This is a genomic window from Bacillus sp. sid0103, assembly GCF_019219025.1.
The window spans coordinates 57672-115342 of record NZ_JAHUWN010000012.1; the positions used below are offsets into that span (position 1 = coordinate 57672).

Below are 57671 nucleotides of genomic sequence, written 5' to 3' on the forward strand. Positions count from 1 at the left end.
TTCGATTTAGCAAATACGTAATTTTAAACAACACATTTTTGTAATAAAATTATCATGGGTTTTAAGGCTAATATAAATAAAAAAACTGCTAGAAATTAGCAGTTTTTAAGCTGGATTTTAAACCCTGGTTAATGCATGTTCAACTTTAATACAGCGATTCATGATTACTGTATAGCCTTTACTTTTAAGGAACTCATATGCTTCTTCATTTTCGAGGCCAAGTTGGGCCCAGTATACATCTGCATCAATCTCATCAAATTCCTTCGCAACATCGAACAATTGTTCTGACCTGCGGAAAACATTAACAATGTCCACATGTCCTTCAATATCCTTAAGTGAGGCAACAGCTTTCACGCCTAGTGCCTCATCAATCGTTGGATTCACCGGAATAATTTCATAACCTGCTTTTTGCATGGCTTCTGTCACTAGATAAGAGGTTCGTTCAGGATTATTACTCAAACCAACTACCGCGATTCTTTTTGCTTTTTTTAAAATCGTTCCGATTTCATTGCGACTTGGATTTTCAATGCTCATCCATCTCACTCCTAAGCTTTTTTCTTTATTTTACCTATTTTTTCAAAAAAAACATAATTTAAAATCTTGAAAAGTGAAAAAGTATGGAATAAAGTCTGATTAGGATTTCTTGATTCACGTACTTAGATAAGGGTTTTTTCCTCATTTGGTTTACCTTTTTTGTGAATATCATTAATCGACTGTGACATTAGCTTAATTTGCTGCATGCTTTCACGAGTAAAACTGCCTATATAGTGATCATCAATTTCCCCGAACTCATGTGCTTCTCTTACGTCTTGAATTAACAATGATAAGCTATTTAACGGCTGGCAAAACACTTGTTCGATCATGGAAGTTCTTTCTTTTTCTTCTTGAATTTGCTTTTCTAAATGTAAATTTTTGTTTTCTAGTGCTTTGTATTTTTTTATTAAATCCTGGTACTTTTTTTCACTTTTCTCTAGCAGGTTTCGATGTTCCTGATCCCTCTTAAAATGGTTAGAAATGATAAAGCAAAACGCTCCGAGACCAAAGAGTAAAAAAATATACCACAAATGCACTATAACCACCTTCTTAACTCGCTTAGTTGTAAATAGTTACACAGTTTCTCCCTTTGTCTTTAGACTGAGTGAGTGCTTGATTTGCCTCTAAGATTAATTCATCTCTTACTTTCCCATTAGAAAACTCGGAAATCCCAAAACTGCACGTTATCTTTTCGATATTTTGAAAATGAAACTCCTCGATAATCGTTCGGATAGATTCCGCTAATTCCTGTGCCCCATTTCCATCTGTTCCAGGGGTGAGTAGAATGAATTCTTCCACTCCCCAGCGGGCAAAAATATCTGTTTCTCGAATCCGTTGTTGAGCAATGATGGAGATGGTAGAGAGGACTTTATCGCATGCCTGTTGTCCATACCGTTTATTTACATCATTTAAGAAATCGATATCCATTAAAATCATCGAAAAAGGCTGGTTTAATCGTTCTGCACGTCTCAGCTCTACTTCCAAGATCGCATTAATTTCTAATGAGTTAACACTGTTCGTTAAAGAATCCATCAGCACTAATTGTCTATTCTTTCTAGTTTCATCCTCTAAATTAGTGATATCCTTACATATAACAATATACTGGTTCGAACCAGGTATGGACCCGCACCTTAAAGTAAAAATCATCTTTCTACCATCGATGTCTTTCCAGTGTATATTTACAGAGATTTTCCTCGATTCTTTTAACTCCTCAAACCATCTGCTTTTGTTGATGGGAGAAAAACACTTAGCATCATCTACAAAAAAACTAGAAAGATTCTTATGTAAAAGTGTCTGATCCTTGCAAATTCCAGTAAATTTGGAAAAGGCTTGATTGAATTCAATTATTTCATCGTTTTCAATAATAAAGATAAGATTGTCCTGAAAGTCCAATAGGGCTCTTGTCATCTTCTTTTGTTTGGAAAAGGCTTGTTCTAGGTGTATATGATAGACTGATTTTTGAATGGATTGATAGAGCTGATTTAAGTCGATGGGTTTTAAGATATATTGATTTACATGATTGGCGAATGTCTGTAACAAGTATTCTTGATCTTTATAATTTGTTGTAACAATCACTTGCACTTGATCGTTTAATGCCCGGATTTTTTTAATCATTTCTAATTCGCTCAATTGGTTCATTTTGAGAGCACAGATAATTAACTCAGGATGATAACGTTGGTAAAGGTCATATCCATCAACACCGTCGGTTGCCGCATAAACATTGGCAAACCGGCGTTTTAGTACGCAGAGTAGCTTATCTCGTGTAAACTTTTCCTCTTCCACATATAAAATTTTCACATCCTGGTCTTGGTAATGAAAATATTGCTGAAGATTGGTTACCATATGAATTCACCTCTTTCATTTTAGGATTATATGCTAAAACCGACCATTTTCACGTTTTCTAGGCCGGTTTATATTGGTTTTCTATGTTTTTATTTAAATTATATTTACTCCATACATGGCTTTCAATGGGTTATCAAATCGTTTGAAAATTCTCCTTATTTTTGTAATAAATTTGACTCTATTTGTTCTTACTTTTGACTATTAATTAAAAAAGCATTGTCATGGGAAAGGAATAATAGTGTTTTTTCTAAATTACATGGTAAAATAGAAGGACTGGATCTTTTTGTAGAAGGAGAAATAATGAATGGTTCAAATTATTTTAGTATTAATTCTGGCATATTTACTTGGTTCAATCCCATCTGGTTTAATAATCGGAAAGGTTTTTTATAAAACAGACATTCGTGAACATGGGAGCGGAAATTTAGGAGGTACTAATACATTTCGAACATTGGGAGTAAAAGCAGGGTTAGCCGTTACACTTGCTGATATCCTGAAAGGGACTTTAGCTGCTGCCTTGCCGCACCTCTTTCAAGTTGAGATCAGTCCATTACTAGCGGGGATTTTTGCCGTAGTCGGCCATACCTATCCCATCTTCGCAGGGTTTCGTGGAGGAAAAGCGGTGGCTACATCAGGTGGTGTCGTATTGTTCTATGCTCCGTATATGTTTATTACTGTTTTGATTTTCTTTTTTATTAGTTTATACATATCAAAATATGTGTCCCTATCTTCTATGATTGCTGGAGTTACAGCCGTTATTTTTGCGATTGTTTCAGGGGTTATTTATGAATGGGACATCCCTTTACTCATCGTCGTTCTTTTACTAGCTTCGTTTGTCATCTACCGGCATCGAGCAAATATCAAACGAATTATGAATAAAACTGAGCCGAAAATTAAATGGCTATAGTAACAAGGACCGAGTTCTCGGTTCTTGTTTTTTATTCTTTAAGCTGTTTTTCGTGTAAGTTTTTAACCCATAATCCTATATACTTCGTGGCATCTTATCGTAATAACATTGACAAGAATTGCTTAGTAATTAGGTAAATGCCACTAATTATGATTCAATACAATAAAGATTACAAAAGAGCCTTTCTTTTTGAAGATTCCTCTTTTTATAAACACTCCTATTTTAATGCCTTATCTGACAAAGAATAGTTTTTAAATTACATAAGAATATAATATAGTATAATTATCAGTCTAAAATGAAGGAGTATCTATGAAAAGGCAAGCTATTATACCATCAGTTATTATTATTATTGTTTGTATTGCTTTAGCTTCTTTTCTATTCATTCAGCAATGGCAAGATTCTGATGATGACGACAAGAAGGTTTTTACATCGAAAAATCATCAGCCGCGTTCTTCAGTATTGATCAATCGAGAGCTGACAGAAAAAATAACGATTGGGGCCATCGGGGATATCCTTATCCACGACAATATTTATCAAGATGCCTATAATGGGGCTACATATGAATTTGACCCGATGTTTGAGAACGTGAAACCATTATTGGAGAAACCAGATGTTTTAACAGCAAATCAAGAAAGTACATTAGGTGGAAAAGCACTAGGTCTTTCTGGTTATCCGAGGTTCAATAGTCCATACGAGGTTGCCGATGCTCTAGTCCATACAGGAGTCGATATAGTATCCACAGCCAATAATCATACGTTGGATAAAGGTGAAAAAGGGATTAAACTGGAGGCCAAGTATTTAGAGAGTATTGGCTTACCACACGTCGGAAGCTTTCTAAACGAAAAGGATCGCCAAAATTTGAGGATTTTAAATAAAAATGGGATAAAGATTGCTTTTCTCTCCTACACATACGGAACAAACGGAATTCCTGTTCCTGACGGAAAAGATTTTCTCGTCAATCTGATTAACCGTGAAACGATGCGTGATGAAATTCATCGTGCCAAAAAGGAAGCCGATGTCATCGTCATAAGTATCCATTGGGGGAATGAGTACCACAGAATGCCTACCAAAGAACAAAAGGAACTGGCACACTTTCTCGCAAATGAAGGTGTCGACATCATTTTTGGCTCCCACCCTCATGTTCTCCAGCCCATGGAATGGATAAAGACAGATGATGGTAGAAAAACCTTCGTTATCTATTCATTAGGAAATTTTATTTCGGCACAACATAATGATTATAAAGACATTGGCGGTCTTGCTACCCTTGACATTACAAAACATGTTTCAGATAAAGGGAAATCGATTGAGATTTCGAACCCGAAATTTTATCCAACCTATGTTGCTAGTAAACACAATACTCGTTTCCGAGTCGTCCAATTGGAAAAAGCCGGACCCTTTGGTCTACGTAATGCTAAGGGAAAATATAAAGACATTCAGGATCATATGATGCAATGGCTCCGTTAATACGGGGCCTTTTTATCTAAGGCTATTTTCGGATAGATTGTTGTTTTTCGTATAAGTTCATCAACCCGTATAACTAGATATTTTGTTTTCGTAAGAACATTTGCGAAAATTGCCTAGAAACTTAGTAAATGATCCCTATAAAGCTCCCAAAACAACAAAGTTTACGAAAAGAGTCTTATCTCAATATTAAAATGATGACAGAGAGGAGATTATGGGATGGAACGGACAAATCAAAAAGGCATCTGGTTAGCTGGATATTTTATCATAATGATGTTTCTTTTTACGAGAGGATTTTATACCCCTTTCTTTGTACTTCTTATTACGTTTTTATTAATTATTATTTTATTAAAAGAAGCGGAGCGTCTCTTTGCTTGGATGATTGTTTCATTTTTTCTTGGAAATCTTTTGGTAGGTTATCTTGATAATTTTATAGAAAGTTTTCATCTATCTCCCTTTTCACTTATTATGTTGAGCCAATTATTATGGTTGGTTCCTATATTAATGATGAGTTATGTAATCAAGCAATTTAAAAAAGAACTATCTCCTTATTTTCACCTTCCCCTTTTCACCGGCGAAATTCAACTTCCTTTTAGGATTGTTTTTTCGCTTAAGAGCTTTTCCCTTATTGTTGTACTTTTAGCTGTGATAGCAATGGCTGGGTCACTTTTACTACAAAAAGAAGGCATACAGTGGCGTCCATTCCTATTGATTTTGTTATTCGCAACAGTCAATGCATTTTTGGAAGAAGTTTTGTGGCGTGGAATCCTGCTTTCAAAAATGATAAGCATCACAAGTCGACCAATAGGGCTTATCGTATCGTGCTTTGCATTCGGCATAAACACAACGATGTTTGGCTTTTCACTAGTTATCTGTATGATGTATGTCTTTTTAGGATTAATCTTGGGATTTGTAACGATAAGGACAAAAGTATTTTTCCTGCGATTTTTATTCATTGCATGATAACATACATCTTATTTATCAATGGAATAATGACCCTCCCTGTTTAATCGTAAGGCTCTTTTAACTGTGCCTGTTGATTTGCGCTCCAGGGGCGCGTGCGGTTCGCGGGCGGGGTCCCCGGCGCTCCTGCTGTCTCCCCTGATCCGTCCTCCTGCATGATTCTTCACGCCTTCCGCTCCAATCAACAGGGTGCCAAAATCAACAATAATCTTTTACATAGCCAATCGTAAAAAAAGCACACTTAAAGGTGTTTACTCTTCAAGTGTGCTGCGATTATTTATCCAAATATGTTCTAACAATCCTTCTTTATGTAAAATGTCAATTTGGCGCTGACCAAGTAAATCAAAATGTGAGTAGCCATCCTTCCGAACATGAATCCATTCTTTTTTTAATCCGTACTTTTGTCCCCAGGCTGCTAATTTTTCAAGATTTTTACAACTAACCTTTGTTACCGTATTGCAACCTGGAAAGCGGTCATCCAGCCAATAATGGGTTAAGAAAGCTAACTCGCCATTATCAATTTTTCTCTTCCACTCGATGATTTCCTGTCGTTTGATCCCGAAAGCCACCTAAGTCACCTCATTCCGACAGATTTTTCTCACAATATCCGACTACTTTTTCTTGATTTCTTCATATTTTAAAAACCATTCTGGAAAGGCTTTTTTGAAAGATGTCGGTCTAAAATTTTCCTTTTTAACAATAATGTGGGTTGTCTTACCTTCAACACATACCTCATCATCGCCATTTAAAACCTCATAAGCATATACCGTTTTAATACCATCATTTATTTCCACCCACGTTTTTACAAAACCTCTATCACCATAGCGTAAAGGTTTTTTATAGGTGGCTTGCACGTCATAAACTGGCGCAAAATAACCGGACTCTTCCATGGCAAGATAACTATAGCCAAGATCCTCAATAAACCCACTTCTGCCAAGTTCAAAAAACTTGAGATAATTAGCATGGTAAATAACACCCATCATATCTGTATCAGCATAATAGAGCTGAATTTCTCTAGTCGAAATAAAAAAGTTTCCCACAGGCCCCAACCCTCTCAACATGATAATTTACATTTTACTAATGGCTTTTACTACATCCTCTGCTTCTAGTAGCAGAGACATTTCAAACAGATCTTCCTCTTCTTCTATTTCCATTAACCTAGAGGCCTGTGCTTGAATCATTTCATCAATCATGTTTGTTGCAAAACGGCCATTTCCTTTAAAGGCTTCTTCATTTATTTTACTCAATAACAGATGTTTAGCTTCATTAGATAATTGATATTGATAGCATTCAGCATAGACTGCCATAATTTCAAGTAGTTCTGCGGAGGAATAATCAGGAAATAAGAAGAATTTTTTAAACCTGGAGCGAAGTCCTGGATTGCTTTCTAATAGCAAGTCCATTTCATGAGGGTATCCAGCCAGGACGACCACTATATTCTCATTATGCTTCGTCATTTCATCGACAAGAGTATCGATTACTTCTTTTCCAAAATCACCTGAAGTCGCACTAAAAAGCGAATAGGCTTCATCAATAAATAAGACTCCTCCAAGAGCTTCTCTAATCTTTTTCTTTGTTTTTCCGGCTGTTTGACCAACATATCCAGCCACAAAATCAGCCCTGCTAGCTACAATCAGATGGCCTCTTTTTAAAATGCCACAGTCTTTCAAAAGCTCTGCATAAATCTTAGCTACGGTTGTTTTCCCTGTTCCAGGGTTACCCGTGAAAACAGCATGTAATTGAATCGGCACTGGTGACAATCCTTTTTTCATCCGGTATTGCTGCATTTTTACAAATGAGAAAAGTGACCTCATCTCCACTTTTAATGCATCTAACCCAATTAGACGGTCTAATTTTTCATATGGGGACTCATCATTTTCTTCTTTGTCGATAAGAAAGTCTTCTTTATTCAGTAACATATATTCTAAGATGTTTTCTTCCGTGACTTCCTTATTAGAGCCCTTCTTGAAAATGGCATCGATAACGATATTGCGGACAGTTCTTGCATTACCAAATGTGTCATCTACCCGTTCACGATCGAGACGATGATTGATTTGTATTTTAGCATCATCACTAAGAAAATAATCATTATCTGACGCAACCTGTTCAGCTATACTGATTAACTCGTCATTTGAATAATTAGGCAAATGAATGAGATTGGACTGCGGAAAGCGACTGCGTAAACCTGGATTTGCATCTAAAAAAGTACGCATTTCTTCGGGATAGCCTGCCAAGATCACCGCAAATTTTCCGCCATACTCATTTCCAGTCATTAGCGAAACTAACGTATCAATTGCCGCTTGACCATAATCATTTCCCGTTTGACCCTCGCGCTTCAGACTGTATGCTTCATCAATAAAAAGCACACCGCCGATCGAACGTTCAACAATTTTGCGGACGTTTTCTTCTGTTTGGCCCACAAAAGAGCCGACAAGCTGGGAGCGGTCCGTTTCAATAACTTCTACTCTAGGAAGAACACCTAATTCATGATAAATTTTCGCTAACAACCGAGCAAGAGTTGTTTTCCCCGTCCCCGGATTTCCGGTTAAAATCATATTCAGGCTCAGATCGTCCTTAATTTGAAATCCTAGATCCTTCCGCTGTTTTTGATACTTAAGAAATCGGTAAAAGTCATTTACCCGTTTTTTGACAAACTCCATTCCAACCATATCATTTAGTTGATCTAGTGCATTGACTTGAGCGGTGTCAGATTGGACTTCTTCTTCATTAAATTGCCTTTGCCACGTTTCTTTGATTTCCTCTAAAATAGATAAATGCTTTTTTAAGTCATCATAATAGGTGGAGGTATGGAAAACACCTGTAATCGATTGATCATACTCCTCCACTGCCTTTAATAGCCTACCTGTTTCGTCAATAGCTGTCGAAAACAACTCATATAGGTGATTGTATTTTTGAAAAACATCAGGATTACTCAATGTTGCGGAAAGGTCTTTTTTTGCTGCAAGATCTGTTTGAATTTCATCTGCATTATTTAAAAAGTTTTGACAAACTTCTATGTATTGTTCGGCTGTTTTCTTTTTCGCTGTTCGATTATCTGTCTCTCTCATAGAAGGAAAGGTAAGCGGTAATAGTAAGCCATTCATCTTTTTCCAATCAGATTGCATCATATATTCTTTAGCTTCTTGATTATTTGGGAATAATGTAAGAGCTCTTTCCAACCATATGGCTGCCATTTTATCCTGATTATTTCGACCCAGTCGAGAGAGGGCGGCAACGGTTAAAAGTTTTGATAAGATGAGCGGATTGGATTCATCAGTCAATGCGGAAATTAATGAACTTTCATTTGAAATAGATCCATTTTGCTGTAATTCTTGTTCCCATTGCTTTAATTTCTCTTCATTTTTTGTTTGCTGGTTTACAAGTTGTCTCAAGATTATCACTTCTTCTTCAAAATTTCCCTTCTATCTTACCATAACAGGTGCCCCATACCTAAGCAAAAGACCTGTCCATAATGAACAGGTCTACATGAGTTTTTAGCTTTGTTGATTATGTGCTTCATCTTTTATTTCTGACCGGAACGAATCAATGCTTTCCCGGCGGCGTTCATTCTTCTGCTCAATTTGCTGGCGTTGTGTCTCACTGTCAGTAAGGGCTAATGATTCCTCAGCGGCTTCAATATTATTTTCCGTATTTTGAATCATTGCTTGAAGCTTTTCAACATTATCACTACGATCATCTGGATTCGGTTTGTTATTATAGGCCATTGTATTTCCTCCTATGGTGTGATTGGTACAGATATAGTTTGTTACGGACTGAAAAAAATAAACAGAGAATTTTTCGGAAACAACAAAAACCGTGTGAATAACAAAAAAGACTCACTGGTTTTCACCAGTTAAGTCTTAAAATTCATTATTATTCACCTTTTGTTTGTATTACTTGGGCATGATCGCCTGATTTATCATTCATTTTTTTTCCCTTATTGCCACTAAATCCTCGTGGCTGTGTCCCTACGTGGTCTGGTTGAAAACGTTTTGTTTGATATTTTTTACCCATGTCATGATCCCTCCTTATTAACATTTTGTCCATAAAGGAGGAAAACATAAATGGAAAACTTTTGTGTTATTCCGCTTTACCGAGACGCTTTTCTTCTAAGCGTTGTTCAATTTTTTCCATCGCAGCACGATCTTTTAAGAGTTGTGTTTTATTTTCAGATACTAGCTCAGCAAAAGAGCGTTTTCTAGGTTTTCTCATCGGTATCACCGTCCTTATATCCTATTCTAACAGTTATTATGCCCGGAAACGGTTGCAATTATTACAACTTTTTGAAAATTATAGCGTTTATAAATTTTTTATTAAAAATGAATAAAAAAAACACTCGACACATTTCATATGTGCCGTGTGTTCTACGTTGTTAGTTTATTTTAGTTTGTTTGTAAAATCTTTCATGACATCCAGATCCATCGAACCTGTATATTTATTCTGGATAATCCCTTTACTGTCAATAAAATACGTAGTAGGGATGGATAGTACTTGGTAAGTTTCATTTACTTGATCATCGGCATCCAACAGGATTGGAAAGGTAATTTTATTCTCATCCACAAACCCTTGGACATCTAATTGTGGATCAATGTTTACTGCTAGTATGACAATATCCTTTTGCTTCTGTTTTGAAAATTTCTCCATTGCCGGCATTTCAGCTTTACAAGGTGGACACCAGGTTGCCCAAAAGTTAAGCATCACTTTTTTTCCTTTTAAATTAGATAGTTTTATCTTCTCACCGGTAAGGGTTTTTAGCTCGAAATCAGGTGCTTTTGCTCCAACAGCGAGACCTTCTTTGCTTGTTGTGGTTTGACTTGTCGTTTCGGGAGTTTCTGACTTCTTATCCATGGCTTGAACAATCGCGACTGTAAGTAAGGAAATTAGTATTACGGAAGCCATTACTTTTTTTATCATTCCCGAATCCTCCTTTACATCATAATCTGCTATATCGATTTTACACTATATTCTTAGGTGAAACCAAACTAGGATATGCCGAAACTGTGACAATTTGCAAAAACACAGGTTTTAATCATTTTTGCCATTCTTAGGCTTGAAAGAGTTTCACCAGTTCTTCATCATAATTCCCTTTTATTATACCCTTTTCCGTGATGATTGCGGTAATAAGCTCATGAGGTGTGACATCAAACGCAGGATTATACACTTTTACCCCTTCAGGAGCGGTTCTTTTTCCGAATCCCTCTGTAATTTCGGTTGCATCTCTTTCTTCAATTGGAATATCAGTCCCAGTCTTGGTATCCAAATCAATCGTGGAGATCGGTGCAGCAACGTAGAAAGGAATATTATGTGCTTTTGCTAATAATGCTACTCCATATGTCCCAATTTTGTTGGCAACATCGCCATTTGCTGCGACACGGTCGCATCCGACAATGACTGCTTGTACCCAGCCTTTTTGCATGACCATGGCTGCCATATTGTCCGTAATGAGGGTAACATCTATTCCAGCTTGCATTAGCTCCCAAGCGGTTAATCGTGCTCCTTGCAGCAGCGGTCTAGTTTCATCAGCGAAAACCTTGATATCCCAGCCCTTTTCTTTTGCTAAATATAGGGGAGCCAGCGCAGTCCCGTATCTTGCCGTAGCAATCCCACCTGCATTGCAATGAGTTAGAATCCCCATCCCATCGGCTAATAGGTTCAAGGCATGCTCTCCAATGGTCCGGCAGACGTCTTCATCTTCATTGCGGATGGTATGTGCTTCATTTTCAAGTGCTTCTTTGATTTGTTTCACTGGTAAATCTTTGTCTTTAAGTGCTCGTTCATTCATTCGTTTCAAGGCCCAAAACAAGTTGACTGCGGTAGGACGTGATGATGCCAAATAATCCGAGTGTTTTTTTAAGTGGGCATAAAAATCTTCAAACGAATTTTCTGGGGCATCTTTTATTCCAAGGACTAAGCCATAAGCTGCCGCAATTCCAATCGCAGGTGCTCCGCGTACCTTTAACTGCTTTATTGCATCCCAAGCATCTTCAATCTTTCTCGTTTCAAGAAATTCTGTTATGTTCGGGATTTTGGTTTGATCAAGTATTTTTAGAACTCCGTTTTCATAGGAAACGGATTGTAAATTAGTTTTTTCCATGTTTTAACATCCCTTCGACTATATGTAAATTCATTTAAGTTTTTAGTTTCTTTCTTGCAACTTCATCCATTGTAATTTTAACAATATCCATGACATATGCAATACTTTCATTTTTTTAAATTGTCACTCACCAAATATTGCGAAATTTTGTTAAAATAGAAGTATGAATGGAGGGGGGATACGTTTGAAGATTCTTGTGTTAGGTGGAAGCCGCTTTTTAGGAAAAACGTTTGTCGAAGAGGCTTTAAAACGAAATCATGAAATGACGATTTTTAATCGTGGAATTCAAAGTCCTGGAATAAAGGATATCGAGGTTCTATATGGAAATCGATTCGGTGATTTGAAAGCGCTTCAAAACCGTTACTGGGATGCTGTGTTAGATACAAGCGGGTTCATCCCTTATACAGTCCAGAACACAACGAACTTATTAAAGGACCGAGTCAAGCATTATACATTCATTTCAAGTATTTCTGTGTATCAAGACTGGATTCAGGAGAATTTGGATGAAAATTACCCCGTCTTAGAAATGTCACTTGAGGAAGCAAATAAGCTTTCAATGGATGCAGACGGGCCTATCTATACTTATTACGGACATTTTAAAGCTCTTTGTGAACAAATTGCAGAGGAAAATATGCCTGGGCGTGTGTTAAATGTGCGTGCCGGTCAATTAATTGGTTCCAATGATTATACGGACCGTGTCCCTTATTGGGTCAATCGAATTGCAAAAGGTGGAAAAGTTTTAGTACCTGGAAATCCAAATCGCCGAGTTCAGCTAATTGACAATAAAGACTTGTCAAATTGGATTCTCGATATGGGAGAGAAGGATTCTACGGGAACCTTTAATGCAACGGGACCTGATTATCCGTTAACGATAAAAGAGTTTGTTGATACATGTGTAAAAGTGACCAATTCAAATGCCGAAGTAGTTTGGGCCGAGGAAAAGTTCCTTCTAGATCAAAAGGTTGCTCCGTGGACGGAAATGCCGCTGTGGGTTCCTGAGAATTCTCCGTTATCACCTGAATCTAGTGAACCTTGGAAAGGTGCATTTTCCATCAATGTTGAAAAAGCAATCCAGAGTGGACTGTCGTTTAGACCGCTTAAAGAAAGTATCGCTGATATATTTGAATGGGAGAAGACTCGCCAGCTAACGGAGGAAGAATGGAAAGCAGGGATGCGGGCGGACAAAGAGAAAGAACTGCTAAATTTATTGGCAAGCATTAGCTGATTTATGATTCAGAAAAAAATGTCATCTCCTAGATGTTTTTCATTGTAAAAATCAAGGCCCTCAATAAAAACTATTGAGGACCTTTTTCATTCCTAATTTATTACCCCATGAGAGATCGTTTTTGCTTAAGAAGGCTATTAAATTCTTGATCCAACTTCTGATATCTAGGGTCCTTTTGATCCATGAACGATAACTCACCTAAAATGGATGCAATCTTGTTTTCGATAACTAATAATGCTTCTTTTAAGTCATCCGCTTGGTTCTTGTTTACATTCTGATTTAAATACTCTTCAGGTTTCATTTCAATCCTTTTAATTTGCTGGTTTTCAAATATCAGCAGGCGGTCACAAAGTTTATTTAGAAAGTAATAGTCGTGGGAAACGATAATAATCGTACCAGTAAATTCTGCTAACGTATTTTCTAGCTGCTCTCTACTTGGCAAATCAAGATGGTTTGTTGGTTCGTCCAGAACGAGTACATCATATTCCTTCATTAACATATCAACGAGCTTTACTCTCGTTCGTTCCCCCAAACTCAACGTTTCAATCGGTTTTGTTAGAAATGCCTCCTTTAAGCCTAAATTTGCAAGTAAAGTTCTTGCTTTTAGGACACTTTCTCGATCTGTGAACCCCAGTGCCTCCATTGCGTTTTTTTCCGAAGGCAAATCATCAACATCTTGACTTAAATAGGCAATTTTTATCGAGTCACTTCTCCACAAATCACCATTTGAAAAGCTTTCTTGATCTAACATCATTTTTATTAATGTCGTTTTGCCGCAGCCATTTTCACCGAGGAGACCAATTCGTTCTCCATGATTAATGTAGAAATTGGAATGTTGGAAAAGTGTTCTATCCTCGTAGGTTTTGGATAAATTCTTGGCCTCGACAATTCGTTTGCCCCTCTTCCCTTGTGCATCAAACTGAAACCTTACTTGAACCTCTTCTAATGGTTTTTCCAACTTATTTTTTTCTAACTCATTTTGTAGACGTTTCATTTTTGACTTCACTTGATTGTCTGTTTTTTTAGCCTTTACGCGATGATATTCCTTAATCCCATTTTGTCTTTTACTTGGACCTTTCCCCTTTTTAGTCGAATCGCGATGAGCTTTTTCGGACCAAGTCTTTAATTGAGTAATTTGTGATTCTACTTCTTTTATTTTTTGCTGCTGGACACTGTATTGGTGCCTCATATTTTCTACTTTTTGTTGTTTCTCTTTGCGATAGTCACTGTAGTTTCCATTGTAAAAGTGAATCTTGCTATTTTCTAATTCAAAAACTCGTGTAACTGTTTGATCTAAGAAATGACGATCATGCGAAATGATTAAGACTGGGCCCTGGAACTTTTCTAATTCTGATACCAGCCACTGGATCCCTATATAATCTAAATGATTCGTGGGTTCATCGAGAATTAAAAAGTCTGGTTTTGAAGCCCAAACCATAGCTAATGCCAATTTTAACTTTTCTCCGCCACTTAAATGACGTAAACGTTCTTTTTCCCAGTTATAAACCTTAGTGAGGCCTAATGTGCTGGCATGTTCGAGCAAATCATTCGTCGCACTTCCAATTAAAGACTGCTGGAAATCACTCACTTGGTAATCGATGGACTGAGAAAGATAACCGATTTTTAACTCATTCGATTTTTCAATGATGCCATTATCAGGTGTTATTTTTCCGAACAGGATATTCGCCAATGTAGTTTTTCCTGTTCCGTTATAGCCGACCAGACCAATCCGTTCTCCATTCTTTATATCGAAATGGATATTATCCAATACCTTTCTTAATTGAAAACTTTTTTCTAAACCGATAACTTTTAAGACTGTCATTTGATTTGTAAGCATAAAAAAACTCCCTTCACCTGAACCTGAAGAGAGATTTATGTCGTAGATATATCGTATTAAAGACACAACAAATAAACCTGTATAAAGGTTTTATTGTACTAGTAATTATACGATTAGGACATAAAAAAGGACAGACAAATCCTATTCTTCAGGTTCAACATTTTTCGTTATTCGAATCATGTCTGAAAAATAAGATTATAATTTCATTGGCCCTTAATCATTCCTTTTCGTTTGTTAGTTTTATTTTATTAAAGGATTATATATTTTGTCAATCATTTCCTCATTAAGCAAAGAAAAATCCAAGTTTTACTTAAAAAAACACCATGCCAAATGGCATGGTGTTCTTCAATATTAAGCTTGTAATTTTTCACGTAGAACCATTGGAAGAATTCCGCCGTGACGGTAGTAATCAATTTCAACTTCTGAGTCAAAACGAACAAGAACTTCGAATTCTTTCTTGTTACCTGATTCATCAGTTGCGGTTACTTTTAGAAGGTCACGAGGTTTTACATTTTCGTCGACTTGAACATCAATTGTTTCTTTTCCAGTTAATCCAAGTGTTTCAGCACTTTCGCCCTCTTTAAATTGAAGTGGAAGTACACCCATTAACACAAGGTTTGAACGGTGAATACGTTCGAAGCTTTCAGCAAGAACTGTTTTAATACCTAGAAGGTTTGTACCTTTAGCAGCCCAGTCACGTGAAGAGCCCATTCCGTAATCTTTACCAGCAAGAACAATCAATCCAGTGCCGTTTTCTTTATACTTCATGCAAGCATCATAAATAGATGTTACTTCGCCAGTTGGCCAGTAGGTAGTTACTCCACCTTCAGTACCAGGTGCGATTTGGTTACGAATACGAATATTTGCGAATGTTCCACGCATCATTACTTCGTGGTTACCACGACGAGAACCGTAAGAGTTAAAGTCACGAATGGCAACGCCTTTTTCAAGCAAATATTTTCCTGCTGGAGTATTTTTACCAATAGCTCCTGCTGGTGAAATATGGTCAGTTGTTACAGAATCACCGAACTTACCAACAACACGAAGTCCTGTTAATGGTTCAACCGTACCTGGCTCTGGTGATAAGCCTTCGAAGAACGGTGGGTTTGCAATATAAGTAGAATCTTCATCCCAAGTATATAATGGTTCATTGCTTGTCTTGATTTCGTTCCAACGCTCGTTGTCACCGAACACGTTCGCATATTCGCTGCGGAATAGTTCAGGAGTAACAGTGCGTTTAACTACATCATTAACTTCAGCAGTTGATGGCCAAATATCCTTGAAGAAAACATCATTTCCATCTTTATCTTTACCAATTGCCTCAGAAGCAAAGTCGATGTTTACAGTACCAGCAAGCGCGTAAGCAACAACTAATGGTGGTGAAGCAAGGTAGTTTGCTTTTACAAGCGGATGAATACGTCCTTCAAAGTTACGGTTACCGGAAAGTACAGAGGTAACTAAAAGATCGTTTTCAGCGATTGTTTTTTCGATTTCTTCTTTTAATGGACCGGAGTTACCGATACATGTTGTACAGCCGTAACCAACTAGGTTAAAGCCGATTTGCTCTAAATATGGAAGTAATCCTGAATCACGAAGATATCCAGTTACAACCTTAGATCCTGGTGCTAAAGAAGTTTTCACGAATTTTGGAACTTCCATTCCTAATTCGACAGCTTTCTTCGCAACTAATCCAGCACCTACTAGAACGTAAGGGTTGGAAGTGTTTGTACAGCTTGTGATGGATGCAATCGCAACTGCTCCAGTTTTAATCGTTGTTTCGTCACCATTGTTAAATTTCACCGTAGCGGACTTATCAAGCTCATCCGCTTGTAAGCCAAAGCCTTGGTTTCCTTGTGGTGCTGAAACAGCTTTGATGAATTCTTCTTTCATTTTTGAAAGTGGAAGTAAATCCTGTGGACGTTTAGGACCAGAAAGATTTGCTTCAATCTCAGAAAGATCGATTTCTACTACATTTGTGTAAACTGGCTCTAAAGCTGGATCAAAGAACAAGCCGTTTGCTTTGCAATATTGTTCAACAACATTAATTTGTTCTTCTTCACGTCCAGTTAAGCGCAAATATGCTAGTGATTCATCATCAATTGGGAAGAATCCGCATGTAGCACCGTATTCAGGAGCCATGTTGGCAATCGTTGCACGGTCTGCAAGTGGAAGTACTGATACACCAGGGCCAAAGAATTCAACGAATTTTCCAACTACACCTTTACTGCGGAGTACTTGAGTTACTTTTAATGCTAAGTCGGTTGCTGTTGCTCCATTTGGAAGTTCGCCCGTTAACTTAACACCAACAACTTCAGGAACTGGGAAGTAAGAAGGCTGTCCTAACATTCCAGCTTCAGCTTCAATACCGCCAACGCCCCAGCCAAGAACACCAAGACCATTGATCATAGTTGTATGTGAGTCAGTCCCAACTAATGTATCTGGGTATGCTTCTAATTCACCATCTACTTCAGCAACGTGAACAACGTCAGCCAAGTATTCAAGGTTTACTTGGTGAACGATACCTGTTGCAGGCGGAACTGCGCGATAGTTGTTGAATGATTTTTGTGCCCAGCTTAAGAACTGGTAGCGTTCTGCGTTACGTTCAAATTCTAAATCCATGTTAACTCTTAATGAATCATTGGAACCATAAGCATCAACTTGGACAGAGTGGTCGATAACAAGGTCGACTGTTTTCTCTGGATTAATTTTGTCTGGGTCCCCGCCAAGGTCAGCCATTGCTTTTCTTAGAGAAGCAAGGTCTACTACTGCTGGAACTCCGGTGAAGTCTTGAAGGATTACACGTGAAGGTTTGAATGGAACATCGACCTCTTTAAGTTCAGCTGTTCCCCATTTAGCTAAGTTTTCAACGTGGTCCTTTGCAATTACGCGGCCATCATATTGGCGAAGTACAGATTCAAGTAATACTTTTACTGAGTAAGGCAATTTCGAAACGTTTCCGATTCCTGCCTCTTCAAGTGCACTTAAACGGTAATAGTGGTAACGTTTACCGTTAGCTTCAAAAGAAGAACGTGCGTTAAATACATCATTTTTAACCATGTGTTAAAAACCCCTTTCATTCGACATAATATACCAAAATTAATGAAAAGTCGAAAAGTTTGAATTTTCCCATCCATCTTAACTTTTCTCACAATTTTTATCTTAATACAACCTAATTCATAAGTAAATAACAAGAAAGTTATTGTGATTGATAAGTTTTACTTATGTTTTTTTATGTATTTTGTTCTGAAAATTCAAAAACACTATCTGATCTTATGCGGATTCAGGTCGGGAAAAAACCAAATTTTCACTATTATTATCTCAAAAAAACTTTAAAATGTCATTTTTTTTTATTATCAGGGAGATAGTAATGATGTAGGAGGTGATTAGAATGGTGAAACGAAAGTCTAATCATGTAATTCCAGGGATGAATGCCGCTAAAGGACAAGGAAAAGGTGCCGGCTTTAATGAGGAAATGGCCAGTGAACCTGAATTAACGGCTAAAGAAAGAATGAATAACAAAAAGCGGAAGAAAAATCAATAATAAAAAGCGGAAGGGCCTTGCAGAGGGGCGACAGGCATAAGTCGAGCCGGCGAAAAGGTTGTTTTTTAACCTTCTTGACGGATTGTCTTATGACCCCTAGGCGCTGTAGCTGGATTCAGAGAAAAAAGCAGGCGATCCACCGCCTGCTTTTCCTATTCTGCCTGATTGACTTCGGACACCATGCTTTGCAAATCTTGTTGGAAACGCTCTAACTGCTCCCGTTGATGTTCAGATGCCACTTCCATCGCATTTGCGATCTGCTGATACGCTTCATTTACTTCATCTTTTAGATGCTTCAGCTGATGGCCATAGCTCGCACTATCACTCACAATGGTCTCGTATAGTCCTTGGGCATTCTCATACCCTTGCTGTGCTGCTTGATATGCTTGTTGTTTATCTTTGTTGTACGGAAATTTTTGCATTTGTTTCATTCACTCCTTCATTTTGTTTACCGTTAAATTGCACAGAACAACAAAAAATATACAGTATAAAAGGACATATTGACTGCATCCTAACTAATAGGAGGGATGGAAAATGAACAAAAACGATGGCAAAGACATGAGAAAAAATGCACCAAAACAATCTGGTCAGCCTGAACCGCTAAGTGGTTCCAAAAAAGTAAAGAATCGCAACCATTCAAGAGCCAAACATAATACCCATCATGATATGTAGAAATCCGGAAGCGCCCATGAAAGTGCGTTGTTCAAACGTCTTTGGGAGCTGAAGGTGAATATAAAAAAGCCCCAGCACGAAGTAGTGCCGGGGCTTCCCTCTTTAAGTTTTAAACATTAATTAATGCATGTAGCAGGTGCACTTCTTCCTCTGAAGTGACTGTTCTTAAATCAATCATAAATTCATCTTTTTGTATTCTTCCGATAATTGCTGGTTTCACTTCTGTACGAAGTTTCCGTCCCAGTTGTTCAGCCGTCAATGAATCATGTTTTAAGGAAACGACAATCGTAGGGAGTTCTACATCAGGCATCGTTCCCCCACCCACTTGGCTGGTGGCCTCTGTAATTTTTGTAACATATTTTCCAGTATTTTGTAATAAATTTGTAACAAAAGACTTTGTTCGAACGTCTAATTCTTGAAGTGTTACTAATAAGTCCCGAACCGTTGGAATATTTACCAGTCCATTTTTACCACGGGCATAATCGATTAACGTTCCCTCTAATGCAGCCAACGTCATTTTATCAACCCGCAATACGCGTGCCAACTGGTGCTTTTTCAAGCGCTCAATGATCTCTTTTTTTCCAGCGATAATCCCTGCCTGCGGTCCGCCAAGGAGCTTGTCACCACTAAAAGAAACAACATCTGCCCCTAATTCAATGACCTCTTTTACGACCGGTTCTTCTCCAATCCCGTGCTTTCTGAAGTCGTATAACGCTCCACTTCCGAGATCTTCATAAAATATTACATCATCCAATTGTTTGGTGAGATCAATAAGTTCCTTTGTTTCAACTGATTTGGTAAATCCAACCACTTTAAAGTTACTTGTATGTACTTTCATAACGATTGCGGTTTCTATTGTGACTGCTTTATCATAATCATAAATGTGTGTTTTATTGGTGGTTCCAACTTCAACAAGCTTCGCACCACTCTCTTCCATGATCGAAGAAATACGAAACGAGCCGCCAATTTCTACAAGTTGTCCCCTCGAAACAATCACTTCTTTTTGAGCAGCGAGGGCTCTTAGGATCAGAAAAACAGCAGAAGCATTATTATTTACCACCATAGCCGCTTCTGCCCCAGTGATTTCTTTGATCAATGCTTCTACATGACTATGGCGTAAACCTCTTTCACCTTCAGATAACTTATACTCAAGATTGGAATAGTTCCTTGCGGTTTCAACCACATGTTTGATAGCGTTTTCGCTTAATCTAGCTCTTCCTAAATTCGTATGTAAAATGGTCCCTGTCGCATTTATGACTTTTTCAATGGTATAGGCATACTGTTTGTTTATTTTAGATTCTAAGATTGAAAACAGCTCACCATTAAAATCGTTGGTCCCTGGCTTTGCACCAGGCCAATTATCATTAAGAATTGCTGTCCTAATGGTATCAATGACATCTTTAAGTTGTTTCGTCAAAATCATTTCATCCAACTGACTTTCTTCAATTAGACTCAAAAACATCTCATGATTTTGAAGTTCATGGATCGCTGGGATAGAGCGCAGCCATTCTTTCAAGATAAAAACTCCTTTAATAAAGTTTCTTTTTCTATGATATTTACCTACTCTAAGGTCGGCCAATGTTGGTACTTTCAAAAGGGGCGCTTTCAGTACTCCCAATTATATCACATCATTTTCACATTTTTATCCCTAATGAATAAAATGAAACGAGCAAGGGGGATTAAATATGTCAAAAAAGAAACAACTTAAAAATCAAAGCTTTGACTTTGAAGAAGTAGAAAAATGGCTGGAACGATATTTTCTCGATCCGCTTACAGCCTATTATGATGAAACCCAATTTCAAATCGATCTTTATGAAACTGATAAGGAATGGATTGTCGAGGCCATCTTAAGTGAATTTGAGGCTTCTGAGATAAAGGTATATATAGAAGGAAATAAATTAGTGATATCTGCATCCAAATACCCCCCTTCCATGAAACATCAAAATCGTGTCCGCTCCATAAACTTTCCCTTTCTAGTCGTTAATCAAACTATCTATGCAACCTTTACGAATGGAATTTTGGAAGTTGTGATTTCGAAAATAGATAGATGTGTCGGAAAAAATCGATTTATTACCCTGCCTTAAGTTACATTTTGTGGCTTTATTTTTTATGTCTCAGTTGACATAATATTATTATATGTAAAAAAGCAGCCCTCCTATCTATTTGGACAAGAGGGCTGCTTTTTATTTTGTGGAAATCATTTCAATCATTTCTTCCGTATCAGGGAAAATGCCTGTTTCGAGCTTAGAATAGATCTTCTCCCCATTCACAGTCACTTCAAATGCGCCGCCAGAACTTGGGATCAGTTCTAACTTTTGAATATCTCTAAAAAAATGATTAAACAATTCTTCCGCGAAACTCGCGGCTTTTGGTGCGTAATTTCATTGCATGCAAAATTCTACAATGATATGGTAATTCTTCATAAAAATACCCTCCAATAAAGTAAGTTTACTACATCAGGATAGTGTTAATATTTTAACCTAATCCCGTTCCCGCCACAAATTTTTTGTCTATATTGTGCGGAATTCCTTGGAAAGAGTTATACTATAATATGGGAGGTGGAAACGATGAGTGAACAAGAAAAAATTCGCCTAACCTCTTTGTCAACAAAAGCTGGTTGAGGCTGTAAAATTGGTCCTGAAGACCTGACGCAAGTTTTGCGTCAATTACCGAAACAAGAACCTGTTCCTGAATTATTAGTGGGACTTGATACATCAGATGATGCTGGAGTGTACCAAATAACAGACTCTATCGCGTTGATCCAGACAGTTGATTATTTTACGCCAATTGTGGACGATCCATATATGTTCGGTCAAATTACCGCAGCAAATGCATTAAGCGATGTTTATGCCATGGGTGGAGAGCCTAAAACCGTCTTGAATATCGTTGGTTTTCCGATTAAAAAGCTTGGTGCCCAAATGCTGGCTGATATCCTTCGTGGTGCTGCAGATAAAGTAAAAGAAGCTGGGGCTATTACGGTGGGCGGCCATTCCATTGATGACCAAGAACCAAAATTCGGACTTTCCGTTACGGGTATCGTCCATCCCGAAAAAGTTTGGAAAAATGTCGGGGCAATTCCAGGAGATGTTCTTGTGTTGACTAAGCCTATTGGTGTCGGTATCATCACAACTGGTATAAAAAGATCCGCGGTAACAGCGGAGCAGGAACAAATTGTAACTGAAACAATGGCTACCTTAAATAAAGTGGCGGCTGAAGTTTTAGCTGATTTTCACCCTCATGCTGTTACAGATGTTACTGGATTTGGCTTATTGGGTCATGGCAGTGAAATGGCACGCGGCAGCCAGGTTAGTTTTGAATTATCGCTCGTACAAGTCCCTGTTTTGGAAGGTGCACTTGAATTAGCGAAAATAGGTGTAGTTCCCGGCGGTTCAAAGGCGAATCATAAATGGTTAGCGGATGACGTTGTCTATGAGGATATCCTTCCAGAGGAACAACTGCTCCTTTGCGATGCGATTACATCCGGCGGTCTGTTTGTTGCCCTCAATGAGCAGGAAGCCATTGAATATGTTGACAAGCTCCAATCTAAAGGGTTAGCCTATGCATCGATTGTGGGAAGAGTGACCGAGAAGAAAGATAAATATATTTATGTGACAAGATGACAGCGAAGCCCTTATGGTTCGCTGTTTCTCTTATGTTTTTTTCACCTAAAATAGGGTTAAAAAGCCATAATATCAAAAAATCCGCCATTACCGTTAAAAAATCCGCCATTATCGGCCAATTATTTGTCGATTAAAAAAATCCTGAACCATATTGGCCCAGGATTTTTTCATTTATAACTTCTGACGCAGCTTTTCCACCATATCCTTCGTCATTTTATCCAAATCAAACGCGTATTTAAAGCCCCATTCCTCTTTTGCCGCTGTAGCATCAATAGAATTCGGCCAGCTTTCCGCAATTTTTTGACGCTCAGGGTCCACCTCATACGAAATTTCAAATCCTGGAACAAACTTAGCAATAGACGCTGCAATTCCTTCTGGATCAAAGCTCATTGCCGTAATGTTAAAAGCATTGCGGTGGATAAGTTTAGATGAATCTGCCTCCATTAAATCAACAATCGCATTCAAGGCATCTGGCATATACATCATGTCCATGTAGGTACCTTTATCAATGTAAGAAGTATATTTACCATTTTTGATCGCTTCATAGTAAATTTCAACGGCGTAATCCGTGGTTCCGCCACCTGGAAGCGCAACATAAGAAATTAACCCTGGAAAGCGTAAGCCGCGTGTATCCACACCGAACTTATGGAAATAGTAGTCAGACAATAATTCCCCGGCCACTTTATTAACCCCGTACATCGTAGTTGGACGCATTATAGTATCTTGCGGGGTGTTATCCTTTGGAGTTGAAGGGCCAAAAGCACCAATCGAACTTGGGGTGAAAAATTGCGCCTTTAACTCTCTTGCTGTTTCAAGACTATTCATCAACCCGCCCATATTTAAATTCCAGGCAAATACGGGCTTTGCTTCTGCAGTAGCTGATAGTAATGCTGCTAGGTGCATAACCGTATCTACGTTGTATTTCTTAGCAACTTCTACCATTTTGTTTGCATCTGTTACGTCAACAGTCTCAAATGGACCACTTTGGGCTGCTTCACTGTCATTCTTTTTAATATCTGTTGCAATGACATTATCCGCACCATAAATATCGCGTAGCTTTAACGTTAATTCTGATCCAATCTGCCCTAATGCACCTGTGATTAAAATTCGCTTCATCTTCGTTTCTCCGTCCTCTTCACTTAGGCTAAAAAATAGTTATTCCCTTATGTTTAGATAACGCCCATTTCCTTGCCGACTTTTTCATAGATTGCAATCGCTTGATCGAGCATTTCTTTTGAATGTGCTGCTGTTGGCATATTCCGAACTCGTCCAGTTCCTTTTGGTACAGTTGGGAAAACAATAGCCTTAGCATAAACCCCTTCTTCGTTCAAACGTTTACTGAATTGTTGGGTAAGTGCTTCATCTCCAATAATACAAGGAGTAATCGGCGTTTCACTGTTACCAATATTAAAACCTAACTCTTTCAAGCCTTTTTTAAGATAATCTCCATTTTCCCAAAGCTTCTTGTTAAGTTCCGTACTTTCCATCAGAATTTCAATCGACTTCTTGCTAGCTGCAACATCGGCTGGTGTAAGCGAAGTTGAAAATAAGAATGGGCGACTGCGGACTTTTAACCAATCAATAAGATTCTTCTTACCAGCTACATATCCGCCAACTACGCCAATCGCCTTGGATAATGTGCCAATTTGAAAATCAATTTTATCAGAAAGACCAAAATGCTTGACAGTACCTGCCCCATCACCAAGAACACCTGAACCATGTGCATCGTCTACATAGGTGATTAAGTCAAATTCTTCCGCTATCTTAACGATTTCTGGCAGTAAGGCGATATCGCCGTCCATGGAGAAGACGCCGTCTGTAATCACCATAATCTTATTGTAAAGACCAGATTCTTTAGCTTCTTTAGCTTTTGCTCGTAAATCTTCCATATCGGAGTGATTAACACGGATTATTTTTGCTTTCGAAAGTCGACAGCCGTCAATTATTGACGCATGATTTAACTCATCTGAAAGAATCGCATCATTTTTATCCATGACTGCCGAAATAGCGGCCATGTTGCAATTAAATCCAGATTGGTAGGCAATTGCTGCTTCTGTATGTTTAAATTCAGCCAATTTCTCTTCGAGCTCAACATGAAGCTTAAGCGTTCCATTAATCGTCCGGACGGCACCTGCCCCGACACCGTATTTTTCAATCGCATCGGCGGCAGCTTTTTTCAAGCGTTCATCCGTTGCTAAACCTAAATAGTTATTAGAAGAAAGATTGACTAATTCTCTCCCGTTAATAGTGATAACAGGTCCATTCGGGCTCTCAAGTGGATCAATGAAATTATATAGGCCTTTTCCCTTTAAATCCTCAAGATTTTCATTTAAAAATTGCTCTAAAATATGACTAGACATATTTCATCCCCCTCTAATCTTTAATCCTGGATTGTTGTTTATGAAAAAACGATTGTCCGTTTCAGACGGACAATGAAATTTCCTTTAAATAGTGGTACTAAAGGATTCCTAATGTATACTTTATCATATTTTTTTAAAGTTGTTCATATCTAGCGGACAAAAAAGTAAAATATTTTTATTCTAATAACATACCCAATTCTAATTTAGGTTATTTCTAAAGAAACAAAGGGCATATTTCAACATTATTTTATAATCATACACTTTACGTTATAATGGTTTTTTAATCCCCTCCATCGTAAGAAAGAAAGGATGTCCATTTTGTCATTATTGTATTCTGCACTTTATTCACTTTTTGTTGGCGCAATCTTTATTTTACTAATCATTGTCGCTTACGATTTCCTGTACGGAGAAAAAAAAGAAAAGCAAACAAAGAAAATACATAAATATTTTCAAAAAGAGACAATTAAAAAAATCGACGTTCTCGAACATCAACCTCGTAAATTTACCATGTACCAAGTTACAACTAATAATGGAGTACAAAAGATTAAGATGAAGCCTGGTTATAAAGTTATTAAGATGGTATCAAAGGAAAAACGTAAGAAGTAACTCTCGTTTCCCATTATGCGGCATCTTGGTCCTTACTCTTTGACACATTTCGGTAATCTCATTAAAAAACGCTCGGAGTCTTATTATTACTCAGAGCGTTTTTGTTTTCTCTTCTTTTCTTTTTATCATTTTGGCAACAAATGTCCTGACCGGTCAGTATTTATTTCGATAGAAAGAAAGGACCCAACTGTGAGAGTCCTTTTTCATACAATGTAATTAAATTAGTTTACTGACACCGAACTCAATTTCCCTGCATTTCGATTGATGTTTTGTACTGCTTCTTTGTATTCTATTTCTAAAGAATTAATTATTTCAGCTACTGATTCAATTTTATTGATCGCTCCAACACCGTGACCAGCCGACCAAATGTCTCGCCATGCTTTCGCATTTGTTTCCCTTTGCATACTATCAAAGTTTACCTGATCTTTTTTAACGAGTTTCTCCGGGTCTAATCCCGCCTTTTTAATACTAGGTACCAGCATATTGCACATGACGCCGGAGAAAGCATCAGTTAAAATGATATCCTCTTGGGTGGCTTCAACGAGCATTTCGCGGTATTCATCATTAGCCATACTTTCGGTCGCTACGATAAACCTTGTTCCCATATAGGCAAGATCCGCACCCGCCGCTTGGGCAGCTAAAATCCCTTTGCCCGTAGAAATAGAACCCGCAAGGATAATAATTCCATCCCAGAAGGTGCGAACCATATCCACGAAGGCAAAGCTGTTAATTTGTCCTGCATGACCGCCTGCCCCGCTTGACACTAAAATTAAACCATCAACACCAGCTTCTGCGGCTTTTTTAGCAAATTTCAAATCACTAACATCTGAGAATACGAGTCCACCATATTCATGCACAATATCTACGACTACTTTCGGACTTCCTAAGGAGGTAATCACCAATTGAGGCTGATGCTTTTTAATTAATTCAAGTTCTTCCTGCAGACGGCTGTAAGAGCTATGTACAACCATATTCATTGCCCACGGTGCAATTTTCCGGTCTGGCTCGAGGGCACGTGCCTCTTCCAACTCTGCATTTAATTGTCCCATCCACTGATCTAGTACTTCAATGGGTCTTGCGTTTGGAGCAGGAAAGGAACCAATTACGCCATTTAAGCAACAATTTTTTACGAGTTCAGTGCCTGACACCAAAAACATCGGAGCCGAAATAACAGGCAACTTCAAATGAGTCCACCATGATTCTGGAATTGATTTTTCCATTTTCTTCACCCTTTTATATTAGAATTTTCTGAATAAACTGTACACACTAATAGTACCTGAAAATGAATGGTTATTCAATCTTTGAGTTAGTCTTTTATTATCGGTGAATAAACCGTTTCTAGTACACGAACGATGCGTGAGAAAAAATTTAAAATGTTCGTTTTTCTGAAAAAACTTATTGATTTACTTTTTATCTGCTCGTATAATGTGAATAAATTCATATCGTTTCACTCATATAATCGCGGGAATATGGCCCGCAAGTTTCTACCGGATTGCCGTTAACAATCTGACTATGAGTGGGTAATGCGAATGGCGCCTCTTTTTTAGATGTGCACCTATTCCTAATCTTTTGGACACGAAGCCCAAAGGTCATTATCTCACTCAATTATTTTGTTGTGAGGCAATGTCCTTTGGGCTTTTATTATTTTATATCCGGCTGCAGCGCCTAGCCCCTCAAAGTCACAAACCAATCCCTGCAAATGGCAAAGAGCGCCATCTGCAGGGCTCGACTTATGCTTGTTGGGGCATAATAAGGCGCTTCCGCTATTACACACAAGGGAGTTATCAAACATGAGATTACTAGAAGAAAAAATCAGCTCAGACGGAAAGGTTCTATCGGATCATGTTTTAAAGGTCGATTCCTTTTTAAATCATCAAATCGACCCGCAACTAATGCTTGAAATTGGAAAAGAATTTGCAAGAATATTTGCAGATGAAGGCATTACTAAGATTGTGACGATTGAATCATCAGGCATTGCGCCTGCTGTAATGGCTGGTTTATATATGAACGTCCCAGTTATTTTTGCCAGAAAGAGAAAATCGTTGACTTTAGTCGATGAGTTAATTACAGCTTCCGTCCATTCATTTACAAAGAATGAAACTAACGAGATTTCCGTTTCTAATAAATACATCAATGAAAGTGATAAAGTCCTCATCATTGACGATTTCCTAGCTAATGGGGAAGCAGCACTTGGTTTGGTAAAAATCGTTCAACAAAGCGGTGCAGAAGTAGCCGGAATTGGCATTGTCATCGAGAAAACATTCCAACAAGGTGCACAAAAATTGAAGGACCTAGGTATGAGGGTAGAATCCTTAGCTAGGATTGCATCTCTTTCAAACGGAAAAGCAACATTTATCAATGAAAATGTGGAGGAATTAATCTAATGAAACAGCATCCATTGAAAATTACTTCATTAGGAATTCAACATGTATTAGCCATGTATGCAGGTGCAGTCATCGTCCCACTCATCGTCGGCGGAGCTCTTAAATTTTCCGGAGAACAATTAACCTACTTGGTTTCCATCGATATTTTAATGTGTGGAATTGCGACAATTTTACAGGTTTGGCAGAATCGCTTTTTCGGAATTGGTTTACCAATTGTTCTTGGCTGTACCTTTACCGCAGTTGGACCAATGATTGCGATTGGCGGACAGTTTGGTATTTCAGCTATTTATGGATCGATACTAATTTCTGGACTTATCGTCATTGTTATTTCTCAATTCTTTGGCAAGTTAATTAAGTTCTTCCCACCAGTTGTCACTGGTTCAGTTGTAACCATTATTGGGATTACACTGATTCCTGTTGCAATGAATAACATCGCTGGTGGTCAAGGCAGCCCCGATTTTGGCAGCCTTTCAAATATCGGCTTAGCATTCGGAACTTTGCTTTTTATTATCTTACTCTATCGATTTACGAAAGGTTTTATTCGCTCCATTGCTATTCTACTAGGTTTAATGGGTGGAACCCTAGCTGCTTCTTTTATGGGGAAAGTAAATTTCTCTGCGGTATCTGATGCATCATGGTTCCACATGGTAAAACCATTTTATTTTGGTACACCTACCTTTGAATGGACTCCGATCATTACGATGACTTTAGTTGCCATTGTAAGCATGGTAGAATCAACTGGTGTTTATTTCGCCCTCAGTGATATTACAGGGAAAAAAATAACAGAAAAAGATTTATCCAGAGGTTATCGTGCGGAAGGTCTCGCGAGCATCATCGGAGCTGTGTTTAATGCGTTTCCATACACAACCTATTCACAAAATGTGGGACTTGTCCAACTCTCAGGAGTAAAAAGTAATAACGTCATTTATACGATGGGCGGTATGTTAGTGTTTCTAGGGTTTATTCCGAAAATCGCTGCATTTACAACCGTTATTCCAACACCTGTACTTGGTGGCGCAATGGTGGCGATGTTTGGAATGGTTATTGCCTATGGAATTAAAATGCTCGGCAAAGTTGATTTTGCTTCACAAGAAAATCTTCTAATTATTGCATGCTCTGTTGGTATGGGAATGGGCGTTACAGCTGTACCAGAAATGTTTTCCCACCTGCCTGAAGGTGTGAAAATCCTTACTAGCAGCGGTATAGTAACAGGAAGCCTAACGGCAATTTTTCTTAACATTGTTTTCAACCTAACAAAGTCAACAAAGCAAATAAAGCAAAGGAAGCAAGTAAATAATCAAATTGCTTCTTAATATACGAACGATTACAGCAAAAGACGATACTTATCCACGGTATCGTCTTTAATTATTTTTATCCATCCCCTTAATCAACTCAAAGATATTCGTAATCGTTCTTTGTGTGTTCGAACTTAATCTAGGAGTTGAATTATCACTTCCAGACCCTGAGGTTGTCGATGTTATTGTTATCGGAGCTATCCAAATGGCTCCGCCAAAGTTTACAATACCGCCAGAAATGGTACCGATCGAAATTCCCTCTCGATTGATTGTCAACCTATCCACCCCCTTCCTGTTTATTATTAGTATATGGACAAGTTGAGAAAATGGTTTAAGCTTTTCCATTAATAAAAGGAATAACTTTGTCAGTCATCAAAAAGAGCCGCATCTGCAGCCCTTTCCTTCCTTTAAATTACCTTTTTTGAAGCTTGCATGCTTTTTTTTCCAGTTTGCAGATCCACTTATAGTACCTTAACAGGATAAGTAAAAGAACCGGATTAGTCATCGCTGCATGCCACAATTTCCACCATCCATAGTGAAAGTACCCCCAAGGCGCAGGAAGTAAAGTAATGGCTTCATAGAGCAAAATAACAATGACAAAAAGAATAAAAAATAAGATTTTCTTAAATACTTTTGATTTATGAGGGAAAAAATTCAAAAAAATCATATTTACAGGAGGAACTAAGAAAATATGTGGTAGAAGTCCTGCCCAATCAATTTCTTTGTCAAAATACCAGTATCCTTGGTATTTGAATTCTACAAACAAATCGAAAATGACTTGAAAGGCAATGGTAAAGGTCCAAATATGTACAATTTGGTTTTCTGTCAAATGTTTATTTTTTTTAAAAGCGAAATAATTAAATAAGATAATGGCGATAAGTAATCCAATCATATTTTATCCTTTTTTAATTAAAGTGCCCAACTACCCAGATAATTAATACATCAATCATATTTCGATAAAAAATAAATGGTTCCTTTTTTAGACAAATTTCATTTTCCAATAAAACTTACAGTAATTTTCATCGTAAAAATATAGTCGAATCCTCAAAAATCTAGTATGATGTACTAATGTATTAATTCTTGAACAAAGCGAGGATTACAAAAAATGAGCTTACTAAACGTTGAAAATTTAAGTCATACATTCGGGGACCGTACTTTATTTAAAGACGTTTCCTTTCGATTATTAGCTGAAGATCATGTTGGCCTAGTTGGTGCTAACGGTGTTGGGAAATCCACTTTAATGAATATCATTACTGGACAATTGATTCATGACAGCGGTCGTGTCGAATGGACACCTGGAGTTCACTACGGGTATTTGGATCAGCATACCGTGCTGACTAAAGGAAGAACCATGCGCGATGTCCTGCGCGACGCGTTCCTCCCTCTTTTTGAAAAAGAAAAAGAATTAAATGAAGTAATTGCCAAAATGGGTGACGCCTCTCCTGAAGAGCTGGAGGTTCTTTTAGAGAAAATGGGTGAAGTCCAAGACGTTTTAGATGCTGGCGGCTTCTATTCATTGGATATTAAAATTGAAGAGGCAGCGCGAGGCTTAGGTCTCGATGCAATTGGATTAGACCGCGACGTTGCAGCACTTAGCGGTGGACAGCGTACAAAAGTTCTGCTAGCTAAGCTTCTTTTGGAACAACCCAAAGTCCTTTTGCTAGATGAGCCAACCAACTATCTTGATGTAGAACATATCCGTTGGTTACAAAACTACCTAAAAGACTACCCTTATGCGTTTATCTTAATCTCCCATGATACGGAATTTATGAATCAGGTATCCAATGTTATTTTTCAATTGGAATTTTCGAAGCTAACACGTTACACGGCAAGTTATGAAAAGTTCCTTGAACTTGCGGAGATCAATAAAAATCAGCACATTAATGCCTATGAGAAGCAAATGGAATTTATCAAAAAACAAGAAGATTTTATTGCGAAAAATAAGGCGCGCTATTCGACAACTGGCCGAGCAAAAAGCCGTCAAAAACAGCTGGATCGGATCGAACGAATTGATCGTCCGGAAACTGCCTTGAAGCCAACCTTTGGATTTAAAGAGTCGCGCAGCAGCAGCCGTTATGTTTTTGAAGCGAAAGATTTAGAAATTGGTTACTCTGAGCCACTTCTCCCAAAAATGAATATGACGATTGAACGTGGTGAAAAAGTAGCCATCATTGGTTGTAACGGTGTCGGTAAGTCGACCCTTCTTAAAACGATGCTTGGAAAAATTGATCCAATTAATGGTAAAGTTGAACGCGGCGATTTCCTCTTCCCTTCTTATTTTGAACAAGAAGTTAAAGCTGGTGGAATTACACCAATTGAAGATGTTTGGAATGCCTTCCCATCAATGGATCAAAATCAAGTTCGCGCAGCACTTGCCCGCTGTGGATTGAAAAATGATCACATCTCTCGTCCTATGAATCAATTGAGCGGCGGAGAACAAGCTAAAGTTCGACTATGTAAGCTGATGATGACGGAAAGTAACTGGATCCTATTCGATGAACCAACAAACCACCTTGATATTGATGCGAAAGCCGAACTCAAACGAGCGCTCAAAGAATACAAAGGAACAGTTGTACTAGTCTGCCACGAACCCGACTTTTATGAGGATTGGGTAACAAAAACGTGGAATGTCGAAGAATGGTCACAATTAACGGTTTAAGAGCCTTTACAGAAACCCTTGCTTCCTGGCAAGGGTTTTTCTTGATGTCATTGGTAGTATAGTGTTTTTCCGTATGTTATCCTTATCGAATAAAACGATATTTATTGATAGAATAAATCGATGTAATGAATTTATTAATAAAAACTATTTCAGTATAATTCAAAAAGTACAGAGATATTACAGTATATAAAAATACAACTAAGGTGGAATAATTATGAAAAAATGGGTATCTGCTCTTATGCTTGTTATACTTGTGTTTTCTTTAGCTGCATGCGGGCAAACTGAAAAAAATACTGGTGAAGGTAAGAAAGAAACGACAACAAAAGAAGTCTTTAAAATTGGTGCCATTCCTGATCAGAATGCTGCAGATTTAGAAAAAGGAATGACAGCGGTAGCTAAATATCTTAGCGAAAAGACTGGGATGAAAGTGGAATTTGTACCGTCAGTTGATTACGCAGCACTAGTGACTGCTTTCCAACGTGGTGAAATCCATATGGCCTGGTTTGGCGGATTAACAAGTGTACAAGCTAGAAACCTTGTCCCTGATGCAGAGTCGATCGTTCAACGACCACGTGATGCTGAATTCCATTCTGTATTTATTACTCAATCATCAGAAAATATCAGCAAGCTGGAAGAACTAAAAGGAAAGTCCTTTACTTTTGGCAGTGAAAGTTCAACATCCGGCCATTTAATGCCACGTTACTTTTTAACAGAAGCCGGAATTGATGCAAATAAAGACTTCGATGGCAAACCTAATTTCTCTGGGTCACATGATACAACCTACAAGTTAGTTGAATCGGGTGCCTTTAAAGCAGGTGCATTAAATGAAGCTGTTTGGGAAGCTGCAGTAAAAGAAGGAAAAGTCGATACGAATAAAGTGAAAGTTTTCTACACAACTCCTGCTTACTATGACTATAACTGGACAATCAATAGTAATGTCGAGGATGTCTTTGGCAAAGGAACAAAGCAAAAAGTAAAAGACGCCCTTCTATCCATTACTGGCGATCAAAAGGATATTGCAGATTTATTCCAAACTGACAGCTTTGTTGAAACAAATAACGATAATTACAAAAAGATTGAAAAGGTAGCGAAAGAGTTACAGATTATTAAATAGTAGGTGGCTTAAAATGTCTTCAAAAACTATGATTGAAGCAATAAATATATCGAAACAATTTGAGCGGAAGATAGCCTTATCTTCCCTTTCTTTTTCTATTAAGCAAGGCGATATGGTTGCGTTAATTGGACCAAGCGGTGCCGGAAAAACAACATTATTAAATTCCATAGCAGGACTTGTGCCTATCCAAAGTGGGGAGCTTTTAATTGACAGCGACCCGATAGCAACCTACAAAAAAGGCAAAAAATTTGCTAAAAAGGTAGGAGTGATTCGCCAACAATTTGATTTGATTGGGTCCATTGCAGTAATCCACAATGTTCTCGCTGGTCGATTAGCTGACTGGGGCGTTTTCAAATCCCTCTTCTCTTTGCTAATCCCACAAGAAAAAGAAGTTGCATTGAATGCACTTGAAAAAGTTGGTCTGGCAGATAAAATGTACGACATCACATCCACTTTATCTGGAGGCGAACAGCAGCGGGTTGCCATGGCAAGATTAATGGTTCAAAATCCGGAAGTAATTTTAGCTGACGAACCAGTAGCCTCACTTGACCCGGCACGGGCCGAAGATGTTTTAGCCATGCTGATCAAAATCGTTTCTGAGCAAAAACAAACGTTAATGGCCAGTTTACATTCAGTCGAATATGCTCGAAAATATTTTACTAGAATCATAGCCCTTAAAAATGGGGAAATCCTTTTTGATTTGCCAACTGAAAACGTAACAGATGATTTGTTAACTGACCTTTATCGAATAAAGGAGCAAGAGTAAGATGTGGCGACAAACATCAGTATTAGGCCGGTATAATCGCGTCATTCTTACGTTGCTATTGATAGCCGTTTTCGTTTGGAGTTTGTTTTCAATACAGTGGAGTGCCGACCTTTTTCATGCCGGTGGAATACCAACCATGCTGCAAATATTTGAAGGACTGATTCAACCTAATTTGTCAGTAGAGGTATTAACAAAAGGGCTTGAATCTGCCTGGATAACACTGGCATATGCTGTTGCCGGAATGTCTCTTGCTCTTATTTATGCATTCATTGTAGGGGTTCTTGCATCTGGAGTGTTAACATCAAGCAAGGTGGCTCGATTAACATCAAAAATATGCTTTAGGGGAATTTTAGGATTTACTCGTTCGATTCATGAATTAATATGGGCATGGCTTTTCGTTGCGGCTGTTGGCCTCTCCCCTTATGCTGCTATATTTGCCCTAGCTATTCCATACGGGGGAATCCTTGGGCGTATTTTTGCAGATATGTTAAATGATGTACCTGCACCGCCAATCACCGCTTTAAGTTCATCAGGAGCATCAAAACTTCAAATCCTAATTTATGGCTATTTTCCATTGGTTTGGTCAGACATGATCAGCTATACATTGTACCGATTTGAATGTGCAATTCGCTCATCGGCCATTATGAGTTTTGTCGGCCTCGGAGGTCTAGGTTACCAAATTCAATTATCACTCGCAGATTTAAAATATGATCAAGTTTGGACCTATGTGTATTTTCTAATTGGGTTGGTCCTATTGGTAGATTTATGGAGTAATTACGTCAGAAAAGGATATACGGAGAGAAAAAGACGTAAGGGTTTCAGTCATGGCTGGCTTTATGTCCTTTTCGCCCTGCTGTTAATTATTTGTTCTTGGGGGTTTATCACGGTAGCAGAGAATGCTCAATTATTTGAATTAATGTCTAATAAGAATATTGAATATGCGAAAAAGTTCTTTGGTGGTTTAATTGGATTAAACGATAAGCATCCTGCCTTCTTTAATGCTGGCAACTGGAGTGCTGCACAGAAACTCACACTTGAAACGCTGGAAATGAGTATCATGGCTATTGGATTTGCAACCATTGCTGCTTTCTTAACGGTGATTCCAGCGGCTAGAAATATCGCAAATGGGAGATTAACCTCATCAAAGAAATGGTATAGCTGGATCCTTTATGGGCTTGTCCGCATCCTCTATATCTTTTCCCGATCTGTTCCTGAGTTACTTTGGGCAATGATGATTATTTTTATTTTTAAACCTGGCTTATTGCCTGGCGCAATCGCCCTTGCACTCCATAACTTTGGAATACTGGGTAAGCTCTGGGCAGAAGTGATTGAGGATATGGATCCGCGTCCAATACGGAACTTAGCATCTGCGGGTGCATCGAAAATCCAAATCTTCTTCTACGGGATCCTGCCAACGGTCTTACCTAGATTTCTCACTTATATCCTTTATCGCTGGGAAGTTATCATGAGAACCACCATTGTGGTTGGTTTTGTCGGAGCTGGCGGACTTGGGATGGAGTTTAAGCTATCAATGAGCTATTTCCAATATACACAGATTACCTTGTTGCTGCTTTGTTATATGATCTTAGTCATAATCGCTGATTTTGCATCAGAAAGTACGAGAAAAGCCGTAAAATAAGGAATGTCATCATGGAAGCCGATGAAGGATAAAACTGGTTAGAATGAAGATGAAATGTCTTTCATTGAACCGATGAAGGAAAAGACTGGTTGGAGTAAAGATGAAATGTCTTTCATTGAGCTGATGAAGGACAAGACTGGTTGGAGTAAAGATGAAATGTCTTTCATTGAGCCGATGAATTACAAGACTGGTTGGAATGAAGATGAAATGTCTTTCATTGAACCGATGAAGGACAAAACTGGTTGGAATGAAGATGAAATGTCTTTCATTGAGCCGATGAAGGACAAAACTGGTTGGAATAAAGATGAAATGTCTTTCATTGAGCCGATGAAGGACAAAACTGGTTGGAGTAAAGATGAAATGTCTTTCATTGAGCCGATGAAGGACAAAACTGGTTGGAGTAAAGATGAAATGTCTTTCATTGAGCCGATGAAGGACAAAACTGGTTGGAGTAAAGATGAAATGTCTTTCATAAAGGGATGTGACACTTAGATCGCTCTATGATTATATTTGTCCGCAATAGACCTTATTGCGGACATTTTGATTAGTTTCGGCACTAGGAATGTCGCACACTAGCAAACAGATAGCATTTGCTAGCTTAATGCTATCTCCTTAATAACCTTCTTATAACACTCTAGTTAGCTTGGATTTTTATTAAAGTCATTCGGTTGTTGCGCTTTCCTGACTAACTTACCTCCATCAAAATGCCGTCCATAGGTTGTTACAATTTCAGCTGATTCTTCATAAGTTGGGATATAGCCATTTGCCTTCCATGTCAAAAAATACGATTGTACCTTTCCACTATTGAATTGTTCCCCCCTTGTAACCGATACCACTGCAGGCGGCGGAATCTCTACATTTCGATCCCCTAAAATAAATGCCCCTCCATATTTCTTATTAGGATCAATTTGCTTCTCCCATTTCTTTTTCATCTAGTAATAGGTTAAATACATTCATTGTTCAGGCAAAGAACGTTGCATACTATTCCCATCCAAGGAAATAATTGATGAAAGAGACTTGTATTTCTACGAACTTTTCCATTATCCTAATAATAGGAACCAAGTAACATCAAGACATCAAAGTATCTAGGAGTGAAAATTCTTTGCAATCAAAGTCCGCTTTACCGATTTTATTTGTAGTTATGTTTTTGGTGATGGTGGGATTTGGAATTATCATTCCAGTTTTACCTTTCTATGCCGAAGAAATTGGGGCGAACCCCACAGAATTAGGATTATTAATGGCCGTATATTCGCTTATGCAACTCATTTTCGCGCCAATGTGGGGGCAAGTTTCGGACCGAATTGGGCGTAAACCAGTGATGATGATTGGAATTGCTGGACTTGGTTTATCCTTCCTCATTCAAGCCTTATCAACGGAACTTTGGATGTTATTTGCGGCTAGAATCATCGGCGGCATTCTTTCCTCTGCAAATATGCCAACAGCCATGGCCTATGTGGCAGATATCACCACGGAAGAAAACCGCGGTAAAGGAATGGGAATAGTCGGTGCAGCTACAGGCTTAGGCTTTGTTTTTGGTCCTGCAATCGGTGGGATTTTCTCCAAATTCAGTTTGAACATGCCTTTTTATCTTGCAGCTGGATCCTCGTTTATTACCTTAATCCTTGTTTTTCTCTTACTAAAAGAATCAAAACAGAAAAAAGAACCACATAGCAAAGAAAAGCCTTCGTTTTGGAAGGCGTTTAGTGGTGCAGTTACCGTCCTATATTTAGTGCAATTATTAATTTCCTTATCCCTATCTGGTTTGGAAGCAACATTTGCTTACTTTGCCGCTAAAAAAGCTGATTTAGGTGCCATTCAACTTGGATATATTTTTATGATTATGGGGTTTGGAAGTGCAATCGTCCAGGGCGGTTTAGTTGGTAGATTGACTAAGAAATATGGTGAAAGGATGGTAATCCAGGCGGGAATCATTATTTCGGCCCTTGGATTTGGGTTGATTTTATTGGTGAATAGCTTTGCAACTGCTGCGCTTTTTTTAACGATTTTCGGTTTAGGTAACGGTGTAATTCGTCCAAGTGTCTCTTCTCTAATAACGAAGACCTCAAGTGCTGGCTATGGAAGTTCAACAGGCCTTTTATCTTCCTTTGACTCTCTTGGCCGAATTATTGGTCCGCCCCTTGGTGGATGGCTGTTTTCGATGGCAATTGGGCTCCCTTATATTTCTGGTGCGATCATTTCAATTGCAGCATTTATTCTTTTTTTACTTTTTCGCCCGCAGAGGGCTGCAGTAAAAACAACAGATATTCCAAACTAGTTAGCATATGTTTTTAGGACATGCATAAAATGGGTTACGAGCATGTAAGTCAAAAAGGAGCCCAGTTTATGAAATTAAAAACCTTTATAAGTATTTGTTCCCTATTGGTCACCTTAGGTTTTGCAGCCTATCTCGATTCACCCTACTCATTTATAAATAAAGACTATGCCTATTCAGCCGATCAACCCGTGATGGCACAGCCTGTGGATGTGGAGCCTTCAAGTGATGTTCCAGTTTTGGAGGAGAAACTAGAGAAAATTGAAAAAATCGATGGCTATTTAGTAGAAACGTATCAGGAGTATGAAGTTTATAAAGACAAAGATGGAAATGTCATTAAAAGTGAGCCTACTGGAAAAATAGATACACTACAATATTGGGATTCTGAACAATAAAAACCGCTAATTAGCGGTTTTTTTGTTTATAGGATTTATGGCTGATATTAACTATACAAAAAAAGACAGTCGATAATCCAATTTTTTCAGATTTTTAGACGTATTAAAAATACTTCCTTAAATTTCTTTCCATTATTCACAACTACTCGTATTATTCAACAAATTCAGCATATCGGCAAAGTCGAACGGAGCTTCTTTCCTAACACGTTCTGCAAACTGAGATACTAGCTTTAATGTTTCAATACTCTCTACTGGATAGTGCCCTGCAGCGCTTTCAGCAGATAACATGACAGCATTCGTTCCATCCATTACGCTCTGGAATACATCCATGACTTCCGCCCTTGTTGGTAAAGGGTTAACCACCATTGATTGCAGCATCTGTGTAGCTGTAATCACAAAGCTATCCAAACGATTACATTCTCTAATCATCGCTTTTTGCAAAAGTGGAATCCATTGGTAAGGTAGCTCCACACCCAGGTCACCTCGAGCAATCATCACTGCATCTGTCTCCTTACAGATTTCTTGGAAATTTTGGATTGCCTCGATTGTTTCAATTTTAGCTACCAACTTAGGAGCAAATCCTTGTGCACTTTCAATAAAACTCCGTATTTCTTTGATATGCGATGCCTTGCGGACAAATGAGCAAGCAATGAAATCGACTTCTTCCCTTAATAGGAATTGAATATCCAGTTTATCTTTTTCAGTAATAGCAGGTAGGCTCGTTACAACACCTGGAAGATTTACTCCTTTACGGGAAGATATTTCTCCACCTGTCTTTACATTCGTGACCACTTTAGTTTGATCTACATCCGTAATAATCAATTCAACTGCTCCATCATTAATCAAAATTCGATTTTCCGGTTGCACATCCTTAACTAAATTTTCATAATCAACGCTTACCTGTTTCTCGTTTCCTAATACTTGATCAATATGAAGGGTAAAGGTCTGTCCCGTTTTGAGAGTAACTTTTTCACCTTCAACCTTACCCAAACGTATTTTTGGACCCTGAAGGTCACCTAACAATTTGATTTGATGTCCCGTTTCGTTGCTGAGTGATTTTATCAAACGAATAACGTTACTGTGGCTCTCATGGGTCCCATGGGAAAAATTCAATCTGGCAATCGTCATTCCATGATTAATTAGTTCAGTGAGAACTTTTTTATCATTACTTGATGGTCCAATGGTACAAACACAATCAATGGACATAGTTTCACCTCAATTTTATGGTTAAAAATTATTGTGCCCTAAGCTTTGATTTTAAAAGGAAGAATTGCAATTTAGTGGTGATAGGAAGACGACGGGAGCAATGAAAAAAAGAGCTGCCAAGATGGCAGCTCCTGTTAACATTGTATGAAAAGAAATCTCAATATTATTGTTTCTGTTGGTCAGCTACCACCAATACATCCATATGACGTACCTCTCTTAACAATCGTTGAGTAACAGATCCTTTTACTATCTCTTCCCATCGGGAACGGGCAGATTGACCAATAATGACTTGTGTTGTATTCTTTTCGTTCATCTGATTCACCAACTTCCTAAAGACTTGACGTCTTTCTGTTGTCTCATACAATTCAAATACTCCGCCAAGCCGATTCGTTAGTTGTTGAATTTTTGTTAATGTTTGCTCCTCATCTTCCGTCAAGGGATGATGATCTTTCACATGAGCCACATACCAGAGGGCTTTTAAACGATAAGCAATACGAAAACCACGACGAATTAGCCTTTCACTGTCAGGTCTCAAATTCGTACAAACAAAAATAACTTCTTGCTGTCTCCAAGGTCCCCTTAATGTTCGTTTTCTCTCCCATGATTCAAGTCGCTCATCTACATCATCTGCAACCTCTCGTAGGGCTAACTCCCGAAGGGCTATTAAATTACCGGTCTTAAAGAAGTTATTCAGTGCTTGCTCAACTTTTTCGTGTGCATATATACGTCCCTCCTTCATCCGATCGCGCAATGCCTTTGGCGAGATATCAATCAATTCAATTTCATCTGCTCTTCGTAAAATATGATCAGGCACTGTTTCACGTACTCTCACACCGGTTATTTGCTCTACGCTGTCATTTAAGCTTTCTAAATGTTGAATATTCATTGTAGAAATGACAGAGATGCCCGAGTCTAAAATCTCTTTTACATCATCATATCGTTTGTAATTCTTGCAACCAGGCACATTTGTATGTGCTAATTCATCGACTAACACTACTTCAGGATTACGCTTAATAATGGCTTCTGTATCCATATCTTCTAATGTCGTTCCTTTATAGGAAATGTTTCTTCGAGGAATGATTTCCAATCCGCCGATTTGTTCAAATGTCTCCTCTCGTCCATAAGTTTCTAATAAACCAATGACGATATCGATTCCCTTTTTCTTAAGTTCATTCCCTTCTCGCAACATCGTGTAGGTTTTTCCGACTCCAGGTGCTGCACCTATATAGACTTTTAACGTACCATTGCGAATTTTATTCATTTCGTTTTCAAGTTCTTGAAGTGTGAGACGCCGATAGGGGTTTATTACTTCATCTTTCTTACTTTGTTTGGTTGGGAGGACACGTTCTCCATCTTTTTCGGCGCGATCGGCAACAATAAAAACATCAATATTTTTCGTTTTGCTTAAGATTTTATTGATAATTGAACCATAGGCAATTTCCTCCCAGCGCGTTCGTTTTGTTTGACCTAGTACAATCCGAGTTACATTATGTTCCGTTGCATATTGAATAATTTGCTTTGCAGCAGTATCTTTCTCTAGCGGTAACTCTTCAAATTCACCCCCAACTTTTTCCACCAATTTTATAATTGACCGTTTGAAGGTCAGTTCATTTTTAGATACTTTTTTATTAGGTGATTGAAAACAAACTACCAGTAAATCTCCGCCTAATCTTTTAGCAATTTGCTGACCTCTTCGTACGAGAATCGACCCATTCCAATGGTATTGCACAGTTACTAAAATTTTTTCTGACGCTCCTGACGGACCAATCATCCCATGCATTTCTCTATATTCATCTAGTGCGTCATTAACTTCCCCTGCTAAAAAGCGAAGAGCAAGTTCACGGAGAACAGCAAGGTTGCTCCGATGGAAGAGGTGATATCTCCCACGTTTTTCTTCATGAATTTGCTCGATATCACCTTCTTGAATCCTGGTAAGGATCGCTTCTGGCGTCACATCCAATAGCTTTACTTCATCGGCTAGTGCTAGGGTATCTTCAGGGACACTACAATGGACTTTAACCTTACCACCCGTTAATTTGTCAGCAATCCCCCTTACACCTTCTAACTCATATATGTTAAGGGTAGTAATTACACTTATTTTCTTATTTAACAGATAGTTAATATCATCGAGTCGAGTAGGACGTGGAGCATCGGGTCGATTACGATGTGCTAAGGCATCGACTAAAACCACTTCAGGATTACGGATAATAACGGCATCTACATCAAGATCGTACTTCACTTCCCCATTGTTCATCCAATCTATCGAAGGAATACTTTCTAAATCATCAATCTGTTCCATGGTCTTCGGACGGTTTAAGGTACTGATTATGCCAATGACAACGTCAATCCCTCGTTTTTTTAAATGATTTCCTTCTTGTAGCATGTGATAAGTTTTACCGGAGCCGGTTACCGCACCTAGAATAATTTTCAAATGACCTTTGCGTATTTTTTGAATCGATAAGAGGATTTCCTCTGGTGTTTTTCTTCGGAATTCCTCTTCACTCATGTCCGCCCCTCCTTTCTTTGATCCGATAAAGAATAAGGAGATAGGATCCTCCCCTATTATTTTATGTTTTGTAAAGCCATGTTTAGCTCCAATACATTGACCCGTGGCTCACCAAAAATGCCTAATGAGCGTCCCTTTGTATGTTTATTTATTAAAGCTAATAAACGTACTTGCGTAATACCATTGGCTTGAGCAATTCTTGGCACTTGGGCATTTGCTGCTTCCGGAGACAAATCCGGGTCAAAACCGGAACCTGAAGTAGTAACTAAATCGGCAGGAATCTTATTACTAACACTATTATTCTCACTTTTTAGATGATCAACATTATCCTTTACTGTTTTAATGTATTCTTTCGATGAAACAGCCGCATTCGTCGCAGCAGAAGCTGTTGGATCATATTTTGCTGCGGACGCTCTTGGATGGAACCACTGAGAACCATGAAACCCTTGAGCTAAAAGCTCTGAACCTTGAACTTTACCATTCTGAATAACAAGACTTCCTTCTGCTTGTTTATGAAATAAAACCTGGGCAACTCCTGTTGTGGCTAACGGATAGGCTAAACCACATAAAATCATTAATAACACAGAAGCTCGAATCGCGACCATAAGTGACCTCATAAATAATCTCCTCCATTTCGCAGCTATTAAACTAGATGTAAAGCCGCTACAATCATGTCTATTATTTTTATACCAATGAATGGAACCACCACTCCACCGAAGCCATAGATGAGGAGGTTACGACTAAGAAGTTTATTCGCATCCATCGCCTTATATTTTGCTCCTTTCATCGCAATCGGGATGAGAAGAGGAATGATGATGGCGTTAAAAATTAAGGCAGAAAGAATTGCCGATTTTGGTGATGCCAATCCCATCACATTCAGAGATTGTAATTGCGGTATTACTGTAATAAAGAGTGCCGGAATAATCGCAAAGTATTTCGCGATATCATTGGAAATCGAGAAAGTCGTTAATGCACCTCTTGTTATTAATAATTGCTTTCCAATGGCGATAACAGATAAAAGTTTGGTTGGATCAGAATCTAAATCAATCATGTTGGCTGCTTCTTTTGCTGCCATTGTACCGGAATTCATCGCTAATCCAACATCTGCCTGCGCGAGCGCAGGAGCATCATTAGTACCGTCACCAGTCATTGCTACAAGTTTACCCTCTGCTTGTTCTCCCTTGATGGCTGCGATCTTGTCTTCTGGCTTCGCTTCTGCAATAAATTCGTCTACTCCAGCTTCTTTCGCAATGGTAGCTGCTGTCAATGGATTATCACCAGTACACATAATTGTTTTGATCCCCATTTCACGAAGTTCAGCAAATCGTTCCTTCAGTCCCGGCTTCACTGTATCTTTCAAATAGATGACTCCAAATACATTATTATTAATAGCGACTGCTAGAGGAGTCCCTCCTGCCTTTGCTATTTTTGTAGCTATCTCATCCAAGTCGGCAGGAATCTTACCTCCTTTTGAAATAACATATTTTTTTATAGCGTCTACTGCACCTTTTCTTATTTCTGTTCCATCTATTAATGTTAGACCTGACATACGCGTTTCTGCTGTAAATTCAATAATCTCTGTACCATCATATTCTGTATGATCCCACTTAACTCCCAGCTTATGGGCTAACTCCACAACAGACCGTCCTTCTGGAGTTTCATCTTTTACCGATGCCTTTAAAGCGGATAATGTTACTTCCTGTTCTGACACATTAGATATCGGTAAAAACTCACTTGCCATTCTGTTCCCAAATGTAATGGTACCCGTTTTATCAAGGATCATGGTATCAATGTCACCAGCTGCTTCTACAGCTTTTCCTGACATCGCCAAAACATTAAATTGGGTTACTCGGTTCATCCCAGCAATCCCAATCGCTGAAAGCAATCCTCCAATTGTGGTTGGGATTAAACATACGAGAAGTGCAATTAAAGTAGCCACGTCAAGGTTTATATTTAAATAATCAGCAATAGGTACTAACGTCATAATGACAATTAAGAAAATGAGTGTTAATACAGCTAATAGCGTTGTTAAGGCAATTTCATTCGGTGTTTTTTGACGAGACGCGCCTTCGACCAATGAAATCATCCGATCAAGGAACGATTCACCTGGATCTGATAAGATTTTAACGATGATATAATCCGATACAACTCTTGTTCCTCCTGTAACAGATGAGAAATCTCCGCCCGCTTCTTTAATGACTGGTGCAGATTCCCCTGTAATCGCTGACTCATCAATTGATGCCAGCCCTTCAATAATTTCCCCATCCGAAGGAATAATTTCACCTGTATATACTCGAACAATATCTCCTTTTCTTAATGAAGTAGAGGGAAGCTCTTTGTATGAACCATCTTTTTGTCTAACCTTTGCCATCGTTTCCGATTTTGTTTTACGTAATGTATCAGCTTGTGCCTTACCTCTACCCTCGGCAAGCGCTTCAGCAAAGTTTGCAAAAAGGACAGTAAACAGGAGGATAAGGAAAACAGCAATGTTATAACCACGTCCTACTGTATTAACCCCGAAAATGTCTGGTTGAATTGATAAAATCAATGTGATCAATGTCCCGACTTCTACAACAAACATAACAGGATTCTTAATCATAACCAGCGGATTTAACTTTTTAAACGAATCTATTATTGCTTGAAAGATAATATCTTTTGATAGTGCTTTATTTTGAATTGCCATAAGACATCCTCCTTATTTATTCCATTAAGTACTAGTGAAACATCCCCAGATGTTCAGCAATTGGACCTAAAGCAAGAGTTGGGAAGAACGTTAATGCACCAATTACTGCAATAATTACAACTAAGATCCCAGTGAATAGTGGTGTATCTGTACGAAAAGTTCCAGATGTTGCTGCTACCACTTTCTTTGTTGCAAAAGATCCGGCTATCGCTAACATGGCTATGATCGAAATATATCGTCCCAACAACATGACTATTCCAAGAGCGATGTTATAGAAGTTGGTATTAGCTGTAAGACCACCGAAGGCTGAACCATTATTCGCTGCCGCCGATGTAACAGCATACAAGATCTCTGATAAACCATGATTACCAGGATTTAAAATAGACGAAACTGCGCCCGGTGTGAACATGGCAATAGCTGTCGGAACAAGAATAATAACCGGATGAATGAGTAAGGCAATTGAAGCCAACTTCACTTCTTTTGATTCAATTTTTTTTCCTAAAAATTCTGGTGTTCGACCTACCATCAAGCCACAAATAAATACTGTTAATATCACATATAACAATCCGTTTAATAAACCGACACCTTTACCGCCAAATACGTTATTTAGCATCATTTCGGCTAAAGGAACAAGACCACCTATTGGAGTTAAAGAATCATGCATGTTATTAACAGACCCAGTAGTAGCTGCTGTAGTTACTGCGGTAAATAAAGCTGATTCAGAGATACCGAACCGAACCTCTTTACCCTCCATATTACCGTGAATACCTAGTGAATTTAGTGCAGGCGTACCGTTATACTCAGCAATAAACACTACTGACAGAAACACCAAAAGCATTATCCCCATTGCAGCAAATACAGACCAGCCTTGACGTTTGTTTTTAATCATTATCCCAAAGGCATAGACCAATGCTGTTGGCAAAAGCAGCATACTGAGAATATGAATTAGGTTAGTTAATGGTGTTGGATTTTCAAATGGATGTGCTGCATTGGTTCCAAAATATCCTCCACCATTTGTTCCAAGATGCTTAATTGATTCTAACGATGCAACAGGTCCTCGTGTGATCGTTTGTTTAACTCCTTCTAGTGTTGTAGCATCCGCTGCACCATGAAACGTTTGCGGTATTCCTTGAAATACCAAGAATAATGCAACAATAAATGATAATGGTAATAAAATTCGTGTTATCGATCGAACCAAATCAACATAAAAGTTTCCAAGATTATTCTGCCGAGCAATTAAACCGCGTATGAAGGCAATCGCTACCGCAAATCCAGTAGCTGCTGATGTAAACAACGGGAATGTAATACCAATCATCTGAGATAAGTATGAAAGTGAATTTTCACCGCTATAAGCCTGCCAGTTTGTATTGGTAATAAATGAAATTGCTGTATTGAATGCTAATGCAGGGGGCATATTATCTATTCCATCTGGATTCCATGGCAGATATTTTTGCAACCTAAAAATGGCATATATTAGAATCAACATAACAAAGTTACTAATTAATACGGCAAACAGATACTTCTTCCAACCCATCGACTCTTTTTCCAGAACTCCAATAAAACGGTAGATAAATCGTTCTACTGGTCCATATACACGATCCAATCCTGTAGTTCCATAATCGAAAACTTTCACTATGTAGGCACCAACTGGCTTTATTAATATGCCAGCAATAAGTAAGGTAACTACTACCTGAATTATCCCCATGATCATTTCTATGTTCCTCCCATTTGTTATTCATTGTTAAAATCCCACTAAAACTTTTCAGGTTTAATTAAGACGTATGACAGATAAATAATCATAACTACTCCAATAATTCCTGGTACGAGCATACACAATATCCTCCTTTTGCTAGTTTACTAATTAGAGTAAATCCCCAAAAAAGGCAAAGGCTAAAAAAAATAGACCAATGCATACTCGTTCTCCAGTTGAATCAAGTGCAACAATATCCAAAATAGAACTACCTCAAAGAGATAATCTATAAAGGAATTTTGTTGAACTAATTGATATCAACATATTGGAGAAAAAGTAACATTGGTCTACTTAACGCCCAGTTAGCATTACTGCTCTCTTTGCATTCTGTCTTCCATATTCCTTTTTCTTAAAATAGGCATAATAAAAAGACCTACTTATTCCTCAAGCTGCCCTTTTGCTAATAAACAAAAAAGCCCCCCTGAATTAGGCGGTCTTTAGACCTCCCTCGCTTTAGCCGACGAAGTTAGCTGACGGGTAGGATGGCGAAAGAGTTTCTCATCCCTTCTGGTTCCCCAGAATTAACCCCAAAATATTGGTTCCTCCGTTCCTGAGTTCCCTCAGGATTAAGCCGGTTTATTAATTTGTAGATTACGATGTTATTGTATGCCTCTGAAACTATTCATGTAAATTTCTATATTAGACTAAATATAGCCATTTTCTTCGATATTGTTAAGAAAATATTAGAATTCCTTTATTTTTCTCACCATTACTCATTATTTTATTATCAATTTTTCTTATTGACAGCACTTTAATACCGAAAGTAATATTATGTTCATAATGTTAAAGAAAACGTTTAATCATCCGGGGGTTTAAAAATGCCTATATCAAAAAAGAAGCTAGAAGCTGAGATTAGCTCAGCATTTATAAAATTTCAAAGGGAATTGCTTGGGCGTGGTCCACAAGAGGCCAAAACATACATAGTTCAAGATATGGTTATCACTCGCTTCAAAGGAGTATTGACCACAGAAGAAAAGCATCTTGTAAACCATGATACAGGAAGAAGACTGGTAAAAAAAATGAGACAAGTCCTCCGCGAAATGTACAGCAATGAGTTTGAGAAGATAGTAGAAAACCTTACTAATTGTAAAGTTCTATCCAGTCACAGTGATATTAGCACAAAGATGGGAGAGAGAATTGAAGTGTTTATTGTTGATAAAGATTTAGAGAAAATATTAGGTGAATGATTTAAATTTATCCTACACAAATGGGGGATAAGTTTTTAGAAGTGAATTTGATTTGTTATTTGATATTGAAGTTATTTTTGCTATCTACCCTTCTCTCATCTTTTTATTTCATTTTTCCATATATTTTTTCTGCATAACTACCAAATCGGACATTGGTATTTTTTCTTCTTTGTTCCATTACTTTTTCAAATTGCAGCTGTTTGCGCGTTAATTTTTCTTGCAACCTTTCGATCTCTTTGTCATCGGTTGCAACAGAAATTAGATCATTTAAAGTGATCATTTCTTTTCGTAAATCGACTTCATCTGAAATGAACCCTGCATTCTTAAGCATTCGGTAACCCATTTTCATGTCAGCGCTCATCCCTGGCAGATCATCTTTCAAATCCAATGGTTTTCCCATTCCAGGTAAATTATCAAACTCCCCATTTTTTATCGCTTCTTTAATTTTATCTTCTACTATTCTTGAAAATAAGTCCATGACAATCCTCCTTTTTGTTTCTATTTTAACCTATTTTGATGTTATACGGTATGACCAAACAAAGTCAGAACAAATAGTTCACAATTCATTTTTGTCTGATTTAAATTGAACAAGAAGTTTGTTCCTTTTATTAAAATGCTCTACATATGTGTTGGATACCGGAATAGAAATATCATAGTTTTTATTTGATTAAAAACATTCTCAACTTCCCTCTAAACAGAACAAATGTTTTGTAGTATATTAAATACGTTATGGTGTTTTTTAAAGGACCATAAATAAATTATAGAGGTGAAATATAAGTGAACGGAACGGCACATGCAGCAATAGGAGCAGCAACAGGTTTTATAGTTGCGAACACTTTCCATACCTCCCCATCAACGACACTCTTTCTAGTTGGATTAGGTGGGATTTCGGGCTTGGTCCCCGATCTCGACATAGAAGGGAAACTTCGCGGCAAAATCACCTTATCCCATAAGTTGATTCGGATAGCTGCACAATTGATAGGAATACTGATGGTCTTCTATAGTATTTATGAGGGAGGATCTAATGAGAAATGGATTGGAATAGGAATAGGAATTGGAACGGGGATGATGATTACATCATTATTAATCAAGCAAAAGCACATGTTAACAATCACAGGAATCGGTGTAGTAGCAGGCGGATTCTCCTTAGCAGAAATTTGGTTAATACTACTTGGGATTTATATTTTAATCGCATCTCTCGTTTCACATCGAAGTTATACCCATTCCATTTTGGGTGTTATTTTCTTCGGAATTATTGCTTCTAAATTAGAAATCTCTCTAGGAATTGATGGCGTTTTTTACACCTGCCTTGCTGGATACATAAGTCATTTAATTGGAGATATTAAAATCTTACCGTTCAATAAACGTGGGATTAAACTTTTTCTACCTGTTTCATCGAAAGAAATTTAAAAAGCAGCAATCACTTATTAACACGACTACCAGTATTTATAAATGTAGTAATAAATGATGTCTTTTTTTATCCAAAAAAATTTAATTTATTCCAGATTTTTCGTTGGACGAACTAATAGGATGAGAGTATAGTAGTTTCCATGAGTCTTGAATATAGGAGGACTACTATGTTTGGTATATCCTTACCGCAATCTTTTTTACAGATGAATACCATTTTCATTTCGATTTTAATTGAAGCTCTGCCATTCGTGACATTAGGTGTACTTATTTCAGGGATCATTCAAATATTTGTAACTGAAGAAATGATTGCAAAAATCATGCCTAAAAATAAAGTACTAGCCGTAATCTTTGCAAGTTTCTTAGGTATCTTATTTCCTTCATGTGAGTGTGGGATTGTACCTATTGTTAGCAGGCTTGTTTCAAAAGGAGTGCCGATATCTGCGGGTATTGCGTTTATGCTGACAGCTCCGATCATCAATCCAGTGGTCTTATTTGCAACGTTTATAGCATTCGGCAGTGACTGGAAAATGCCATTATACCGAGCAATTGGAGCAATCATTGTAGCTATTTTCGTTGGAATTTTGATTGCTTATAGATATAAAGGGAGCCCTTTTAAAGAACATTTCCATCTTCACCATTCTGATGGAAAATCTACCCCGTTTTTTAAAAAAATCTGGCAGACCTTGGAACATGCTGTGGAAGAATTTTTCTCAATGGGTAAATATTTAATTATCGGTTCATTAATTGCAGCAGCCGTTCAAACATATATTAAGACATCGACTCTTGTTTCGATTGGTCAAGGACAAGCATCATCATCCATCGTGATGATGGCTCTCTCTTTTATTCTTTCTCTTTGCTCCGAAGCAGATGCATTTATTGCTTCATCTTTTAGAACGACATTTTCAACCGGTTCATTATTAGCGTTTCTTGTATTTGGGCCAATGGTGGATATTAAAAATTTAATGATGATGCTTGCAACATTTAAAAAGCGGCTAGTTTTTATGATAGTTTCTGCCGTTTTTGCTGTTGTATTTGTGTACTCTTTGTTGTTTTAAGGAGTTGGAACTATGATAAGAAGCTTAATATTAATTGGTTTTACTTATTTAATCTTTCAAATGCATCTGACAGGAGATATTAATAAATATATCAACATGAAATATTCTTATCTTTCTGCCACCGCTGGTTATGCGTTACTTGTATTAACGATTGTCCAAATCTTTATGCTTAGCAAAGGCGAGTCAAAAGAAGCTGGCTGTGACCATGATCATTGTGGACATAATCATGCCAAAGAGGATAAATGGTATAAAAAGGTGTTAATTTATCCAATTTTCGCTTTTCCAATCATTTCAGGATTATTTTTTCCAATTGCAACCCTTGATTCAAATATTGTAAAAGCAAAAGGTTTTCATTTTCCTATTTACGATGAAGGAAAAGGTGACTCCTTTATGCAGCAGCAATTTTTACGGCCAGATACGAGTGTGTATTATGGGAAAGATGATTATGATGTATTAATGAAGAAGGAAAAGAAAAAGTACGTAAACAAAGAAACGATCATTTTAAATGATAAGAATTATTTAAAAGGGATGGAAACAATCTACAACTTCCCAGGTGATTTTCTTGGAAAAGAAATCGAGTTTAAAGGGTTTGTTTTCAATGATTCTGAAACAATCAATAAAAACCAACTCTTTGTCTTCCGATTTGGTGTGATTCATTGCATCGCTGATTCAGGTGTTTTCGGAATGCTTGTTGAAATGCCGGATGGCACGAAATTGAAAAACGATGAATGGGTCACCGTAAAAGGAAAAATATCAACAATCTATTACCAGCCTTTTAAAACAAATATACCTTATTTAAAAGTAGAAAATTGGTCAACTACTGCTGCTCCTAAAGAAGAGTATGTTTTTAGAGGATATTAAAAAGCCACCGATTTATCGGTGGCTTTTTTTGAACAAACCAGAATTCAACACTTGAATTCTGGTTTGTTCTTTCATGATTGAACCTCGGTTAATCTTGAAAAGAAAGTTTTAAAGCCTCAAGATTTTTTTTCATTACATCTAAAAAGTCTAGACCTTTTTCCTGCTCTTCTTTAGTCAATCCTTCTAATGGATTTAAAACCTCAGTTTTAGCACCTATTTCATTAGCTAACGTCTGCGCCACTTTAGATGAAGTAAGTCCCTCAAAATAAATTACCTTTACCTGTTTCTTCTTCGTTACTTCTGTTAATTCTTTCAATTTACCTAGGGTTGGTTCAACATCGGGGGATAATCCTGCTATCGGAATTTGAGTTAACCCGTATTGTTTTGCTAAATATCCAAACGCAGCATGTTGTGTCACAAATTCTTTTTTCTTCGCCTTATCAATTGTCGCCTTGTATAAGTGATCTAAATCAGCAAGTTGGGATTTAAAATTCTCTGCATTTTTTTCATACTGATCTTTATTGTTTGGATCTAGCTTTTCTATAGACTTAGCAATTGTGTCGACCTCCTGCTGAGCTAGCACGGGTGAAAGCCAGACATGTGGGTCTTTTGAAGATGCATGATCAGCATGGTGTTCCTCTTCTGATTCTAATGCATCCATCAAATTAATCCCCTTTGAAGCTTCCACAACCGTTAAATTTGCATCATTTATACTCTTTAATACTTTTTCGGTCCAGCTCTCAAAGTATCGACTATTGTAGATAAACATATCTGCATCTTGAATTTTTGCCATATCTTTTGCCGTTGGCTCCCAATCATGTGGTTCTGCACCATTCGGTATTAATAACTCAACATTTGCAGAACTGCCAGCCACTTTTTGGGTAAAATAATACATTGGATAAAACGTAGTGACAATTTGTAATTTCTTTGTTCCTTCTTTAACTTTTTCACCCTTTGTCTGCTCAGCATTTGAACAACCACTTAATATCAAAAGAAAAATAATTATCGGGCATAATAGTCTTTTCATGATCTACATTCCTCTCCTTAATTGTCTCTAATTAGGAATTATTACGATTTAAAACGAATAAGTATTCCATATAATATTAGTTTATTAGGTTCAATAAATCGTAATCGTTACGAATTGTATAATATAACTATTTATTATTTATGTCAATATCAAATTTAATGAAATTAAATCACTAGACCTGCATATCAATATGATAGAGATGATAGAGTTGAGGAGGAATTTTGTTATGACCTATTTAATTAAGCTGCTAAAAGATCTCTTATGTCTACTATTATTTGGCTTTTTCATGGTTCTCTTTCTTTTTGCAGAGGAAATTAAAGACGTCTCTTTTTTTAATAGAGTTCCTAGTACTTTTTTTAATATCAATACGATTTTCCTGAGTATTATTTTAGAAGCTATTCCTTTTATTTTGTTAGGAGTATTTGTATCAGCCATTATACAAGCATTTGTATCTGAAAATGCAATTCGAAAGATGTTGCCTCGTAATGCCTATCTAGCAGCCATACCGGCTGCATTGTTAGGGATCATCTTTCCCATATGCGAATGTGCTATCATTCCGGTGGTTCGCCGGTTAATAAAGAAAGGCATGCCCTCGCATGTAGGTGTTGTATTTATGCTAAGTGCTCCTATCTTAAACCCTGTCGTCTATGCGTCCACCTTTTTTGCTTTTAAGAGTACACCCTATATTGCCAATGCCAGGATGGTTGTTGGATTTATTAGTTCCATTATCATTGGTCTCATCATTTACAGACGATTTAAAGGGGAAAATATTCTTAAAACAGGTAATGATGGTCAGCACGTTCACCACCATCATCAACACCATAAAGGAAATAAACTCTTAGAAACCTTATATCATGCTAGTGATGAATTATTTGATACAGGAAAATATTTATTCATTGGAGCTTTCCTCGCAAGTATATTTCAGGCTTTTTTAGACCGCAATATTCTCTTATCCATTGGGACAAGCACTAGCTTTGCTCCAGTGGTTATGATGGGGTTCGCCTATGTCCTTTCTGTTTGTTCTTCTGCAGATGCCTTTGTAGCTTCTTCATTCGGTTCTACCTTTACGGAAGGATCAATCCTTGCATTTCTAGTCTTTGGACCCATGATTGATATAAAAAACACCTTAATGTTATTTGGTTATTTTAAGAAACGGTTTGTCCTATTCTTACTTATGGTAACTCCTGTCGTCGTGTATTTGTCAGTCTATATCTTTCAATTATTTTTTATATAGGAGATGCATGATGAAGAAATCAGATGAAATGAATACCTTCCACCACCTTATCAGAGGAATCATCTTAATTGGCTTTATGTTGCTTTTGTTTAAATTACTGCTAACCAATAATATTACTCTTCTGATCGCACCGAAAATGATTCGCTTTATATACTTTACTTTATTTGTATTATTTACTTTAGGTGTCCTATTAATCATAAGAGGAACATCCGTTCAGAAACAACCTTATCATTGTGATTGTGATGGTCACCATTCCTATCCAACTTCAATTGGGAAAAGTTTATTTCTATATTTATTATTTATTATTCCGATAACCACGGGCTTTCTTTTCGCAAATAATATTTTGGATAGCTCGGTGGCGATAAACAGAACCATTAAACTTGGAGCGAGTTCCCAAGACACAAAACCAAGCAAGGCTGTTAAAGAGCCCAATAAAACAAATGAAACAGCTAAAAGCAATGATATTCTCACTAATCAACCTGAGCCTTTATCTGAAACGGAATACACTAAGTTAAAAAAAGACATGTTACAGACAAAAAATATAAATATTAAGGAGAAGACCTATGTTCCAATGATGACAATTATTCAAGATAATCTACAAACTATGATTGGAAAAACGATCACGATAAAAGGGTTTGTATATAGGGAAAAGAATTTCATGCAAAATCAAATCATAGTAGCACGATTTGGAATTTCTTGTTGTGTTGCTGATGCCTCCGTCTATGGAATTATGGCAAAAGGGAATGTAGCAGCCATACCAAAAGATAAATGGGTGCAAGTAACAGGTACAATTGAGCAAACTCAATATGATGGCGGTACCATCCCTTCTATCAAAATAAAGCAGATTTCAAAAATTGCAACACCGAAGCAGCCTTATGTTTTTGATGCCGGTATACAGATTGAGTGATGATACAAAAAAATAAGAGACTAGTAGTTAGTCTCTTATTTTCTATAATCATTCCCCATGTTCTCTATTTATTACCAGGTGCTGGTTGGTCGACACCTTTTACTCGGTGCCGATGTCCGTCGTTTTCAGTTGTATAAAAATCATAATAATGGACATGCATACCATTCCCCACTGGAATAGCTGGACCCGAATAGGCCTGATAATGATGGGTATGCCCATTCTCAAAAACAACATATCCCTCTGTATAATGAATATGATTTTGATCCTGTGTCTGGATCGGAGGCGAAGTAACATCTAAGCACTGATGAACATGCCCGCCCTCTACAGAAGTATAATCAACAGAACCATGATTATGGTTTGGCACAAAACCTTGAATAAAATCTTCTTTGCCTACCTTAGCCACTACCCCACCTCATTTACTTTTTTGATATATAAATACCTTTTAACCAAAATCTGTTTTCTGTAAGTGTGCGATCTACAAATAACGGTTCAGTTAGCGATTCAGGTCTTGCTGCAAACGTTTCAGGAGCGACTAACATCTGATTGAACTGGTCGAAATTTACATGACCAGGGAGTTGAGGCTGTTTTTGCACTTGAAACCTCCTATAATTTGCCTTATTAATCATGATATTAGTTGATTAACTAGAATATGTTTTGGACAAGAAATCAATTTTTTAATGAATTGAGGTCGGATAAAAACCAAATATTACATCTCTGTTCCTACATTTGTTTCCTTAAGAAAACTTTTTTTCACTTCTTTTACATAGTTAGAAGGATGACAAAAGGTTTCTCTAGACCCACTTGATATTTTTGTTCCATAATAACTATAGAGATAAAGTGGGTGAAAATTTTGGAGGAACAAGCTTATTTGGATTTAAAAAGAGGAGAACGAGGAGCAATAATCAGTATTATTGCTTATATTTGCTTGTCAGCATTAAAATTAATAGTTGGTTATATGGCGAATTCTGAAGCCTTAAAGGCAGATGGATTAAACAATGCAACAGATATAATTGCCTCAATAGCCGTACTGGTTGGTCTGAAATTATCCCAGCGGCCCGCTGATGATGATCATCCTTATGGGCACTGGAAAGCTGAGACAGTGGCCTCAATGGTGGCTTCTTTTATCATGTTGGCTGTTGGACTCCAAGTGACGTTCGAAGCGATTACCAGTATTTTTAATAAAAAAAATGAATCTCCTGATTTAGTCTCAGCATGGACTGGCCTATTTTGTGCGTTAGTTATGTATGGTATTTATCGCTATAATAAAAAATTAGCAAATGATACAAAAAGCCAATCTGTTATGGCGGCCGCAAAGGATAATCTGTCAGATGCATGGGTCAGCATCGGGACTTTTATTGGTATTATTGGTGCACAGTTCGGCCTACCTTGGTTAGATCCTTTAACTGCTATAATTGTGGGTTTGCTGATCTGTAAAACAGGGTGGGAGATTTTTAGGGATGCTTCTCATTATTTGACTGATGGATTCGATGAAAAACAAATAGAGTTATATAAAGAAACAATCCATAATTGTTTCGGAGTTAAGGCTGTAAAGGATATTAAAGCGAGGAATTATGGAAACAATGTGGTTGTAGACATTGTCATTCTAGTCAATTCCAGTTTAGATGTTCGGGGCGCTCATGATATCGCCACAGGAGTTGAGAATATTTTAATAAAAGAACATAATGTGTATGATGTCCATGTCCATGTAGAACCAAATTAAAATAACATTCTAGGATAAAACATGACACGATAATCTTCACTCAAAAAAAGAGACTTTCAGATGAAAGTCTCTTTTTTACGGCCAGCTCCAAGTTTATTTAATATTATTATCTAATTCTTTCAAGGCATCTGAAAGTTGATCGTTTAATGTATCTAATGCTTCTTTATCCAGTTCAGTGCTTCCGAACCCGCAATGGTTGAGTCTAGCTTTATCTCTAACCTAAAAACATGGATGTACATGATAGTCTTTGGCGGAATTCTGGAAAAACAGGTACAAACCTAGAGCCTGTCTTAGTTGTGAGACATATACATACAGTACAAAAACACAACAGAGATAGATGGAAGGGGGAGACAAGTGCGGATGCAAAAAGAGGAGGAAACGTCGTCTCATGATTCTTCATGAATTACAAGCTTCTGAAAGGAGAAACATTATTCAATGGTTTGGTTAACAATAGTATCTTTTTTGCTTACCCTAGGATTTATTCTTTGGAGACCCAGGGGGATTAATGAAGCGATCCCAGCTACGATTGGTGCCGTTTTTGTTTTACTAAGCGGAAGTGTTACATTTTCAGACTTGGGTATAATTGCAGAAACAATCAGCGGTGCAGCGATTACCATTATCGCAACGATTGTCATGGCTATCGTCTTAGAAAGTTTTGGGTTCTTTAACTGGGTAGCTGAAAAGCTCGCCGAAAAAGCTAAAGGATCAGGCATCCGATTATTTTGGTATGTCAATCTTTTATGTTTTCTCATGACCCTCTTTTTCAATAACGACGGTAGTATATTAATCACCACTCCGATATTAGTCATGTTATTAAATAATATGGGCTTAAAAAACTATCAAAAAATCCCCTATTTGCTGTCTGGTGCTTTAATTGCTACTGCGTCAAGTGCTCCGATTGGAGTAAGTAACATTGTCAATCTTATTGCATTAAAAATCGTCCATATGAGTTTGTATTTGCATACGGCGATGATGTTTGTTCCGGCTACGCTTGGTTTAATACTGCTGACATGGCTCTTGTTTCTTCGCTTCAAAAAAGTACTTCCGAAAAATGTTCCTACTAAGGTATCGGGTTTGTCGCTCCCTTCCTATCACCCGCTCAAGCCAAGTCCTATAAACCATTCTTCCGAGAAAGAACGGACAAGGTTTATGCGAAATGTCCTCCTATTCGTATTTGCCGTCCGTGTCAGTCTATTTGTTGCTTCGTTTTTGTCCATTCCTGTCTCACTTATGGCAGTTATTGGCTCACTTGTCCTATTAGGATGGAGATGGGCATATTTAAAGATACCCCCAACCGATATGCTGAAAAAAACACCATGGTATATCATCGTTTTCGCTTTTAGTATGTATGTGATTATTTACGGTCTTAACAACATCGGCCTAACTGAATGGCTGATTCAATTTATGCGCCCGATGGTTTCCGGAAGCCTGCTCAATGCAAGTGTGTTGATGGGTGTATTGTTATCCGTACTCTCAAATATTTTTAATAATCACCCTGCTTTAATGGTTGGAACACTCACGTTAACAAATATGAATCTAGATTTGCTTTCATTGAAAATCTCGTATCTCGCTAATGTCATTGGCAGTGACATGGGTTCATTACTACTTCCAATGGGAACATTGGCAACGTTAATGTGGATGCATATTGTAAAGAAAGGGAAAGTCATAATCAGTTGGTGGCAATATATCAAAATCACCATAGTGGTTATCCCGCCAGCTACCCTGTTTACCTTAGTTATTCTATATTATTGGGTTTCCTGGCTTTTTGGTGGAACACTTCAAGGATAACGCTAATGATAAAGGAGAAATAAAATGAATATTGATCTAATTGATTTAAGAGATAAATATATTGAAGTTGAAATTTCAGGGGGAAATTTTCACAAGGGGATTCTGGTTGATTTTGGATTGGATATCGTTGTGATATTTGATTGCAGGAATAACA

The 57671-nt window shown here is 37.7% G+C and carries 59 protein-coding genes and 2 riboswitches (1 of these 61 only partly in view); of the genes, 27 read left to right on the top strand and 32 right to left on the bottom strand.

Annotated elements, in window-relative coordinates:
- Positions 1-117: 117 nt before the first annotated feature.
- The 3 genes from KW850_RS14635 to KW850_RS14645 all read right to left on the bottom strand — a co-directional run bounded on the left by KW850_RS14635 (position 118) and on the right by KW850_RS14645 (position 2376).
- Positions 118-534, bottom strand: coding sequence for a CoA-binding protein (locus tag KW850_RS14635; protein ID WP_218348320.1), 417 nt, complete (start codon positions 532-534; stop codon positions 118-120).
- Between the two features lie 122 nt (positions 535-656).
- Positions 657-1070: a hypothetical protein gene (locus KW850_RS14640; protein WP_218348321.1), complete on the bottom strand. Its 414-nt coding sequence runs from the start codon at positions 1068-1070 to the stop codon at positions 657-659.
- Positions 1071-1092: 22 nt separating this feature from the next.
- Positions 1093-2376, bottom strand: a complete 1284-nt coding sequence (locus tag KW850_RS14645; RefSeq protein ID WP_218348322.1) for a diguanylate cyclase domain-containing protein — start codon at positions 2374-2376, stop codon at positions 1093-1095.
- Positions 2377-2680: 304 nt separating this feature from the next.
- Here KW850_RS14645 and plsY point away from each other — a divergent pair, with 304 nt between their 5' ends.
- The 3 genes from plsY to KW850_RS14660 all read left to right on the top strand — a co-directional run bounded on the left by plsY (position 2681) and on the right by KW850_RS14660 (position 5704).
- Complete coding sequence (gene plsY / locus KW850_RS14650; protein WP_218348323.1) at positions 2681-3280, top strand: glycerol-3-phosphate 1-O-acyltransferase PlsY; 600 nt, start codon at positions 2681-2683, stop codon at positions 3278-3280.
- A gap of 309 nt (positions 3281-3589) precedes the next feature.
- On the top strand, positions 3590-4744 hold the full coding sequence (locus KW850_RS14655) for a CapA family protein (protein ID WP_218348324.1): 1155 nt from the start codon (positions 3590-3592) through the stop codon (positions 4742-4744).
- A 216-nt stretch (positions 4745-4960) separates the two neighbouring features.
- Positions 4961-5704: a CPBP family intramembrane glutamic endopeptidase gene (locus KW850_RS14660; protein ID WP_218348325.1), complete on the top strand. Its 744-nt coding sequence runs from the start codon at positions 4961-4963 to the stop codon at positions 5702-5704.
- A gap of 251 nt (positions 5705-5955) precedes the next feature.
- On the opposite strand, the gene KW850_RS14665 is transcribed toward KW850_RS14660, so the two are convergent.
- The 8 genes from KW850_RS14665 to mtnA all read right to left on the bottom strand — a co-directional run bounded on the left by KW850_RS14665 (position 5956) and on the right by mtnA (position 11798).
- Positions 5956-6273, bottom strand: coding sequence for a hypothetical protein (locus KW850_RS14665; RefSeq protein WP_218348326.1), 318 nt, complete (start codon positions 6271-6273; stop codon positions 5956-5958).
- A 42-nt stretch (positions 6274-6315) separates the two neighbouring features.
- Positions 6316-6744 carry an acyl-CoA thioesterase gene (locus KW850_RS14670; RefSeq protein WP_308128804.1) on the bottom strand — a complete coding sequence of 143 codons (429 nt, stop codon included), beginning with the start codon at positions 6742-6744 and terminating at the stop codon, positions 6316-6318.
- A 27-nt stretch (positions 6745-6771) separates the two neighbouring features.
- On the bottom strand, positions 6772-9105 hold the full coding sequence (locus tag KW850_RS14675) for an AAA family ATPase (protein WP_308128805.1): 2334 nt from the start codon (positions 9103-9105) through the stop codon (positions 6772-6774).
- A 93-nt stretch (positions 9106-9198) separates the two neighbouring features.
- The gene (gene tlp, locus KW850_RS14680) at positions 9199-9429 is read right to left on the bottom strand and encodes a small acid-soluble spore protein Tlp (RefSeq protein ID WP_218348328.1); all 231 of its coding nucleotides are present in this window, start codon (positions 9427-9429) and stop codon (positions 9199-9201) included.
- A 148-nt stretch (positions 9430-9577) separates the two neighbouring features.
- A complete protein-coding gene (locus KW850_RS14685; RefSeq protein WP_218348329.1) occupies positions 9578-9718 on the bottom strand; it encodes an acid-soluble spore protein N in 141 nt (46 codons plus the stop codon).
- A 66-nt stretch (positions 9719-9784) separates the two neighbouring features.
- Complete coding sequence (locus KW850_RS14690; RefSeq protein WP_026567322.1) at positions 9785-9916, bottom strand: FbpB family small basic protein; 132 nt, start codon at positions 9914-9916, stop codon at positions 9785-9787.
- Between the two features lie 165 nt (positions 9917-10081).
- Positions 10082-10618 (bottom strand): redoxin domain-containing protein, encoded by a 537-nt coding sequence (locus KW850_RS14695; RefSeq protein WP_218348330.1) that lies wholly within the window; start codon positions 10616-10618, stop codon positions 10082-10084.
- Positions 10619-10748: 130 nt separating this feature from the next.
- The gene (gene mtnA, locus KW850_RS14700; protein ID WP_218348331.1) at positions 10749-11798 is read right to left on the bottom strand and encodes an S-methyl-5-thioribose-1-phosphate isomerase; all 1050 of its coding nucleotides are present in this window, start codon (positions 11796-11798) and stop codon (positions 10749-10751) included.
- A 184-nt stretch (positions 11799-11982) separates the two neighbouring features.
- Between mtnA and KW850_RS14705 the strand changes: the two genes are divergently transcribed.
- A complete protein-coding gene (locus tag KW850_RS14705; RefSeq protein ID WP_218348332.1) occupies positions 11983-13023 on the top strand; it encodes an NAD-dependent epimerase/dehydratase family protein in 1041 nt (346 codons plus the stop codon).
- Between the two features lie 100 nt (positions 13024-13123).
- Here the strand turns inward: KW850_RS14705 and abc-f are convergent, their stop codons facing one another.
- Together abc-f and acnA are read right to left on the bottom strand one after the other, a co-directional pair.
- Positions 13124-14860 (bottom strand): ribosomal protection-like ABC-F family protein, encoded by a 1737-nt coding sequence (gene abc-f / locus KW850_RS14710; protein ID WP_483862184.1) that lies wholly within the window; start codon positions 14858-14860, stop codon positions 13124-13126.
- Between the two features lie 351 nt (positions 14861-15211).
- Positions 15212-17917 (bottom strand): aconitate hydratase AcnA, encoded by a 2706-nt coding sequence (gene acnA, locus KW850_RS14715; RefSeq protein ID WP_218348333.1) that lies wholly within the window; start codon positions 17915-17917, stop codon positions 15212-15214.
- 331 nt (positions 17918-18248) lie between these two features.
- On the opposite strand from acnA, the gene sspO reads away from it, so the two are divergent.
- Positions 18249-18401 (top strand): small acid-soluble spore protein O, encoded by a 153-nt coding sequence (gene sspO / locus KW850_RS14720; protein ID WP_026567316.1) that lies wholly within the window; start codon positions 18249-18251, stop codon positions 18399-18401.
- Between the two features lie 152 nt (positions 18402-18553).
- On the opposite strand, the gene KW850_RS14725 is transcribed toward sspO, so the two are convergent.
- Entirely contained in the window at positions 18554-18823 is a 270-nt protein-coding gene (locus tag KW850_RS14725; protein WP_218348438.1) for a hypothetical protein, read from the bottom strand.
- 112 nt (positions 18824-18935) lie between these two features.
- Here KW850_RS14725 and KW850_RS14730 point away from each other — a divergent pair, with 112 nt between their 5' ends.
- Positions 18936-19073 carry a small acid-soluble spore protein P gene (locus KW850_RS14730; protein WP_218348334.1) on the top strand — a complete coding sequence of 46 codons (138 nt, stop codon included), beginning with the start codon at positions 18936-18938 and terminating at the stop codon, positions 19071-19073.
- 109 nt (positions 19074-19182) lie between these two features.
- Here KW850_RS14730 and selA read toward each other — a convergent pair whose 3' ends face one another.
- On the bottom strand, positions 19183-20589 hold the full coding sequence (gene selA / locus KW850_RS14735; protein WP_218348335.1) for an L-seryl-tRNA(Sec) selenium transferase: 1407 nt from the start codon (positions 20587-20589) through the stop codon (positions 19183-19185).
- A 169-nt stretch (positions 20590-20758) separates the two neighbouring features.
- Between selA and KW850_RS14740 the strand changes: the two genes are divergently transcribed.
- Positions 20759-21157, top strand: a complete 399-nt coding sequence (locus KW850_RS14740; protein ID WP_218348336.1) for an Hsp20/alpha crystallin family protein — start codon at positions 20759-20761, stop codon at positions 21155-21157.
- A gap of 99 nt (positions 21158-21256) precedes the next feature.
- Here KW850_RS14740 and KW850_RS14745 read toward each other — a convergent pair whose 3' ends face one another.
- Complete coding sequence (locus KW850_RS14745; protein ID WP_374226333.1) at positions 21257-21496, bottom strand: Rdx family protein; 240 nt, start codon at positions 21494-21496, stop codon at positions 21257-21259.
- 144 nt (positions 21497-21640) lie between these two features.
- Here KW850_RS14745 and selD point away from each other — a divergent pair, with 144 nt between their 5' ends.
- Positions 21641-22693, top strand: coding sequence for a selenide, water dikinase SelD (gene selD, locus KW850_RS14750; protein WP_218348338.1), 1053 nt, complete (start codon positions 21641-21643; stop codon positions 22691-22693).
- A 171-nt stretch (positions 22694-22864) separates the two neighbouring features.
- Here the strand turns inward: selD and KW850_RS14755 are convergent, their stop codons facing one another.
- A complete protein-coding gene (locus KW850_RS14755; RefSeq protein ID WP_218348339.1) occupies positions 22865-23809 on the bottom strand; it encodes an L-threonine 3-dehydrogenase in 945 nt (314 codons plus the stop codon).
- Positions 23810-23862: 53 nt separating this feature from the next.
- Positions 23863-25053, bottom strand: coding sequence for a glycine C-acetyltransferase (locus KW850_RS14760; protein WP_218348340.1), 1191 nt, complete (start codon positions 25051-25053; stop codon positions 23863-23865).
- 318 nt (positions 25054-25371) lie between these two features.
- On the opposite strand from KW850_RS14760, the gene KW850_RS14765 reads away from it, so the two are divergent.
- Positions 25372-25659 (top strand): hypothetical protein, encoded by a 288-nt coding sequence (locus tag KW850_RS14765; RefSeq protein WP_218348341.1) that lies wholly within the window; start codon positions 25372-25374, stop codon positions 25657-25659.
- Between the two features lie 221 nt (positions 25660-25880).
- On the opposite strand, the gene KW850_RS14770 is transcribed toward KW850_RS14765, so the two are convergent.
- Complete coding sequence (locus KW850_RS14770) at positions 25881-26879, bottom strand: NAD(P)H-dependent flavin oxidoreductase (protein WP_218348342.1); 999 nt, start codon at positions 26877-26879, stop codon at positions 25881-25883.
- A 211-nt stretch (positions 26880-27090) separates the two neighbouring features.
- A riboswitch (purine riboswitch) is annotated at positions 27091-27192 on the top strand.
- 257 nt (positions 27193-27449) lie between these two features.
- Between KW850_RS14770 and KW850_RS14775 the strand changes: the two genes are divergently transcribed.
- Both KW850_RS14775 and KW850_RS14780 read left to right on the top strand, forming a co-directional pair.
- Positions 27450-28043, top strand: coding sequence for a xanthine phosphoribosyltransferase (locus KW850_RS14775; protein WP_218348343.1), 594 nt, complete (start codon positions 27450-27452; stop codon positions 28041-28043).
- On the top strand, positions 28043-29356 hold the full coding sequence (locus KW850_RS14780) for a nucleobase:cation symporter-2 family protein (RefSeq protein ID WP_218348344.1): 1314 nt from the start codon (positions 28043-28045) through the stop codon (positions 29354-29356). Before KW850_RS14775 ends, KW850_RS14780 begins: the two co-directional genes overlap by 1 nt.
- A 48-nt stretch (positions 29357-29404) precedes the next feature.
- Here the strand turns inward: KW850_RS14780 and KW850_RS14785 are convergent, their stop codons facing one another.
- Complete coding sequence (locus tag KW850_RS14785) at positions 29405-29614, bottom strand: spore germination protein (RefSeq protein WP_218348345.1); 210 nt, start codon at positions 29612-29614, stop codon at positions 29405-29407.
- Between the two features lie 136 nt (positions 29615-29750).
- Complete coding sequence (locus KW850_RS14790; protein WP_218348346.1) at positions 29751-30230, bottom strand: hypothetical protein; 480 nt, start codon at positions 30228-30230, stop codon at positions 29751-29753.
- A 213-nt stretch (positions 30231-30443) separates the two neighbouring features.
- Here KW850_RS14790 and KW850_RS14795 point away from each other — a divergent pair, with 213 nt between their 5' ends.
- From KW850_RS14795 to KW850_RS14815, 5 genes are all read left to right on the top strand, one after another.
- Entirely contained in the window at positions 30444-31997 is a 1554-nt protein-coding gene (locus KW850_RS14795) for an ABC-F family ATP-binding cassette domain-containing protein (protein ID WP_218348347.1), read from the top strand.
- Between the two features lie 214 nt (positions 31998-32211).
- Positions 32212-33111 carry a putative selenate ABC transporter substrate-binding protein gene (locus tag KW850_RS14800; protein ID WP_218348348.1) on the top strand — a complete coding sequence of 300 codons (900 nt, stop codon included), beginning with the start codon at positions 32212-32214 and terminating at the stop codon, positions 33109-33111.
- A 13-nt stretch (positions 33112-33124) separates the two neighbouring features.
- Positions 33125-33877: a phosphonate ABC transporter ATP-binding protein gene (locus KW850_RS14805; RefSeq protein WP_218348349.1), complete on the top strand. Its 753-nt coding sequence runs from the start codon at positions 33125-33127 to the stop codon at positions 33875-33877.
- A gap of 1 nt (position 33878) precedes the next feature.
- On the top strand, positions 33879-35516 hold the full coding sequence (locus KW850_RS14810; RefSeq protein WP_218348350.1) for a PhnE/PtxC family ABC transporter permease: 1638 nt from the start codon (positions 33879-33881) through the stop codon (positions 35514-35516).
- A gap of 54 nt (positions 35517-35570) precedes the next feature.
- On the top strand, positions 35571-36008 hold the full coding sequence (locus tag KW850_RS14815) for a hypothetical protein (RefSeq protein ID WP_218348351.1): 438 nt from the start codon (positions 35571-35573) through the stop codon (positions 36006-36008).
- A 146-nt stretch (positions 36009-36154) separates the two neighbouring features.
- Here KW850_RS14815 and KW850_RS14820 read toward each other — a convergent pair whose 3' ends face one another.
- Positions 36155-36448, bottom strand: coding sequence for a hypothetical protein (locus KW850_RS14820; protein ID WP_218348352.1), 294 nt, complete (start codon positions 36446-36448; stop codon positions 36155-36157).
- A 170-nt stretch (positions 36449-36618) separates the two neighbouring features.
- On the opposite strand from KW850_RS14820, the gene KW850_RS14825 reads away from it, so the two are divergent.
- Both KW850_RS14825 and KW850_RS14830 read left to right on the top strand, forming a co-directional pair.
- Entirely contained in the window at positions 36619-37791 is a 1173-nt protein-coding gene (locus tag KW850_RS14825) for an MFS transporter (RefSeq protein ID WP_218348353.1), read from the top strand.
- Between the two features lie 68 nt (positions 37792-37859).
- Positions 37860-38183, top strand: a complete 324-nt coding sequence (locus KW850_RS14830; protein ID WP_218348354.1) for a hypothetical protein — start codon at positions 37860-37862, stop codon at positions 38181-38183.
- 132 nt (positions 38184-38315) lie between these two features.
- Here the strand turns inward: KW850_RS14830 and KW850_RS14835 are convergent, their stop codons facing one another.
- The 6 genes from KW850_RS14835 to KW850_RS34275 form a co-directional block, all read right to left on the bottom strand.
- Positions 38316-39389 carry a pyruvate kinase gene (locus KW850_RS14835; RefSeq protein ID WP_218348355.1) on the bottom strand — a complete coding sequence of 358 codons (1074 nt, stop codon included), beginning with the start codon at positions 39387-39389 and terminating at the stop codon, positions 38316-38318.
- Between the two features lie 163 nt (positions 39390-39552).
- Positions 39553-41895, bottom strand: coding sequence for a universal stress protein (locus tag KW850_RS14840; RefSeq protein WP_218348356.1), 2343 nt, complete (start codon positions 41893-41895; stop codon positions 39553-39555).
- Between the two features lie 56 nt (positions 41896-41951).
- Positions 41952-42512: a potassium-transporting ATPase subunit KdpC gene (gene kdpC, locus KW850_RS14845; RefSeq protein ID WP_218348357.1), complete on the bottom strand. Its 561-nt coding sequence runs from the start codon at positions 42510-42512 to the stop codon at positions 41952-41954.
- Positions 42513-42538: 26 nt separating this feature from the next.
- Positions 42539-44578, bottom strand: a complete 2040-nt coding sequence (gene kdpB / locus KW850_RS14850; protein WP_218348358.1) for a potassium-transporting ATPase subunit KdpB — start codon at positions 44576-44578, stop codon at positions 42539-42541.
- A gap of 31 nt (positions 44579-44609) precedes the next feature.
- Positions 44610-46283, bottom strand: a complete 1674-nt coding sequence (gene kdpA / locus KW850_RS14855) for a potassium-transporting ATPase subunit KdpA (protein ID WP_218348439.1) — start codon at positions 46281-46283, stop codon at positions 44610-44612.
- 47 nt (positions 46284-46330) lie between these two features.
- Positions 46331-46408: a potassium-transporting ATPase subunit F gene (locus KW850_RS34275; protein WP_166260713.1), complete on the bottom strand. Its 78-nt coding sequence runs from the start codon at positions 46406-46408 to the stop codon at positions 46331-46333.
- A 360-nt stretch (positions 46409-46768) separates the two neighbouring features.
- A riboswitch (cyclic di-AMP (ydaO/yuaA leader) is annotated at positions 46769-46911 on the bottom strand.
- A gap of 235 nt (positions 46912-47146) precedes the next feature.
- Between KW850_RS34275 and KW850_RS14865 the strand changes: the two genes are divergently transcribed.
- Positions 47147-47515, top strand: a complete 369-nt coding sequence (locus KW850_RS14865) for a Na-translocating system protein MpsC family protein (protein WP_218348359.1) — start codon at positions 47147-47149, stop codon at positions 47513-47515.
- A 103-nt stretch (positions 47516-47618) separates the two neighbouring features.
- Here KW850_RS14865 and KW850_RS14870 read toward each other — a convergent pair whose 3' ends face one another.
- Positions 47619-47993, bottom strand: coding sequence for a DnaJ family domain-containing protein (locus KW850_RS14870; RefSeq protein ID WP_218348360.1), 375 nt, complete (start codon positions 47991-47993; stop codon positions 47619-47621).
- Between the two features lie 299 nt (positions 47994-48292).
- Between KW850_RS14870 and KW850_RS14875 the strand changes: the two genes are divergently transcribed.
- The 3 genes from KW850_RS14875 to KW850_RS14885 all read left to right on the top strand — a co-directional run bounded on the left by KW850_RS14875 (position 48293) and on the right by KW850_RS14885 (position 50841).
- Positions 48293-48925, top strand: coding sequence for a metal-dependent hydrolase (locus tag KW850_RS14875; RefSeq protein WP_218348361.1), 633 nt, complete (start codon positions 48293-48295; stop codon positions 48923-48925).
- Positions 48926-49092: 167 nt separating this feature from the next.
- Positions 49093-49980, top strand: a complete 888-nt coding sequence (locus tag KW850_RS14880; RefSeq protein ID WP_218348362.1) for a permease — start codon at positions 49093-49095, stop codon at positions 49978-49980.
- A 12-nt stretch (positions 49981-49992) separates the two neighbouring features.
- Positions 49993-50841 carry a TIGR03943 family putative permease subunit gene (locus tag KW850_RS14885; RefSeq protein WP_218348363.1) on the top strand — a complete coding sequence of 283 codons (849 nt, stop codon included), beginning with the start codon at positions 49993-49995 and terminating at the stop codon, positions 50839-50841.
- An 88-nt stretch (positions 50842-50929) separates the two neighbouring features.
- Here KW850_RS14885 and KW850_RS14890 read toward each other — a convergent pair whose 3' ends face one another.
- Positions 50930-51868 carry a metal ABC transporter substrate-binding protein gene (locus KW850_RS14890; protein WP_218348364.1) on the bottom strand — a complete coding sequence of 313 codons (939 nt, stop codon included), beginning with the start codon at positions 51866-51868 and terminating at the stop codon, positions 50930-50932.
- Between the two features lie 226 nt (positions 51869-52094).
- On the opposite strand from KW850_RS14890, the gene KW850_RS14895 reads away from it, so the two are divergent.
- Entirely contained in the window at positions 52095-53102 is a 1008-nt protein-coding gene (locus KW850_RS14895; RefSeq protein ID WP_218348365.1) for a permease, read from the top strand.
- Positions 53103-53112: 10 nt separating this feature from the next.
- Positions 53113-54009 carry a TIGR03943 family putative permease subunit gene (locus tag KW850_RS14900; RefSeq protein ID WP_256358265.1) on the top strand — a complete coding sequence of 299 codons (897 nt, stop codon included), beginning with the start codon at positions 53113-53115 and terminating at the stop codon, positions 54007-54009.
- Positions 54010-54073: 64 nt separating this feature from the next.
- On the opposite strand, the gene KW850_RS14905 is transcribed toward KW850_RS14900, so the two are convergent.
- Both KW850_RS14905 and KW850_RS14910 read right to left on the bottom strand, forming a co-directional pair.
- Complete coding sequence (locus KW850_RS14905; protein ID WP_218348367.1) at positions 54074-54412, bottom strand: YmaF family protein; 339 nt, start codon at positions 54410-54412, stop codon at positions 54074-54076.
- A 13-nt stretch (positions 54413-54425) separates the two neighbouring features.
- Complete coding sequence (locus KW850_RS14910) at positions 54426-54602, bottom strand: hypothetical protein (protein ID WP_218348444.1); 177 nt, start codon at positions 54600-54602, stop codon at positions 54426-54428.
- A 257-nt stretch (positions 54603-54859) separates the two neighbouring features.
- Here KW850_RS14910 and KW850_RS14915 point away from each other — a divergent pair, with 257 nt between their 5' ends.
- From KW850_RS14915 to KW850_RS14925, 3 genes are all read left to right on the top strand, one after another.
- Positions 54860-55729, top strand: coding sequence for a cation diffusion facilitator family transporter (locus tag KW850_RS14915; RefSeq protein WP_218348440.1), 870 nt, complete (start codon positions 54860-54862; stop codon positions 55727-55729).
- A gap of 435 nt (positions 55730-56164) precedes the next feature.
- Complete coding sequence (locus KW850_RS14920) at positions 56165-57517, top strand: arsenic transporter (protein WP_218348368.1); 1353 nt, start codon at positions 56165-56167, stop codon at positions 57515-57517.
- A gap of 24 nt (positions 57518-57541) precedes the next feature.
- Positions 57542-57671 carry the beginning of a hypothetical protein gene (locus KW850_RS14925; RefSeq protein ID WP_218348369.1) on the top strand. 194 nt of this gene lie beyond the right edge of the window, so the window shows 130 of its 324 coding nt (coding positions 1-130); its start codon is at positions 57542-57544; its stop codon lies off the right edge, out of view.

Bases quoted from the DNA above. Each gene is read 5' to 3' on its own strand.
- KW850_RS14835 (WP_218348355.1), bottom strand. From the start codon at position 39,389: ATGTCCATTGATTGTGTTTGTACCATTGGACCATCAAGTAATGATAAA.
- KW850_RS14800 (WP_218348348.1), top strand. From the start codon at position 32,212: ATGAAAAAATGGGTATCTGCTCTTATGCTTGTTATACTTGTGTTTTCT.
- KW850_RS14775 (WP_218348343.1), top strand. From the start codon at position 27,450: ATGAGATTACTAGAAGAAAAAATCAGCTCAGACGGAAAGGTTCTATCG.
- acnA (WP_218348333.1), bottom strand. From the start codon at position 17,917: ATGGTTAAAAATGATGTATTTAACGCACGTTCTTCTTTTGAAGCTAAC.
- KW850_RS14885 (WP_218348363.1), top strand. From the start codon at position 49,993: ATGATAAGAAGCTTAATATTAATTGGTTTTACTTATTTAATCTTTCAA.
- KW850_RS14780 (WP_218348344.1), top strand. From the start codon at position 28,043: ATGAAACAGCATCCATTGAAAATTACTTCATTAGGAATTCAACATGTA.
- KW850_RS14815 (WP_218348351.1), top strand. From the start codon at position 35,571: ATGTCTTTCATTGAACCGATGAAGGAAAAGACTGGTTGGAGTAAAGAT.
- kdpC (WP_218348357.1), bottom strand. From the start codon at position 42,512: ATGAGGTCACTTATGGTCGCGATTCGAGCTTCTGTGTTATTAATGATT.
- KW850_RS14655 (WP_218348324.1), top strand. From the start codon at position 3,590: ATGAAAAGGCAAGCTATTATACCATCAGTTATTATTATTATTGTTTGT.
- KW850_RS14810 (WP_218348350.1), top strand. From the start codon at position 33,879: ATGTGGCGACAAACATCAGTATTAGGCCGGTATAATCGCGTCATTCTT.
- KW850_RS14895 (WP_218348365.1), top strand. From the start codon at position 52,095: ATGACCTATTTAATTAAGCTGCTAAAAGATCTCTTATGTCTACTATTA.
- KW850_RS14830 (WP_218348354.1), top strand. From the start codon at position 37,860: ATGAAATTAAAAACCTTTATAAGTATTTGTTCCCTATTGGTCACCTTA.
- KW850_RS14690 (WP_026567322.1), bottom strand. From the start codon at position 9,916: ATGAGAAAACCTAGAAAACGCTCTTTTGCTGAGCTAGTATCTGAAAAT.
- KW850_RS14900 (WP_256358265.1), top strand. From the start codon at position 53,113: ATGAAGAAATCAGATGAAATGAATACCTTCCACCACCTTATCAGAGGA.
- KW850_RS14790 (WP_218348346.1), bottom strand. From the start codon at position 30,230: ATGATTGGATTACTTATCGCCATTATCTTATTTAATTATTTCGCTTTT.
- KW850_RS14805 (WP_218348349.1), top strand. From the start codon at position 33,125: ATGTCTTCAAAAACTATGATTGAAGCAATAAATATATCGAAACAATTT.
- KW850_RS34275 (WP_166260713.1), bottom strand. From the start codon at position 46,408: ATGCTCGTACCAGGAATTATTGGAGTAGTTATGATTATTTATCTGTCA.
- KW850_RS14870 (WP_218348360.1), bottom strand. From the start codon at position 47,993: ATGGACTTATTTTCAAGAATAGTAGAAGATAAAATTAAAGAAGCGATA.
- KW850_RS14635 (WP_218348320.1), bottom strand. From the start codon at position 534: ATGAGCATTGAAAATCCAAGTCGCAATGAAATCGGAACGATTTTAAAA.
- KW850_RS14920 (WP_218348368.1), top strand. From the start codon at position 56,165: ATGGTTTGGTTAACAATAGTATCTTTTTTGCTTACCCTAGGATTTATT.
- KW850_RS14865 (WP_218348359.1), top strand. From the start codon at position 47,147: ATGCCTATATCAAAAAAGAAGCTAGAAGCTGAGATTAGCTCAGCATTT.
- KW850_RS14840 (WP_218348356.1), bottom strand. From the start codon at position 41,895: ATGAGTGAAGAGGAATTCCGAAGAAAAACACCAGAGGAAATCCTCTTA.
- KW850_RS14740 (WP_218348336.1), top strand. From the start codon at position 20,759: ATGTCAAAAAAGAAACAACTTAAAAATCAAAGCTTTGACTTTGAAGAA.
- tlp (WP_218348328.1), bottom strand. From the start codon at position 9,429: ATGGCCTATAATAACAAACCGAATCCAGATGATCGTAGTGATAATGTT.
- mtnA (WP_218348331.1), bottom strand. From the start codon at position 11,798: ATGGAAAAAACTAATTTACAATCCGTTTCCTATGAAAACGGAGTTCTA.
- plsY (WP_218348323.1), top strand. From the start codon at position 2,681: ATGGTTCAAATTATTTTAGTATTAATTCTGGCATATTTACTTGGTTCA.
- kdpB (WP_218348358.1), bottom strand. From the start codon at position 44,578: ATGGCAATTCAAAATAAAGCACTATCAAAAGATATTATCTTTCAAGCA.
- KW850_RS14660 (WP_218348325.1), top strand. From the start codon at position 4,961: ATGGAACGGACAAATCAAAAAGGCATCTGGTTAGCTGGATATTTTATC.
- kdpA (WP_218348439.1), bottom strand. From the start codon at position 46,283: ATGGGGATAATTCAGGTAGTAGTTACCTTACTTATTGCTGGCATATTA.
- KW850_RS14730 (WP_218348334.1), top strand. From the start codon at position 18,936: ATGAACAAAAACGATGGCAAAGACATGAGAAAAAATGCACCAAAACAA.
- abc-f (WP_483862184.1), bottom strand. From the start codon at position 14,860: ATGCTTACAAATCAAATGACAGTCTTAAAAGTTATCGGTTTAGAAAAA.
- KW850_RS14890 (WP_218348364.1), bottom strand. From the start codon at position 51,868: ATGAAAAGACTATTATGCCCGATAATTATTTTTCTTTTGATATTAAGT.
- KW850_RS14685 (WP_218348329.1), bottom strand. From the start codon at position 9,718: ATGGGTAAAAAATATCAAACAAAACGTTTTCAACCAGACCACGTAGGG.
- KW850_RS14760 (WP_218348340.1), bottom strand. From the start codon at position 25,053: ATGTCTAGTCATATTTTAGAGCAATTTTTAAATGAAAATCTTGAGGAT.
- KW850_RS14880 (WP_218348362.1), top strand. From the start codon at position 49,093: ATGTTTGGTATATCCTTACCGCAATCTTTTTTACAGATGAATACCATT.
- sspO (WP_026567316.1), top strand. From the start codon at position 18,249: ATGGTGAAACGAAAGTCTAATCATGTAATTCCAGGGATGAATGCCGCT.
- KW850_RS14770 (WP_218348342.1), bottom strand. From the start codon at position 26,879: ATGGAAAAATCAATTCCAGAATCATGGTGGACTCATTTGAAGTTGCCT.
- KW850_RS14755 (WP_218348339.1), bottom strand. From the start codon at position 23,809: ATGAAGCGAATTTTAATCACAGGTGCATTAGGGCAGATTGGATCAGAA.
- KW850_RS14820 (WP_218348352.1), bottom strand. From the start codon at position 36,448: ATGAAAAAGAAATGGGAGAAGCAAATTGATCCTAATAAGAAATATGGA.
- KW850_RS14795 (WP_218348347.1), top strand. From the start codon at position 30,444: ATGAGCTTACTAAACGTTGAAAATTTAAGTCATACATTCGGGGACCGT.
- KW850_RS14645 (WP_218348322.1), bottom strand. From the start codon at position 2,376: ATGGTAACCAATCTTCAGCAATATTTTCATTACCAAGACCAGGATGTG.
- KW850_RS14695 (WP_218348330.1), bottom strand. From the start codon at position 10,618: ATGATAAAAAAAGTAATGGCTTCCGTAATACTAATTTCCTTACTTACA.
- KW850_RS14725 (WP_218348438.1), bottom strand. From the start codon at position 18,823: ATGCAAAAATTTCCGTACAACAAAGATAAACAACAAGCATATCAAGCA.